Below are 57,671 nucleotides of genomic sequence, written 5' to 3'. Positions count from 1 at the left end.
ATAAACCGCTTTAAATTGGATACAGTGATTTTATGCTCGATCAGTGCCCTCGGGATCCAAGAAGCCAGGTTAATACACCCAATGACAAACGGTTTTTTGCCCTCAGGTAGGTTTGATGAGCGCACCAATGCAACGATCTGCTCAACTTCTTCCTGTGATTTCTCAATGACAATGGGTAATTCTTTTGCTGGTGTCATTTAGCAACCCTGCTGCTCTTAAGAGCAGCAAGATTAGCTCTAGCAGTCGCAATAAAATCAATAGGTTGTGCTCAAAATAATGAATCAATGCTTTTTTGCTGCAAAGTCACAATGCTCCTAGCTGTGGATATCTTTGATTCATGCCATTTATATTTACTTCGAACCCTGTTAGGTTTTGTTTAATTTTGTTTAATTTTGTTTAATTTTGTTTAATTTTGTTTAATTGATCATGGAGTTTGGTCATTTTGATTTCCTATTTTTACTTCATTAATTAACGCGTTCGACATAAAAATATGTAATTTTTTATATCCAACTATTCCAATTAAGAGACTATGTCTTTTCCTCTTGAGTCGTTTTAATTGCTTCTTAGTTAATTTTACCGAGATAAAATTAGGGAAATCTGTTGTTAACGAATCAGATGTTGCAAGAGGTATGCACATTTTGCATAACCTCTTCGGGTTTTACTCAAATGCCGCATGTTTATTATCTAAAACGTCATAAAGTTATAGGCTTTATTTCCATCGTATATACCATTTGTTTGTTGAGTATATTTTCATGTAAAGATTCAATAGATCTTCAATTTTATGTGCCATCGGTTTAATGCTATCAATGGCCTTAATAGAAATTGATTGAAAGGGAAATGATTGGAGTTGTTGCAATTCTTTATGAACAATAATTAAATTTTCTTCATCTGTATTTTTTCTACTTATCTTAAGTGAGTTAAAGATGCCTTCTAGATAAATAAAAAAATCGCGAACAATTTTATCATCGATAAAATCTAATTGATCATTATTGCTTATGATATGATCAAATGATTTTGATATTTTATGCAGCAAATCAGGTATTCTCTTAGCATATTTATATCTCTTAGAAAGTAAGACCAAAGGCTCATATCTAACCTCTTTTGTATATGAATGAAGATCATTAATCTTTTTACTAATTTCATCTATACATTTTTTTAAATTATCTTTAAATGATTTTTGCATCAGTAATTCTATAAAGAGTGACATATCCTGATAAATGCCCGCTGATGTCTCTCGATACGAATTTAAAAATGTTTTGGGTAAGATCAGTAATTCACATGACACTGCAATCAAAATGCCAATGAATGTATCTATGAATCGATCCATCATGTATTGATCTATGGTCACACTTTCTGGCTTTAAAAAATAAAAAATATCCACTAATAAAAGTGTGAAAAAGAAAAGCCCTAGCGCATAATTTTTCTGTATAAATAAACAACCAAAAAATAAAAAAATTAAAGAAGTACTAGCAATTTGCCAAGTTGAAAATTCAGTGAACGTCACTAAAAAAATCCCAAGCACAATACCAAGCATCGTACCCAAAAGACGATTAATGGCTTTTTCAATACTTGCTCCTAATGATTGTTGTATAACAACCAAAGCTGAAAAGCATATCCATGCTGAATTATATAAGTGAAAATAGGAAGCGACTATGATAGCAACGGTAATAGCAATAGAGGCGCGAATTGCACGTACATAAATATAATAATTATTTATTTTATCTGCTGGTGTAACTGCAGTGATTGGTAAAATAGATATGAAAATGAGAGAGGATATGCTGGCAATAGATACACCTATTGATTGAAATTTAATATACGTCAACAAGCTATTAATATTGAAGATATTTTGTGAATAAAACGACCAAACTATTACTGAATAAACAGTTAAATAAGTACCAATCAGTGATGCGCCTTTGCGAAATCGTGGTATTGAGTAACAAATAAAAATAAATAAGGCTAGGAGAAGAATAGCGTATTTACTAGCAATAACGAATAGAAAAGCCAATACATTTATGATGAAAAATGTATAAATTGTGTGTTCAATACCGTATGAAATTTGTTCTAATTTTGTTTTACCTACTCGAGATAATGGAGCAAGTAGTCCGAGTGTCATCGCCCATGTGAATATAACTATATTGTTATCAAATGATAGCTTTGCTACAGATATACTGCTTAAGACCGTCAATATGACAAGCAATGCAGTAATATAGCCAACTCTATTTTCACGAACATTTAGATACGAAAATTTTAACATGGATTTCATTTTTTCCTATTTACTTTACATCTCAATCCGAACCTAAAAAATCAAAATAACGCATAGCTGCAGGAAAATTAATTACTACCACAGCGTTATCAAATTCCTCTATTTCTGATTTAATTGAACTAATAAATTCTTTCTTAATTTCTAATGTGCCATACAAAGTAGAATAGTAATATTGCTTTGCATAAAGGAGGCCTGAAATAGTCTTTAGTAATGCATGCCAACTGCGATCATGAAGTATCCATAATATAGGATTATTAGGGAATTCTTTATAGGAGTCTTGTAAATAATTTGTTCCAGATTCCAATAATGCAACCAATTTAATTTTAAGGGTATCAATATTTTTCTTAAATTGATCTAATCCTTCATGTACTTTTTTAGCGGTGAGCAAGCTTAGGATTTCATTTTCAATTTTTATTACTTCTGGATTTAAAGAAATTAAATCAACCTTTTCATTAAGTTGATGTTTTAAAAAAATTGCGGACTCAATGCAATCCTTCTGTATCTGCGTTTCTATTCTATTTTGACTGTAAATGGCGCAATAAGTTTCGCAAACTCCCAAGTATACACGATAAATACTCAGGGCATAAGCAAATTGACGCATAAAAACTTGGGCCATAGGTGTATATGGTTTTTCGGGTTTAAAAAGAAACAAGCCATCATCTTGATTTAATTCCAATGCTAGACCACTTTTTAAAACATAAAGATCGAAAGCGTCTATAAGGCTCGGGCTTTCTGTTTCTTTGGCAATTTTCTGGGCAGTTTCTACTAATATTGTCTCATCAACCAGGCAATTTTCCATTGCTTTCTGTACCATGTTGAAACTAAAAACGACTTCTTCTTTGGCAACTTCAGTAAGTTTTTGTGTCCGCCAAGTATTAAAGAAATAATCCTTTAATAATTTCTTTAATACATAGCGTTACGATAGTGTTCAAGACGTGCAAAAATTATTTGGGTTTGCGCGTTAATTTCCTGCTGATAAAGTTCCAGTTTTCCTTCCATAACGTTATTCCTTTATATTCCCTATTAATGCTTTAATTTTTACAGTTCGCCATGTTTATTGTCAAGGTGATTAACTTTTCCAAGAAGATGAATCTTAAAAATAGAAGACGGAATTGATATTCTAAATGGATTGTTTTTCAACAAATCTGCTATGTGTCTAAAGTCAAACAGGTTGTTTTCCAGGATTCGATTTGTAAAAAGAGAAAATAAATAGAAGCGTACACTCATCTTTCTAGTAATCAAGCAAGTTATACACAATTTCTGTGGATAAGCCTGTTTATATTCTGTCAAATTTCTTACTAATTAAATTAGCATTTAATATATGGGTAAGGCTCTCTTAGTGAAGAAAGCCTTACTCACAATCAATTTTGTTCTTAACTAACCCTGATTGCAAAAGGAACATATACATCTTGTTCATTAATCCGAAATTGCGCAAATAATTTAACAAAGCCAGTTTTTTTAAGCCCAATATGAAACATTAGCTCAGCGCCACCACGGTCGGATTCACTAGTAGGCTCTTTTCCCATAGGATGTATATGGAGGATCGATGAATGATCACCACTAAAACCAACTACATGAGCAAATGCTCCCATTACAGGTTCTAACTTCGTAAATGGTTTGCCATTTTTTGTAACAGTGATGGTTGCCATAACTTCCTGCCCAGCTTTAGGTTCGCCGTCTAGTTTTAATGTGAATTCATAAGGGTTCATTGTAGTGTTTAATACTACTTTTTCTTTAATTAAGGGGTTGAGAGGGGGAGAGCCTAAATCGGTCACCAGAAACTCCTGCGCGTCAGTTTGGAGGGGGGTAATATCAACCCACATTTGATAAGGGCCGGTGTTTTTAGGGGTAAAATTAAATACGAAATCTTGTTTCTTACTATCTATGACTGGATGAACATGATGATAATCACTAAGAGAGGGATCAATGATTAATACATGAATTTTCTTTGTATGTACTTCCTTTAATTCATCAAAAGTGAGGGCCTTATTATCTTTTAACAATTGAAACCTGATGGTGGCTGGCTTGTTGGCAAGAAGTATTTTGGGGGCTTGTTGAATAAAAATCTTAATGTTTGCGTTGCTCGCCTCGTTTTTAACAGGGTATTGGTGGGAATGAACGTGTTGCCCTTGAGCGTATGATAGGGTTGCAACAAATATAAGCCCTAAATTGAATAGAAAATAAAGATACCGCATGCACTTGCTCCTGGTAAGTTAACGAGTTAATTTAATGGATAAATATTGCCTTAAGGAAATAGTGTGGTGGCTTCAATACATATGCCACATTGCCAGCGCCATTCCAATCATCATTAAGTTTTCGGTGAGTGAAATAAATCCCAACGGAACATTGCTATCGCCTCCAACGCAGGCACATTTTAATTCGCGTTTCTCAATATATACAGCTTTAAATACAGAAATCGCACCTATTGTGCCAATAAACAAGGCAACCGGAATTGAAATCCAACTAAAGACTCCAGCAATCATTAGAAGCCCTGCTAATGCCTCCGCAAAAGGATAAATGTAGCTATAGGGCACCCATCGTTTGGCTAAGAGGTCATAATTCAGGAACATTGTTGAAAATCCTTCGACATTTTGAAGTTTTAAAAGCGCAAGAACGCTCATACTAAAGGAAATAAACCAACTTAAGGTCTTGGTTGTAAACACAGTTCCGGCAGATGAATAGCTTGTAGCAAGTGCCATAAGTGCAGTCACAGAAAAAAGAACAATGACTGGGCGATAACTTTTTTCCTTGGGATCTTGCACTTTTTTTCCAAAATAGCGGCGTAAATCGTCATAACCACCGATCCGCTTTCCATTGATAAATGTTTGCGGTGTAGTTTTCACGTTGTGTTCTTCTTTAAATGCATCAACCTGATCACGATTAGTTAGCCATTTATCTTCGATAATATAGCCTTGGCGTTGCAATAAATTTTTGGTTTTAAGACCATAAGGACATATATGATTTGGCATCACCATGCGATATAGGGTCGCTTTTTTAGCTGCTTTATTACTCATTTGAGTACTCCATTGATTCATAGCATATAAATAATATAAAGTATGTACTATAGTACGGAGTCAAGTAATGAATAATAAAACGATTGGCGAACTTGCTAAATTTTGTGGGGTGGGGGTAGAAACGATACGTTATTACCAACGACAAGGAATTCTTAATATTCCTCCGCTTGAAAAAGGGCAGGGCTCTGGAAGAGTGAGGCGCTATGGTGAACATGATATCCGACGGTTACAGTTTATTCTTTCAGCAAAAAAGGCTGGTTTTACTCTAAGGGAAGTAAAAGAATTATTGGATCTCGATGCAAAAAATGATCGCGAACGAGTTAGATGCATCGCTCAAAACCGTATAACAAAACTGGATAATCAAATTGCTGAACTTACGGAAGCTCGGGAATCTCTTTATCGATTAATAAAAGAGTGTAAAAAAGCTGCTTCGGAGCTATGCCCTATTTTAATTGCATTTGACGAAAAATAGGGTTTGGTTAGTAATCAGTTAAACAGTGGTTATCAGCAAATGTTATTTGCTGCAGCAGCCGAGTTTTACAGTGTTCTAATTGATGTTTTGTTTGACATAAGGTAATTATCTCATCTGACAATCGATTTACAAGTCGGCTCCAAATTGAAAAGGAACGAGCCTGCATACTATGAGTTATTATTTGAATAAAAGGTTTTCAGGTACTCTAAAAATAAAGAAGAAAAGTTCAAGTCAAGACTGTTTTTTTAATTTTTGTTTGTTTAGAATAGCTAGGCTTTAATTCTTATCAAATATCCAATTCTGTGGATATTTATTTAACTCAATAATTGACCCTCATTTTAAATTTTTTTCCATATCCTTGTTTTATATAGGTTTGTTGTTATTTCACATCAAATTTACGTCTCTAAGTTATGCACATTTTCTGTGGATAAGTCTGTTTATATGCTGTCAAATTACCTGAAATAATTGAAAAATAAAACGATGATCTTTTATTTTCCAATGTACCCAGATTATGAAAGGACAAATGGAAATAAAAAAAGGAGTTAGATGAATTAGCTTTATTTGACTAAAAATAATTCAAATTGCTGTGCGTATTAATCATGTAGAAATAAAGAAATTAATCACTAAAATGAGCTCTGAATTTTGATCCATACAAAGGTTGTTCTATGAGTTCAAATTAGGCAATCCCTAATTAATATTTACTTAACATCCTTAATTTATAATGAAGACATCGAGATTTATTTTGGATTAATTATGTCTTTTACCCTGACTTTATTAGGTACTGATACTCAATTTACTCCAAATCATTTAGAAAATGCATATGATAAAGCAGAAACATTAAGTTACATTTCCACGCTAATTAATAACGAATCAACAATGCCTACGGATGATGTGACTCGTTTTAGAAATCAGGACGTAGCTGTTATTGATGGTCCTACTACTTTGGGTTCAGAGGTTGGAGATCGAATTGCACGGGGAGTTGCTGCAGTATTGGAGGCAATTAGCCGCGGAGAAACAAATATCAGTGTCATTGCTCATAGCCGCGGTGCTATTGAGGCGATATTGGTTGCCCATGAGTTAGAGCGCCTACAAAATCTAATAAAAGAAAACGGAATAGATAGTTTTAGCTCCGAAATTTTAAACAGTGTATGTAAGTATACTAAAACGGCGATGTCAGGCTCTCATAAAGGTGTTTTTGAGAGTTTAAAATGGGATGAAATCAGTAAACATATAAGTGATGTAAAAATATCCATGTTGAATATTGATCCTGTTCCGGGAGGAAATTATCTAGGAGTTACACATGTTTCTTCCCTAGCCTGGAGAGATCCACGTTTTTATGAAGTACCAAAAATTGTTAAAGAATATGAGCAGATTGTTTATGAAAATGAGCGCACGCGTTGCTTTAAACCAATCGTACCTAAATGTGCTTCTCCAGAAACTAAATTTAAACTACAAAGTTTACCAGGACATCATGGAACAGGTTCTGGAAATCTTTTGGATCAACAAAGAGGTAAGAACCCATCTGAAAAATCAACGGCCCATGTACAAGAACTCGCCTTGGTTAAGCTTATTGATTTCTTAAAACGAAACGGGGTTAACGTTACTCCACGACCCCAGAAAGATGATCCGTTTTCTGAGTTAATGACTGAGCTATTTGAACAAGAATTTCTTCCTTGGGAAAAACGATTAAAGGATCTTTATTTTAAATTGTACAATCAGATTATCGAAAATAAGGAAGCTTATTTAAATTACAATAAAACTTCCTATGCAGTACTTGGACAAGAGCAAGCGCTACTTAAATTAATATGGAATGTTGCCGATCAGCGGATTGTTCACTATTTAGCACATAATGATACTTTTTTAGATGTGATTATTCCACCCGTTCCTGGTGGACATTTCCTGAATTACGAGCATGCGCGCATGCATTTAAATCATGAGTTAGGTTTATCAGATGATATTCCCCTTAGTGGAACCTTGGATATTGCTACGCAACGTTTGGTCAAAATTTGTGAACACACAAAGAAATTGCAAGAGTTGAAAGATCTGAAAAAAAAAGAACCGAACACAGAGCTTCAGGACATGACCGAATCAATCATGTTTGATAAAATTGCCCATGCTATCGATTCTAAAGAGGGGTTTGAATTACTTTTACAAGGTTTAACTACACTTATTGAAGAAGTAAGACAAACCTATTTACAAAATAAATTAATAAACCCTGAAGAAAGATCTGCTGTTTACGAGGCAGTTCAAAGAACATTTTCTGTGTTTTCAAATGTCACTCAAATCGATCCACATAATGAATTAGCTACAAAGATTTTTGAGCAATTGAAATCTGATTTAGAAACCACGTTGACTATGAAACGCAATACTCTAAAGGATCAATATCAAGAACTTGCAAATAAATTAAAGGAAAAGCAATTTATTAACGAGCTAGACGGTAAAATTCAAAAGATTATTGATAACCTGGAAGAAAAGAAGGCAGAAGGGAATACTTTCGAAAATGAAATATTAATAGAAAAGTTAAAAGGATTTATATTAAAATCCGAACAACTTCAGGGAAAGAGCCCACTGTCTTATGAAGTGAAACAATTTTTGGAGCAAGAATTTTCAGAATTATCCAAACTTGAGTTTTCCAGTGAGTTATCCATAAACAGCCGTGAGTGGTCTTGCTTATTAATCGATGAAGCTGTGGATGAAAATCTCACTTATTTATTACCTCATATTATTCAGGAAGTTATTGCATCCTCTAATGAACTCGATCAATTTAGAAAAGCGCTTCCTGACTTTAAAGTGCTTGATAATACCCTTGATTATGAACAACTCGAAACAGAGTTGGAAGAATATAAATCGCGAGTCATTTATCTGGCAGCTCAATACATCCATCGCCATAAGATACCTTTACAAAATGTTCAAGAGATATTTGGTGATGAACATCAAGATATCTTCCAACTAATTGAAGGACTAGCTGTAGGTATGGGAGTTGTTAACCCTTTAGCGTTAACCATCGAAGAAAAATTACATGTGATTCAAGAGTTATCTTTAACCAATAAACAACAGGCGAATCAGATAGTCCTGTTGACCCAAGATAGGCAACAACAAGCAGAATTGATTAATAAATTAGAGCACGATTTCTCAAAGCAAGCGGACCTTATTAACTCATTAGTCTCAGGAAATGAAGATAAGGCAAAAGTGATTGTCTTGTTGACTGACGAAAAGGACAAGCAAATGCAATTTGCAAATGCCTTAACTTCAAGTAATGAAGAGCAACAAAAGTTAATTGTTGAATTATCCAGGGCAAATGATCTGCTAGAGGAAGAGAATCAAAATCTTCGGGGCAATATAGCTCATCTCAATCAACAATTGGAAATATTAAGGGCCGAACAAAACACAACAGCAACGGTTGATGATGAGTATGAGTTCAAACTTCAAATCATTATTAAACGAGAATTAACTCCATTAACTAAAGATTATTTAATTCATTTGGCTAAAGAAATAAAAAATAATGTGGATCCCACTCTGGATGTTAATGATTTTCCTAATCTTGCTAATAATGTGAGAAAAATTCAAAGCTGGCCAGAAAATAAATCTACCAGGATTCTTAAGCAAAAATTTGATAAGATTAGCGAGCTGCATGACATACTTGAAGCAAAGAACAAACCTAGTATCAAAGTTGGCCAGTTCTATAATCAATTAAATGAAGCAGAACGACTCATCGAAACTCATCGAGATTCTGAATGGAAAAGATATACATTGATTGCTTTAAGCATATTGGTGACTGGTATTCTTCCTGGCTTTGGGGTTCTTGCTTATTCTGCAATAACCGGTAATACACCAAAATTTTGGCAGTCTTCTGGGCAGACATTCTTTCAAAGTGCGAAAAAATTGGAAAATAATGTTAGTAATCCTGATCCAATAGATGTCCCTGTTAGAGGATTTTAGACGCGAGGGAAATACTCAATTCAGTTAATTCAATTTAATTTACTTTAAATTGGCTATCTTTGGGTTTAGGGTTTTGTTCCTCTTTAAATTTATGTAATTCACTTTTTACCTGTTTACTATGCTCCATTTTTAAGTGATCAACAAAGCTTTGTATTTTTCGAACATATTCTGTATCTTTTTTATGTGTTTTATGGGCTAAATATTCTTCTCCAGATTTTATTGCCTGCCTTGGATTTGTTTTACTTAATTCTTCAAGTTGCTGCGCTACCCTAAATACAGGGACCGCAACGCTTTCGAAACCCATGTCAGACAATACTTGCCACAGTGGTTTTTTCTTTGCAGTTACTTTAGGTTCAACAGATTCTTTCTCAACAGAAGAAAGGGTAGTTTCTTTTTCCAATGCTTTGGTATAGTTTATCTTATAACCTAACTTAAGCAATGGTTCAAAGTATTCTTCAGGAGTTATTGACGGTTGTGAATACAGATCCAACTCATAATACTCGTCATTTTCAAGCTTACCTAATTCAACGTTCATGTTGCATTTTTTTAACCATAAATTCAATTGAGACGAATTAAGTACATTGATGCTTTTTGAACCTGAGCTAATGGTACAGAAAAGATCAGTCTTGCCTTCTATATCACTATTATTGTCATACATGAGGATAGAAACATTATCTGTATCCTCTTTAAACTTGGAAAAGGCCTCCTTTAAACTGTTTGGTGCGTCTTTGTGGGATTTTAATAACGCACTTGCATTGGTAAACCGCTCTGCTTGCTGACCTCTTGAATAGGCACGGTGAAATGCCGTTTCAGTATCGGTAGAAACCGCACACACCACAACTTCTTTTCTCTTATTTATTGCATCTTCAAATCGGTCGAGCCTGATGCTAACGGCATCATCTACTTCGTCAACGGCCAATCCATACTGAGTGGTAAGTTCATCACATACCTCTAATTCCCTTTCTTTTATCAAACGTGCTTCATCGCCGGCGAGGTAAAAATATTGTTTGGGATCGACCTTTTTATCAAATACAATGGTACATAACCTATCCGTGTTATGATGTGACATATCTTTCCATGTAACATGATGTTCTTCTTCTATCCCGCTGGCTACTTTTATAAGAGAGGAGGTCTTACCCGAAGCAGAGCCTCCAGTTGTAAATAAAAAAATACTTTGATTGACAGGTTTTGTAGGTAGAAATTCCCACTCATGTTCTTTTAAAATTTCTGGTAATTTCTCGTTCATAAATTTTGCCGCAAGCCCTCTCGCTTTTCTCGTATAAAGAGTGGCGAGCGTTCTTTGAAAACAAGCCGCATTTTGCTCCTCTGTCAATTCTCTATTGCCATTAGCTTTTATAGCTTCTCTTAAAAATTGCTTTGCAACATTTTGTCCCTCAAGATCTAATTTTAAATCCTCGTAATTTCCCTCCTTCATGGGGGCTAGTTGTTCGCATAAGGTGTCATATTCCGTATTCATTGTCTCTATTACTAGTTGATAATCTTCATCTTCAACAATATCTTTTCTTGCTATCTTGATCATTTGTTGAAAAACTTCCTCTCCCCTCGCTGGAGAGTCTTCTTGAACTACAAGTCCTTGCATTCGCGCTACAAGTTCGTGAAAAATAATTCGTTCTGGTTTTAACGCAACAAGATGCCTAAATTCCACCTTGGCATGCTGATAATTACGCCATGTGTCTTTGAGTACACTCCAAGGTGTCATGGAATGCTCAAGTATAGTAAAAGGATACTTTATATCTTTTTGTGACTCCTCTAAAACCGTACTTGAACGGTTCTCCTCTGCGAAAGAATTATTCACTGAAATAGGTAGGGTTACTTTCTCTTTCTCTATTTTCTTCTTCATGGTTGCGCATAAGTTGGTCACTATAATTAAATATTAATGTAAAACAGATCGCAATTCAAACAATATAGTCAAAAATTAATCAATAATGGTCTCTCATAAGATAATAACCAAAGGAAGATGGTTTTTGGGGTTAAAGGATTTAAATATGCTTGCTATGGTATTATTGAATAATACCAGGTTATTTCAACATTACGATTCCATGCGTAAAAGCATAAAGCAAATTTTGATATCAAAATCACGTGTAATATCAAATTAGATCAACACATTTAAACTTTAAATTGGCTATCTTTGTCATGTTTCGGGTTTTGTTCCTCTTTAAATTTATGTAACTCACTTTTCACTTGTTTACTCTGCTTCATTTTTAAGTGCTCTACAAAGCTCTGTATTCTTTTAACATATTCTGTATCTTTTTTATGTGTTTTATAGGCCAAGTATTCTTCTCCAGACTTTATTGCCTGCTTTAGATTTGTTTTACTTAATTCTTCAAGTTTATGCGCTACCTTAAATATAGGGACAGCAACACTCTCGAAACCCATATCAGACAATACTTGCCACATTGGCTTTTTCTTTGTAGATACTTTAGGTTCTACAAGTTCTTTCGCGACAGGAACTTCTTCATTCACAATTTCTATGGAGGACTTTACATTGTTTCCAACCTCTGAAGTCATATCGTTTAATAGATCTTCCACTAAACTCGTCGCAGCCCCGGAGTGAAAAAGGATTCCTACGTCCAGTGGTTCTTTAATTCCAGTTTCTTTCTCATTCATTTCCACTGCCTCAGGTAACACATACTGGGGATCCTGGCCCACATAGAGCATCGTCCCATGCAGTACCTCCAGAGCGCTGTGGTACCCACAACCCACTAGAAATGCGCACGTGCCGGCGGCTCGTGCCGAGGAAAAAAAGTCTGTTTCTTTACTGGAATTTCCTGTATAGGCAGAATCAAGCCCCCGACCTGCGAGTACATCCCAGGTCCAAAGAATTTCGGATGGAGAAGCTGACATATGCCCTGCCAAAGGCTCTTGAATAGTCTCCACCCGCCTTTCGTGTAGTCGTGCGGATGACCATTTCGTTGGAACCAGATGTCCTTCCTTCTCAAATCGTCCAAGCAACTCGTCTACATCTTTGCCGCAGTCGTGTATTCCCGTCCTGGGTATACTCTCTTCCTCAACACGCTTTCGTTCTGGACCTTTTGTTGGCCCAACTACTTCTCCACCACCAATCTTTCTAGCACGCTTCGTTGATTCATCAACCAAGTGCCTATCTTCACTACTCTTTCCTTCGAGTTGAAGTGCATAATCACTGAATGATTCTTTAAGTCTACGATGCACCTCTTTAGTTCGTACAGTTCCTGTGGCGGGAGCACTGTGAGTCGTAAACGCGCCCACGTCCCCCAGAAGGGCAATTGTTACTGCACGCGAGTGTCCAAGTTCAGGGCCTTCATGACCATCTTCAACGGCTAAGAGATGACCTTCTAAAGTATGCCTGCATAGCTCTGCTAACCTTTCAGGCTCTTCAACAATCCCTTTTTTGTCAATAACCTCGAGAAAAAACTCTTGAGGATCCAAGCCTTCTGGGCCAAGCAGGCGAGCACATAAGCCAATTACAAGCATATCACCGTCTTTCTGCGTTTTTAGAAAATCCAGGTATCCCATTAACCCCTTGGCAGCAAGGCCTAGCTCATCTCTTAGTTCTTTCGAGGGCCAATAGAGGCTGGCGCGAGCGGAGATGGTTTGTCTTAGTGCAAGGCTAAGTGTCTCGCTGTCATCTTTGCTGCTAGATATTGATGGGTCGACGTGTTCGCCAACACGTTCACGAGGAGGGGAGCGTCTTGTTGGACGTTTAGTTGGAAAACTTTCTGACTTATCATCTTTCATGGCTTTTCTCCTCGAATATATCTTTAGACTTTTATAGAAGTTATCAGTAACCTTTGTTACCTCCGGGTTCTACAGACAGATCTCACGACATATCGGTTTTCGTATATCCAGCATTCCAGCGCAGATCATCCGAGTGAGCCGATATACAAGAGGGCTTGATATAATTCTTAAAGAAGAAATCAAGATTATTACCTCTCTATTTAGATGCTCTATCCCTTTGTTTGATTAAAAAATACTCTATACGATTAATTATCGATCTGATGGATGGGTATGTCAACAATAGGGTGCTGTCAAATTCAAGCCCAATGTAGCGAACCATCCCATTATCTTGATGGAAAAATAAGCGGCTTTGATAAAAAAATGTTCATTGTAAGTCTATATTTTTGAAATGACGGTGCTATGGTTTATCGAATATCACCAGATTAATCAAATGGAATATTCTAGATGCATCGGGCATTGATTAGCCTGCTCCTTCGAACACAAAAAACATTTTGGTCTCCAAAGTGCCCAACATAAAAGGGAGATAACCTAACTCGGAAAGAAAAAAATTTTACTTATGGTATATATTTTATACATATAAATCATATTTAATGTAACACTTTATTTAATATACTCTGGAGAAATATTATGTTTGCGAATAAAGAAACAGAGGAGGTAAAAGCGGTAAGGCGTCAATCTTATGATAAAGAAAACACTGAAATAATCACCGCAACTCACGCAGCTGAAGTTCCTGATTTGAATAAATTTCTTCCTTCATTTCACCTTGCACTCAGAGAGGTCGAAAAGTTAAAAAGTACTTTTCCAGGCGATGTCGAAATATTTGATGAATGCATACGCTTGATGAATGCAGAATATAATGCGGAAAATTATAAAGAAATTGCCAGGCTTGGAAAAAGACTAAGTCCTGGGTTTATAGAACACTTGGATAAGGAACTTAAAGAACAAAATATAACCATGCCTAAAATATTTAGTAACCCCCTAAACACAAAAACAGAGTGCTCGTTGGTCAACAGTATGCTGGAGTTGTATCTGGTTAACCTGCGTCACATTGCTAAAAAAGGGTCCTCTCTCGGGCCAATGAAAGACGACTTTAAGATCAAAGACATTCATCTTGATAGCAAAGATATAGATGAAAAAGGAATGCCTGTCACTCAGAATAAGTCGATGAGGCTTCGTCTTGATGCTGCTCTACTTATCTATAACGAGACTTATGATGATAACTTTATTCCTGATTTATACAACAAGGTTATGAGTAATCGTACAGGGGATGGCCCCATTTATTTATTGAACCCTGTTAAAGATCAATATACACCAGGTAATAATTGTAACTTTTTAGCTTTAGTAAATACGGCTGCTATTATGAATCAGTTGAATGAGTACCACGAGAGCCTTCTTGGCGAAAAGCCTCAGGAACCGCTCTTCCAAAAAGCCCTGGTTGTGAATGTAGGGAAGACGTATGAGGCTAATCGTACCACAGCAAGTGCTTCAGAGAGAATCTTGACACAACCTATATACAAATATGAACCCCCACCAGGACCAGAGGGAACTTTGAAAAATCAAGATGTATTGCTAATTGACGATCACATCAATGCTGGAGGTGTTTCTTCTACAGTGTATGCATTTGCAACGCACGAAGAAGGCGCGAACGTGGTGGCTATCACTTCTATGTCCTCTCATCCACATCTTAAAGATATTAGTATAGAAAAGACACCTGAGATTAGGGATGAACTATTGAAACAGATTGGCGAAGATTATGTGAGCGAGTTTAATAAAACCCTGGGTAAGGTTGGCCTTTCTATTGATACGTTAAGCATTCGTGAAGCATTGACTCTATTGGCGCGGTTAATGCCCAAAGAGCAAGAAGTAAAATTTATCGAGCTGCACAACAATGCGCTCCAGGCAGAAGTTCTTGAAGGAGAGAAAGATTCATTAATCGATTTATTTAACGATGAAAAAGTCAAAACTACTGCCCCTGAATGGATTGTCGATATAAATGAAACGCTTTCAAAGGATCCACATGCCTCAAAGTTAGCATTTCAATCTGCCATGAAAGAATCTGTTAAACCTGGAGTTATGAAAGAAGCCGTTGAACCTAAAGTAACGGCAAAGAAGAAACCAATGTGGCAAGTATTGTCTGATATGGGATTCGAAAGTGTTGCTGTCCCTGTATTTAGGGTAGCACAGCAACTTGAAAAATTAAGTAAAACTAACCCGAAGCAGGCAATTAAATCTGGAGAAGAATACTTAGCCCATAAAGCTCATAAAAAAGATACAGAATATGTCCGAAAAATTCAAAGTTTTGTTGACCATTTAAAAATGGAGCAAAGTAAACATGTAAAAAATGAATTACATAAATTTAAAGAAGACCAACCTAAACCAAAAGATAACCAGTTTAAAGTTTAGTATTTCTCAGGTCTAAAGGTTATTGATTTAGAGTAATACTTTTTGAAATTTTGATATTAGAATTTAGCTCTACGCGTTTTCGCGTGGAGTACTTTAATTTTATGTAATGGAAGAAGCAAACCGTTTAAGACCTCATATATAAAAAATAACCTGAATCTCATTAAACCATTGCAGACATAAGATAATACAAGTGTCATAATGACTTTTTAAAAAACAGTTTTTGGGAATGAGTGACCATAAAAAATGTTTATGGTATTTTAGGATGGGTATTCATTTAAGTATTTGATGTCATTATATTTTTTTATTTAAGCGGTCAAATTCATTTTATCAAGAAAACCTATTTTGAGATTATTATGGTGCGTTACAAAATCAAAACTAAAAAAAACTCAAAAGATAGTGGTTATGCATCAGGGGACGAATCTCGGTAAATACCAAGAGTTCTTTCTTTTGCTGTTTTCAAGTGGAAAACAACAGAAAGGGGGGGCACTCAATAAAATCGCTCTGATTGATTCACGAAAGTTAGTTCCAGAATCACTTTATGGAAATCCAATTTTTCTCGGTCGGTCCTTATTTTCTTGTCAAGTAAATGTGGCCTTATAAGTTGCCACTGGTTACAGTTAAATTACTTGGGTATTATTTACGCATATATCTTCTTTATAATCCATATTTCGCGCAGTAATATAAAAGTATTGAGATAATAGGACTCTAAATTGAGTTAAGGTGTATTTTTCAGATAGTTCTCCTTAAAATCAAGGCTAGTCAGGACGAGCAGTTATTTTTGATTCAAAGACTTATTAGAGTTACTCTCTTCATCCTTAAAATAACGTTCCAGTTCATCATCTATATTGGGTTCGATTTCTACAAGGTTGTCATATATCTCTGTAGATTTGAACTTTTTTTCTATTGCTGGGTTATTTTTGCTTTGCTTTTCTATTTTATTCATTGTTTCAATAAATCGATCTGTTTTTGTGGCGGTATTTTTTTTAGATACACCCTTTGTTTTATCTTTCATATTATTCTCCAAAATATCTACCTACTGAATGATTGTTAATAATTCGTCTTTTTTTAACTTTATGAGTATCTACTATTTGAATTTTTTAGTTTGCTAAAGGGTTTTACCAATAAAATTATAACATAATTTAATCGATTTGTATATTTCAAGGATATTTCAAAATGAAATCGGCAAGCGGTGTGTCGCCGCTTTTCGAGAAACATTTCCGGGCATCCAACTCCGGGAGAGATAAAAACCGGCGAAACACTTGCTTTGAATGTTGTAAAATTGTACAATCTACGCAAAAATTTGTAGAGATAAATTGTAAATAGCTAAAAATGTGACTAACAAACACTGATTAAATATTGGACTATATTATCCCATGGACGAAGACAATGATCATGTGATTAATGCTAGGTATGGGAATTATCAAATTACGGTGATGATTTTTATATTAGTTACAAGCCAGAATCCTAATAAATTATAATTGAGTGAATTATGAAAAAATTTTTATTTGTTTTTGATATAGATGATACTTTAATTAAAGATAAATCTTTACTCCTAGACGATGGCCCTATATTTAAAAGTCCCTTAGAGATAAAAACAATTAGAGAGCAAATGCACCGTGCTTTAGAACAAGGCGATGATATTTGGATCTTGACTGCCAATTTTCGGTATACAGACGCTCATCTTAAGAAACTATTTGAGCCGGATACAAACCATCTATTTGACAAAATAAAAATTTTTACCAGAAAGGATATGACAGCAGCTTTTGGAATTAAGGAAAACGATAGACCTGCTTTATATGGTATAAATGATAATGGCAGAAAACCTGAGTTTCTGGTTCAAAAAATAGCTGATACTTATGATTTGAAGCAGGATGTCGTTCATTGCGTGCTTTTTGATGATCACAAAGCTCATATTGATAATTGCTCTACCTGCAGTACTTCAAGAATTAAAATAGAGGGATATCAAGTTAACGATTTTAAAGATTATTCTCCTTCTTCTTTTTTTCAAAAGCCCACAACATTGTCAGAAGAGTTTACTGCAAGGGTGACTGAGAGTGCCAAATATAAAAGTCTCTCTGAAGAAAGCATCATTCAAGAAAGCATCATTCAAGAAAGCATCAACCCAGCTTGTTTTATTGCGTGATTATTGGCACTTGGTGTCTGCGCGTTGAGACTGGTTTTTAGTACACTAGCAAGTATCAATACTGAAGTGTATCGCGAGATTTTGAGAAACATTCCAGGATGTCTAAAAGTTCTCGAAAAGGGCGAAAACAGTCTACAATCCCAGTCTTGGGCTTGCGGTGTTCGTTTGTTTTTGAAGTCTCCTTCATGACTCAAAAATGGCGCTACATGACAACACTGAAGTCAACCAAAGACCAACCAACAGTACTCGTTACCGGCTTCCTTGGCTGGAAGCGATTGAAGTGATATATCGCCTGGTATGATCTGGCTTATCAATCTTTCTTAGGTTTTGTTATTTCTCTGGGTGGATGGGATATAAGGTACTCGTCCACCATATCACTAAAGTATTTATCTATCTTTTTAACTCGTTCTATCTCCTTTCTAGTTAATAAGTTTTCTTTAGGTACCTTATTTGGAATTTGTTGATTCATATTCTACTCCTTTTTGATTGAATGAATAACTTTGAAGCATATGACTGGCGGACTGTTTTCATCAATATCATTACTATCCGGGTTAATCTTTTTCTCATATTGAATTCAAATTGCTCACTATAATTAAATATTAATGCAATATAGTTCGTATTTCAAACAACTTAATTTAAAATAAATCAAAAAACAACCAAGGCAATGACGGGATTTCATACTTTTTTGAAAAATGATTGTACATGTTCAAATTTTAAGTTTCCCGGCTGCAAAGTATGCTGGGTTGTGAATCTTAGGCCGTTTTGACCTAAGATACATTTTTATAAAGTATACAATCGTGCTAATTCTGATAGAGATTGATCTATTGTCGTAAGTATGAAATTCACTTGATCTTGATTAATTGTCAAAGGTGGTGCTATGCGAAATACATTCCCAAACTGTCCTCCTTTTCCAACTAATAGCCCCTTGTCTTTACACAAATCCATTAACTGGAATGCTTCATCAGGTGCTGGTGTTTTGGTTATGGGATCTTTGACGAGTTCAATCCCTAAAAGCAAACCTCTACCGCGAACATCTCCAATGAGGGGATGCTTTTTTTGTAATTGATGAAAACCATCTTTTAATAGATTACCCATAAGGCGTGCATTTTCAACAAGTTTTTCTTCTTTAATAATTTCCAATGTGAGCTTGGATTGGATCATTTGCAATGGATCACCTGCAAACGTATTAAAATACGTTTTGCCAGTCATTGTTTCAGCAACCTCCGATTTCATAAGTATTGCCCCTACAGCAGCCCCATTGCCTAACCCCTTTGCCATAGTTACCATGTCTGCATCGATATCCAAAGTCTTGGTAAGTAATAGATCGCCGCCTCCACGGCCTGCTCCTGTTTGTACTTCATCACTAATGTATTTACCACCATAGTCATGAACAATCCGGGCGACTTCAGTAAAATAGTCATCAGGAGGAGTTATAAAACCACCTACGCCCATTACGGGTTCCAGTATAAAAGCTGCTATTTTTCCGTGTGTCGAATTTTGAATTGTGGTTTCAACATTTTTTGCACATTCCAGATTGCAACTTTCAGGTTTTTGTTTGAAGGGACAGCGATAACAGTAGGGTTCGAGAGCCGAAGTTACACCGGTTACTGGCTGTCCTCTGAATCGCCAGATTGAATGGCCACATGAGGCAAGTGCAGCCGAAGTACCTCCATGATAAGAGTGGCGTACATTCACTACCATCGTTTCCCCAGTTGCGTGCCGTGCTGCCATAATGGCAAGTTCATTAGCTTCTGACCCGGAATTGGTAAAGGATACTCTATCCATACCGTTAGGTGCCTCTTCAAGCAAACGTTCGGCGGTTTCGACAGGGGCTTGATTTAAATAAAGGAGACTTGTATGTTGAATTAAATCATCTTCTATTGCTTCAATAAGTGCTTTTTTGATCTTGGGATGATTATGGCCGGCTGAGATACAAACAATCCCTCCTATGGCATCGAAATAACGTTTTCCTTCAGAGTCCCATACATATGTCCCCTGTGCTTTGACAAGCTGGATTGGATCTTTATGATAAAAACCAGCGGTAGGTAAAAAGTGTTTTTTTCTAAAATGAATAAGTTCTTCGTTTGAGCGTATCTGTCTTTGGGCATTGTTCTCTTTCATGAGGGTTGTTTCCTTTTATGTTTGTGAAGACTTGAACTTGTAATAAGGGAGCTTTTGCAAATTCCTTTTACTTCAAATTCTTGTTGCATTATTTTTAAATTTGTATCTTTTGCCAGTATTGCTTGAATACTATCTTTTTTAAGATTCATGATCTTTATCATTCTCCTCTTTATCTTCGTTATTAATCATAAGTTGCACAATATATTAAAGATCAAAAACAACCTGCTTATTTTCCAACCTGTATAAACTTATTTTTGAATATACGTCAGGATAGATGCCATATTTCTTCAATAATTAAAAGTAGCTAAAAAAAATTTAATTAATATGACGTTATCTAGGAAATGCTGTTAGAGGTAAACCAATGCGAAAGCTCAAGAACCAATGCTTATTCTTATATGGAATAGGCAATCACCAAATGTAATTTATTGCTCAGAATTAGATAAGGCTGTTGCTATAAAATAAATACTGACTAAACATTATTGATGAAGAAAAAACAAAATTGGACTTCATAATTGACGGGTTTTCGATGGGCTACTTTTTCTCTTCCTCATCATTAATGTTTTTCATCTCAGGCAACTAATGCAGAAGAGAAACAATTATTTTTATAACTAGAGTGAGTTGCGATTTTTTAAACCACAGACTCCATATAGTTTGAAATCCTTAAAGGAGTACTTATGATAAGATTATTAATTGACAATGATGGAACGATTGGTTTCGGGGAACCACCTCATGTAGTTCGTAATCCCGCAGTCTTTGCCCTGGCTGCTCTCCCATGCTATAAGGAAGTATCAATTTTTACCCATGGTGGGGCAAAGGGATCGACCTACAATCTTCTTATGGATAATCAGATTTCTTTAGCGCAATTTAAAAAATTTGTATACACGGGTGCGATAAACGAATGGAGAGAAGCAGGAAAAATATCTAAAGTATACACAACTTATGACATTGCATGGGGTCAAGGACCAGGACGATATTATGAAGACATGATTGCTCCAGTTGAACGTGCATTGATTGAGATCAAAGAAAATCTCGATAGAGGTCGTATTACACAAAAGCAAGCTAATGCACGTTATGCTGAGTTGAAACCTCGCATGGAGGAGATGGCTCAATTTGAAAGAAATGGTGTTGCATTTTTGTATAATATAACAAATACGCCGGGTAATCAGGCTTTATACGAGACTGTTCCTGGATTGCAAAAGGCATTAGAAGATTTCAGAGAATTTTTTATCAATAGTAGAACTAATCAGGAACCTCTTAAAAAACTTACTGAGCAATATAATCAACAAATCGTCGAGCAGAATGAAGAAAACGCGCTGCTTAAAGAACAAATCATCGATTTACTATCCACCATGGATCCACGTCACTCAAAAGAAAATGCGGCGGCTTATTTAAAATCTATTACCAATAGCACTAATGGAACTTTGAATATTGTACGAATAGGCCAGTATATGGGCTCTTATGAAGAAGACTTGGCGCCAACAATAAACGAAATTTCAAAAAAAGCATTGGGGTATAAACAAATTCAACTTGAAAATCCATATTCAGAGAATCAAATGCTTGATGATTCACTGCTCAATTTAGCCTACATGGAGGAAGCTGATCAGTCCTTAATCAATGGTAATTTAACTACTGCACTCATTACGATGCTAGAAGATCGAAAAGGTAAAGAGTGTACAATTAATCACCCCAAGACGCACACACTGCTTACACGTCCTTATTTATATAATGAAGCAGAGATTTTAAATGAGCTTTGTACCCATTCTTCAGCTATGCAGAAAGAATGTGAAAATGCTTATGAAATTTGCCAATCGCTTGTTAGTCCTTACAATCACGCTCAAGATAAACATTTTAATGATAAGTGTAAGAGTATTGTGCAAAATGCAAATGTTATATCTAAAGAGAGCAACAAGCATCCTGTATGGCTTTTAGCTTTAAATGATATTCACGATCTCACTGTACCCCAAGCGTTAAAGGATAAGAAAAATTTGGACTATCTCATTGGTTTGCTTGATAAGGAACCACAGAACGCGCCTCAACTTCTTCATGATTTAATTGATAATTTAGTTAAAAACGGGGAACGTGAATTTTCTCGACAAAATTTTAGGGATAGTTTCGCTTATTATAAAATGGCATATTTGTTTTTAGATACGGCATTTGCTGATGAGTATACTATTGATCAATTTAAAGATCGGGTATTTGAAAAGATGAAAGATGCCTATATGAATGAACGTCTGCAATCACGGGATAATCATTTTGATAATAGTGATATCCACCAATTAAATGCACAGATTGAATCCAGTGGTGTCGAAGCCCGCCTACGCATGGTTCAACTCTATATGGACTTACATCAAAATATTCATCGTTTTGCGTATGCGAATCAGGGGATGTTTGGTTTTCGGCAATCAATGTTTGCAAAAAATCACCAAAACCCAATGGACAATGATACATTGTTTTCAAAAAGAATCGTTGACTACCTGATTAAAACCATGGAAATTTATCCAAATGCAGAAAAAAGATGCAAAACCAAATTAGCGGAGCTCCGCACAAGTCTTTCAGCACAGAAATACAAGGATTGCATTACCATGAAGCTTGAGTCCTACGAGCAAGATAAAATCGCTAAAGCATCAGATATTCGAGAAAATCGAGCTATTTTTCAGTAAAGAAGTCATTATTAGCAATCAGAAGAAAATAAATAACTTGCCCCCAGTATTTTAGTGGGGGCAAATCTAAATATCCTTAGTGCTCTGTCATAACATTTCTATTTTCTAATGTTAGTTTAAGTCAAGAAAAAATAGTTCGAAGTCAAGACTGTTTTTTTTATTTTTGTTTGTTTAAAATAGACAGGCCTTAATTCCTATCAAAATTCAAGCCTGTGGATATTTCTTCAAAAAAAAGCTGAGTTTATTACCTAACTTTTCCATCTTTCCTTGTTTTAGCTAGAGTTTATTCATTTTAGACATGAATCTATTTATCTAAGTTATGCACATTTTCTGTGGATAAGTCTGTTTATAGATTGTCGAACACCTTGTGATAATTAAAGATAGGGAGATGATGCATCGTTTTCCAGAGTGTATTGGGGGATGCGCTACACTTAGATAAAGTTCAATATAAAAAGATTTATTATGAAAGATAAAACTAAAGAGTTGCATATAAGCAGCAATCCGAACATTGTGTTTTCAACAGTATCATCCAAGGATCGTATAAAAGATTTTGATGCAACAAAGCAGAATACATGGTTAATGTATTCTGAGGCAGTTATTAATGAATTAGGTAATCTCTTTCCCTTCTTTCCGGAGAGTCCCCCTATAATCCATAAGGATCTTCGTTGTCCAGAAGAGTTATTATCTACCCAAATTGGATGTACTTATGCTTGGTTAGCAAATAAAAGACGCGAGGTAGCTAAAATTTTAAAACATGGTCCCTTAAGGCATCAATTTGGGTTAATTAATAAACCGGGGTTTGCCTCCACAGATGAATTTAATTTATGTAGAGATTTACCTTCACAAAAAAATGAAATCTACGCGCATATTCACGAGTTAATCAATAAACCTGCAGAGAATATTGAGGTAACTGAACAAAAAACTGAGTATGAGGGGAAAACCAGATATATTATTCGCATTAACTTACCTGCGGATAAGAAGGCTAAATTACATGAAAAAAACATGGACTCTCATTTCCCATTTGTTGAGGATGATGTGGCACTTACGATTACGTTACATGATTACGGCAGGCAAGACAATCGAACTACCCTTGTCATTGATCATTGCATGACGCCTTTTGCAGAAAACTACACCAGTAGATCCAGTTATTTTCAAGTTCAATTTGAATTAATTCAACCCTATTTTGAGTCATGTTGTAATTGGCGTTCTACTGAAAGTATCCACGATTTCCTAATTAATGCAGGTAAAATTGCTCATGCGCTTGCGCGATTGCAACCTGTTGGTCGAGGTAACTCTGCAATTGTAGAATGGATGATAAGAGGATTAGCCAAAGCAAAAAATATTGAATTAGGACCTTTCAATCATGAGGAGTTAGGATGGGACTTTAAGGCCTTTTTAACCCCTGATAGTGAAATATATGCTCAATGGTTTGCTGAAAAAGCCTTTATATCACCTAACTTGATAGCAAATGAAAGTATTTTATTAGGGAAATGAAATACCGACTTTTTGATTATATACTGCGCTATTCTTATGGTTGTCAAACCAGGTGGGGAATAGATTATGCTCTTATCCAAAAAATACGCACTAAAATATACAGAATTGTCATTCCTAAAATAGGAATAACAAGAAAGCCGAGAAAAGTATAAAATCCTATACGATTTTCCGCTGAAGCAGTGTAAAACTCTTTAAATTTTTTCCAGATTGACATAGCGATCTTCCAGGTACCAAATAGTAGTTTATGCATTGTAAGTAAAGCCCAAATTAAGAGCAAGCATATAAATACTTGCATCAATCTCAGAAAAATTTAGCCCATTCTTGGCATTGGAAAGAAACAACATCTTGAAATGATTGGGTATGATTTAAAATGTTTTTTAAATTTTTAGCATCATTATTTTTATTTTTTACTACTTTTATTAGTGACTCAATATATTCATTATTTTGTAATTGTTGAGTATATTTTTCTATTTTTTTTATAGTGGTTAATATATCTTCGCCGATTCGCTTCTTACATCCATCGATTAAATGTCCATTAAATCCATATCTGCTTGCCTGAAAATGATTGTAATTATATAAAAAATATAAATCTTCACTGATTGTTATAGGCCGCTCTTTCAAAAGATAGAGTGATAAGGATTGAAAATAAGCAGCTATTAATACTACTTTTTCTAATGTTAAAGGGGTATCGCATACTCTAATTTCTACTGTTCCAAACTTAGGTTGTATCCTAATATCCCATAGAAAATCATCTATACTTTTTATAATTCCTAATTCATAAATATCATAAAAATAGCGAGAAAATCTGTTCCAATTTTTTAAAAGGGGCATTGCTCCACTGAATGGGAAAGCTTTAAACACAGTAGATCTTGATGAGACAAATCCTGTATCGACTCCCTGATAAAAAGGTGATGAAGCTGAAATGGCAATAAAGTGGGGCACATAGCGACTAAGCGCATGAGCCAGATAAAGCGCATCCTCTGGATTATCACACCCTATATGCATATGTTGACCAAATACAGTGGCTCTTTTTGCAAGAAAGTCATATTTCTTTGCAAAAATTTTATACTCCCTTTTTTGAACAAATATCTTTTGAGTCTTCCATTTTTGAAAAGGATGAACTCCTCCACCGCAGAAAAAAATGTTCAAAGGGGAGCCTAGTTGCAACAAAAAATTATATAATTGACATAAATCCTGATATAACTCTTTAATCCCATGGTGAACCGAAGAGTTTATTTCTATCATACCTTGTGTCAATTCAGGTTTAATTTTTTGTTTATATTCACTTTTATGAATACTTTTTAAGACATCGCTTGCACGTGGGACTAAAGAAAATGAATAAGGATCAATAATCTGAAACTCTAATTCTACTCCGATGGTGACTTCTGAGGATTTATTAAAGTCTAATTGTTTCATTATTTGCCCTCAAAAGAGAATGAAATTAATTCCTGAAAAATTGCTATTACTATTTTTTGCTTTTATAAATTTTAGATGAGAAATAAATTAATAGATTTAAAAGAATAATTATTTTTGAATAATATGCTTATTTATTTTCCAAATATTTTAGCTATTATAATTATTATTTCCTAAAATAACTTATATACCTATTTTGAGTAAAGAAAATGTGCAGATTTGTTGCTTATATAGGGAAGGAAAATATAGTATTATCCGAGCTTTTAATTAAACCAAAAAATTCCCTTGTAAAACAAAGCCTTACTTCTCAGGAGTCGCTCACAGTGACCAATGGAGATGGCTTTGGAGTTGGATGGTATACTCCATTTGATAAAAACCCTGCATTATTTGCTTCGTTATTTCCTGCATGGAATGATCAAAACCTATCTTATTTGGCAAAAAAAACAAGATCATCGCTTTTTTTTGCTCATGTACGAGCCGCAAGTACGGGAGGTATTTCACATTTTAATTGTCATCCTTTTATCTATAAAAATTGGTTATTCATGCATAATGGCTGGATTCCTTATTTTGAAAAAATAAAACGTCAAATACATCATTTGTTGGAGGATGATATTTATAATTGGATCAAAGGAACCACAGATTCAGAATTGATATTTGCTTTATTTTTGCAATTATCAAAACAAAAAAAAATTAAAAATTCTCAGGATATACATACAGTATTATTAGAAGCATTAACTCTTATTACTAACCTGGTCAAAAAAAATCATCAAAAAGCCGTATGCTATTTTAATATTTGCATTACAAATGGAAAACATTTGGTAGCATTTCGTTATTGCACCTCTTCTCAGGCTAAGCCTGAGACTATGTATTTTTGCAGGAATAAAAATTCTCCTTCAGACTGTGTCATAATTGCCTCTGAAAAACTATCTACAAAAGAGATTGAATGGAAAATTATCCCTCGGAACCATAGTTTACTCATTGAATCTGATTTTAAACTTTCTTTAAAAGAACTTTGAGCATCCTCTCTCTTAGCGTTATTTAGGAACGGTTTTGCTGAAATTTCGCATATATTTGCAAAAAACTAACTCTAATCATTTAACGCATGGGCAAACTGTGCTAATTTATGTATATTTTATAGACAATAATTGTTGGCTTCATAGTGAAGGGATAGAGACATGGTTAAACCAGTTCATGTTTTAATAGTCGGGGGCGGCATCTCGGGATTGACTTTGGCTAATTTATTAATCCATGGTAATAAAAACGTTAAGTTTCATATAACTATGTTCGAATCACGTTCATCTTGCGATAGTAATGAGCAAAGTATCGGTGGGGGAATAGGGATTTGGCCACCAAGCCAGACTGTCTTAAGGAATATACCCAATTATCAAAAATTTATAGAACAATTTGGTTATATCATGCCATTTCCGAGTTACCGAGATGCAGATGGCAAAATATTAGCAAGAGCAAATGATGATTTTAGCGACCGGTTCCCTGTTCAATGTTTAAACCGCGATGATTTAATCAATATGTTAGCAGAAGGAGTAAAAAATCGCGTTGATGTGGAAATTATTACGTCACAAAAAATTCGCGGATACGAAAGAGATAATGAGCAAATCGTGGTTAATGTTGATGGCACTAAATATAAAGGTGATTTACTCGTCGCTTGTGATGGTATTCATTCCAAAATCAGAAATTGTCTTATGTCTGAATTAGAATTGCCTCCAGTCCGCGAGACTGACCTTGGTTATACTTATTTTCGCGCAAATACGTCACTTCCAGTAGATACACAAGATAAATGGTGGTCCCAGGCATTTGAAACATGGGGCCATAGCAACTCTAAAAAGTATGGAAATCATGAAATTCGCTTTGGTTATGTTCCCCTTAAGCCACCAAATGCCTTCTGGTTTATCGCGGTTAAAACACAAAAAGATCACAAATACTTATCGCCAATAAACGGTGTTCAGGTAGTTGATGAGGATACCAAAGAATTTCTGAAAGATTTGGTTAAGGAATGGAAGCCTATTCGCACAGCTTCTGATGAAATTGTAGTTGATTACGAAGCGTTAATTAATTCAACGCATAAAATACTGAGAACGGATATTGCTAAAATTGAGGGTGTTGAACAATTTCCCTGGACATCACAGGATAACCGGGTTGTTTTGATGGGGGATGCGGCTCATGCCACTGCGCCGAATATTGCTCAAGGAGCTGGCTTATGTATCGAAGATGCTGCGTGCTTGGCTTCCAAGCTAAACCGAATTGATTACTTAAAAGGTATAGCTGAGTACGAACAAGAACGAAAACCACGTGCTAAGACAGTGCAAAACGTTGCGGATTTAATTGCGTCTGTAGGACAAGTCCAAAGTCCAATACTTAAAATGTTAAGAAACGGGGTAATGCGGACTGCGAGTAGTTTTTTTCCCTCATTACAGCGAAGCATATTTGAATATTTTGTATCGTTCAGCTTAGGTGGTTCAACAAAGTCAAGATATTGGCAGGCTCCTAGATTATCGATAACTGATGACGCGCCTTCTTCTGTATTCGGTAGAGTTTTTCCTAAATTAGAGCAATTGGATAATCATGTAAAAGAATTTAAAACTTCAGGGATTGGCGGTAGTGGTACAGGTGTTGTTACCGTAGAAAAGCCCTCATCTTTTGCAAAAATACTGGGTGCTTTTGCAGGTTTTCCCCGTGATATGAATCAGCAACCATTTTATGCACAAGTAGTCAATTTATCCCAAGGGGCACAACGATGGAGTAGGGTATTTGGCTATAACACCCCGCAACAAAAAACATACTCAACCTCACACGCGCTTTATCGTGGGTTTAACCAACAACTGTATTTAAGTGAGGGTATAGGTGGTTTCCTGGACAGGGCATTTCGATTCATTTATCAAATAAAAATGCAATCAGATAAGTCATTAAAATATGAATCTCAAGGGCTCACATTCTTTGATTCTTTCCCTATACCATTACCCTCATTTTTATTGCCAAAGTCGGAATGGATCGAAAAACCGACAGAAGATGGATGGAAATTTGATGGAAAAATTTCTTTTCCTATGATTGGTACGTTATTACATTATTATGGCCACTTCCAGATTGACAAAAAGGATGTTGTAACGAATAAAAGGATAATTATAGCGGGTGGTTCCGGGATGATTGGCCAAGAGGTTTGTTTGGAATTTATCAGAAAAGGATATGACGTCTATTGCCTAAGCCGTTCTGCACAAACAAAACTCAATATTGATGGAGTTAAAGTCAGAGCTATCAATGAAGATTGGTCGGACTTAATTGACAAAAATACAATTATATTAAATTTAAGCGGATCAAATCCAGGTGCTAATAGATGGACTTCTTCAGTAAAATCAGATATTGCCGAATCTCGTTTTCAAATAATTGACTCCATAATTCAGAATATAGATAGGGCTTTTGAAAAACCATTAAAATACTTACAAGCGTCTGCAGCAGGATTTTATGGAAATGCTGGAGATACGATTTTGACCGAAGACAGCGAGCCCGATGTGGGTATTGATCCTGGAACCAAATTCAGAGTAGATGTGTGCAAAGAAATCGAAGAAAGAGCAAATAAAGCAAATTGTAACGTGATTAATTTAAGGCTTGGACATGTTCTATCTAATACAGGTGGTCTTTTGCCCTATTATCGCTTCTCTGGTTTCTTCTGTGCAGGTCGATTTGGTTCGGGGAATCAGTTTGTTCCCTTTGTGCATATCAAAGATGTTGCGAAGGCTATAGAGTTTATTGCTAGCAATGACGCGCTTATTGATGGGGCCATAAACATAACAGCTCCAAAACCCTGCAGTAACTCTGAAATGTTGAAAGAATTGCGATTAATTAAATGGGCGCCCGGAATACCTTTGCCTGAATCCGTATTAAAATTATTAATCGGCGAATCTTCTGTTATATTAACAGACTCTGAGCGAGTGGAGCCGAAAAGGTTACTCGAGAGCGGATTCCAATTTGATTACAATAATATTACTGAATCTTTGCATGGCTTGCAGTAGGCGGACTTTTTACCCTTTGCTCAGGGCTTAATTTTACTTTAATTAAGCCAGATTGGCGATGTTAAACGGAGATACTACCATTACAATCCTTCTAATATTTTAAAAATACTTTTATGAGTCTAGCTATTTTTCGCTGGATTAGGCTGTAAGTGTTTGGGTCGTCTTCATTTCGGCCCCATGTTATTTTGTAGTTCTCGGTTCTCATTTTCTTTCTTCATGTCATTTAGTTCTTTTTTAATTCTTGAAAATGAAGCTGCTCCTTTGTTATTTTCTCCACTATAAATAAAATGCTTTACTTTTCCCGGCAAAGTTCGGCTTGATGCCAACGCATCTTGAACTCTCTTTCCCTCTTGGCTATCCATAATAAGATGTCGTTTCTGTACTGGAACAGTATTTAATACATTGTTTAATGCTGTTTCAATTCTATCGGCCTTAGTTCCTTTATTAATAGAAAAGAATTCATTTTTACCTTCATCACGCAATTTATTGATTTCATTTTTAATTTTTTGCATCATTTCTTGACCCAGAAGGACTGTCTCTAATTCCTGCTTAATAGAGTTTAAAAGTTGTGCTTTATCAGAAACATCAATACATATCGTTATATACTTTATAAAATCTGTTATTTGCGTATCATTATTACTTATTGGATGTTGACGAATTTTATCAACTAGAGTAAAGCATTCTTTTAGGGCACTTTGATAAATTTCTTCTTGAGTATTTGCATCAGTGTCGTCCACTTCTTCATCAAGATCAGTTAATTCTAATAATACCTCTTCCAAAGAGATAGGTTGGTTTGAATTTGATAAGCGATGAATTAACTCGCCAAATTTCTGGCCTTTTTCTGTGTGAAATATAGGCTGATTAAAGTCCTTATGTTCCAGGGCTGATAGATCGCAACCAGTTAAATATTGATATATATTGTTAGCAACTATAAAAGCAGAATCACCTTGCATCCCCGCAGTAACCAGGAATGGATACCAATCGCTACTTGCTGCTGGACGGAGCGACTTGCTATCCGCTATTTTAAGATTCTCAGTTAGTTTGTTATCAATTAACCAATTAGTGTTTTTTGCATCAGAAAAAACAGCACCTATTTTTTTCATGGTTATTAAAATTTCAACCATTTGCTTAAAAATATGTGCTGCAGAGTTTAAAAGGTCATCAGAAGAACGAGCAACTGTCTCTCTATAGGCAAAAACATCCCCACCTGAACAAAATTCGGTAATAACTAAACCACTACTGATAAGAGGTATACCTTGTTTTGTCAAACCGTAATCAACCACAGCTACTCTATCGACTAATGCTGGCATCACCGTATGTCTCAAGGAAGGATGTTCAGACAGTTGTTGTTCCATATCCTTAGGCGCATCAAAACGATTATCTACCTTTAATATGAAGACTTCCCCAAATGGATTTTTGACAGCAAAATTTCTAGAATTAGTTCCTCCCAAAAATGTGATCCCATAACCTTCAGGGCAAGAAAGTTTGTCCCTGGCTTCTTTGGGTAATCCATTATTATCTCTTAAAACTTCGATCAACCGAGTAACCTGATTAGCATCCATATTGGCTATCCATTCTATAAATGGATCATCGTGTGTGACGCTTGGTAGATTTGCCAGTTTTTCATTAATTGACGCAACAATTTCTCTGAATTCTTTTTTTCGTTCTAAATTTAAATGTTCTTCAACAATAATGTTTCTAATTTTTTGCTTTAAATAGAAAAGTTTTTCAGGGTCATCAGTTAAGTTAATAGCATTCCAAAATTTTTGCAATTGTATGTCATTGTTTTGATTGATAATTGCAATTTTAGTTGTATTATTTAAATCAAATTCATTCACAGCATCTTTGCTTATTGAATAAATCCCAAAAATGCTAAATTCTTTCTTCATTTCATTAAACAGTTCAATTTGGAATGATTGATAAAAGTTAGGGTAACTCAGGTTATAGCTTGCGGGATATTTATCAGTAATGTCTTTTTGATAGTAATATATTTCAATTAAAATTTCATTTTTTTCAATTGAAGGTGCATTATTATATTCCCTTACCAAGCTGTTTAATTTTTTTATATCTTTATTGACAGACTGTATAAATTTATCGCTCTTGTATTCGTCCTGTGAAAGTAGAGCAAGTTCTTTCATGACGGAACCTCCAAAGGTTAATAACGTTTATTTTTACTGCCTTGTTTAGAAGTAAAGTTATTAATCGTTTTAATCATGCCAGTATTTCCAATCAAGAATGTACTATCATTTCTGGCTGGGTACCGATTCACGGTATTTTAAACAATTTAGATCAAGTACATTAAGTTCCATTAAATCGAATTATTTTTCATATACTTCTATTTTATTGGTTTGGGATTAACACTAACTTACTTGGGCATGAATGTATCGAATACATTATTCCGCTTGGCAATGGTTAATACAAAAGACTGCATGGAGCGCTATGATCAATAAGGCTAGCAATTTTAGGCTTAGGAGTTTTGCATTAATCTCTGCAGAAGAGTCGACTAAGAGAACAAGCTCTTTAGTTGCTTCTTCTGCAGAGATTAATCAGTTTTTCTGAACTTTCGGTAAGTCTGTGTGACTAAAGACAGGTTTGCTGGTTAATCTATAGCCTTGATGATTTTAAGAAGTGGTGGGATTTACGATAGTAGATAATGATGAATTATGACAAGCCTAATCTGTGTATGGTTGTTGAGGCAACGTTATCGCGTATGCGTGTTGTCTGTCCCTGGCGAGATCTATCCATAGAATTTGGATTCTGGAATTCTATTTAGCAACAACTCAATCGTTGGCCTCAAAAAATAAGTTGATGAAGATTTTTAAAGATCTCATACATGATCCTTATCTTGAATGGTAATTTATTGATAGCGGCGTTTTTTTTATTCAAGTTCGTTGAACTGCTGCATTATGCTGAGGAGGAAATACAGGTTTGGCTCTACATTGGTGAGTAGCTGCATAACAATTTCGTTTGTCATAAGCGCCATCTCCAGTAATTTGCTCGATAGGTCCTGGTAAGTAGTTTCCATCGAGACAACACTGTCGGTTACGTTCATTGCCACACTATCTAAAGAGTCCGCGCATCACGCTGAACAAGTCGTGGCAGGTAGGTGGGCGATGAATGGCCAACACGCTTTAGTAATAAAGCATTAGAAAAATGATCTCATGCCCCTATATGAATTATATTGATAAAATCGTTGATATTGGAGGCAAGATGCTCTGTTTTAGTTTTATTAATTTTTGTATTTTTAACATGATAGTTTTAATCTTTATAGATCGTTAAGTAGACGAAAAAAACTATGGGCATTATTGAGCCAATACTATTAGGAATTGTTTTAAGTGCTGATTCATTTTCAGCTGCTATAGCTATGGGTGTTAGGCCCCATCGATTTAGTGACTCATTAAAATTTGCCTTTGCATCGGCTGGGGCGGAGCTAATAGCTGCTGTAATAGGGGCAGTTGCTGGTGAAGCCTTTATTTCACAGTTTAGCTCAATTACTAAGTGGATTGCATTTTCATTATTATTTATTGTTGCAATCCATATGCTTTATGAAGCACTTAAAAATTGGAAAAACAGAAATGATAGTATTCAGCTTATAGAGTTTCATCGCTTTGGCAAACTACTCATCGTTGCGATAGCTACAAGCTTGGATGCTCTTGCAGTTGGTGTTAGTTTAGGGGTTTCTAATAAACCCTTATTCCCTTACCTGGTTTCAATTGGTGGTTGGGCTTTATTATCAACATTAGTGGGTATGGGGATAGCAAAAAAAATACCTGAGTATTTATCAACAATATTTAATGTTATTGGGGCGCTTATTCTCTGTATTCTTGCAGTTAACATTTTGAAAATATGAAGATAACCATTTATTTTCGGTGGTGCGCCAAAAGAGTATTCGATGTATTTAAAAATGACAATACCTTATAACGCTTGAGTTATTAAGTCTAACTTGTCCTTTTACTCTTTCTCTTTTTTTTCTAGTTTGTGACCATCTAGAAATCGTTCACTACGCTCATTTTCTTGTTTCTCTATCTGCTTTTCCTTTTTGGTTCTTCCGAATTTAATACGATTTTCAGAGGCTTTTTTTTCATTTTCTAAACGATTTTTATTTTTTCTTTTTTTATTAAGATTAATCACGTTCATCATAGTGCACTTTCTTAGGTAATGTTATCTATACTATAGCGCATAATAGGTGGGTAAATCATTTAAATAAACAACTATATAAAATTAGATCCATGTTGTTAGGCTAATATCTATTCATTGAACAGATCCTTGTTCTTCAAGCACCTCTATGCGTCGATTTTTGCTCATGAGAATAAGGCTTAGCCATAATTTTATGTATTTGTGGATCTTGATATAAATTAGAGCGGATGGTTGCAAAGGTAGTTGAGGTAGGGCTATTAAATACAGATCTCAAGGAATGAACATGGGTATTTTCATCTGCTTCAGGTTCCATTTTAGAAATTCTCTTAATTTCAATGATGTTTTTTACAATATTTACTTCATTATTATGATCTATTTTGCTAAGAATATTCTTTAACTCATTAATATATCGAGGAGAAGTGTTATCTTCATTCCTAAATATTGAATCAACTAATAAATCATAAACAGCCTCTATATTCGCGCGTCGATCCAGGGGGTCAATTTTCATTACATTAAGATGGGTTTTTGACAAAGAGGCATTGCATTTATCAGATGTAGGTTGACTTAAGGTTTTTATGTATTGTAGACCATCAAGAAAAGTCATATGTGTTGCATTATATAACTTCAACGATTTGTTTAATTTGAGGCAAAGATCAGGGGATGATAACTTAAGTTGCTCTCCTTTGTTGGGATCAAAAAATGAATAAGTATCATCCTGGTTCTTTTTTATGAGCATGGAGTGTCCCTCCATTTTTCCAAATGATTTGGTAAAAACCATAAATTTAATGTAACAACCCACTTCAAGCGCATCTAATTTTTTAGTGAATAAGGTGGTATCGAGCTGTTTACCATCCTTACTTACATCCGATGAAGAAAAAAGGGAGTAAGGATATTTATTCAATAGATAGGCTTTTATTTTTTCAAGATGGCTACTGGTATCCAAAATGTGGCTACTTAAGACCCAGTCATTGTTCAATTGATAAAGTCCTGCCAATAAATGTATATCATTTAAATTTTGAGGCAAGATTTCATTAAAATCACCTAAGGATTCACTTTGCGAAGTTAAACCCATTAAATCTTCTCTAATAATATAATTACAAATTAATTCACAAAGACCTGAAAATTTAAGGCGAGCCTTATTAAGTGCTTGATAATTATTATCCTCTCTTAGTTTTGCAATAAAATCATCCTGGTTATAATATTTTTTTAAGGGTGCAGCAGGAGAGGGCGGGCTATGCCCTGGTTCTTTTGTATCATAAACGGAAACCATTTTTTGGGTTAAAAAATCCAAAACATGTTTAATGGATTCTACACTTTCTTCATCTATTGATTCATCCTCATCTCCATTTTTTTCAAGAAAGCCGCGTAATTTATTAAATAAATCAATTTCGTCTTCTTCAAGGGATGTAGTATTTATGTATTTTACTATGGTCGATAATAGTCGTGGTTTAAGCTCATTCAAAAGAGGAATTGCTTTAACATAAGTATCTATAAAATATAATAAATTTTGTTCTGGGTTTGTATTTATGGTTAACCCTTCTCCCAATTTGAATTTAATACGGTCTAAAGAGGAGTTATAAATAATTTCTAGTTGGCTAGGGTTCCAGATTTTTTTATCTTTATTATAAAACTCTTGTTTTATCCCTCTCAGCTCTCTAAACATTCCATGGAGATCATTTTGGGATTCCGCATTTTTTAAAATAATAAGATAAGAGTTTTTAATTCGTTGATTTCTTTTTAATAACTGCTCTATTTCTACGCAGCTGTTATCTGTAATTTTATCTTTGTCAAAATCAATCGAAGTAATGCCTATATTATGTTGCAAACAGTCACATAAACTCTGAACTGAATCAAAATCGTTTTCGGTTAAATCAAGATGAACCAGCGTATTATTTTGTTGAAGTGCTTCGCTCAAATGCTTTAATCCTTTATTACTTATTCGATTTTTTCGTAAAACTAAAGTAGTCAGGGAGTTGTTATTTGGAATGGCATTCGCTAAATTATGAAAGGCTTCATCACCCATGTGATTAGCGGTTAAGTTTAAGTACCTAATAGAGAAATTATTTTTAATTATTTCAGTAGCTAGAGGGTATGCTTCAGCGTTAAGTCCATTAGAGGATAAATTCAGGTAATTTAAGGACGGATGACCATTTAAAGCTTCAGCTAAAGCCTGTAATCTCCCAGGAGCAGATGTGTCTAATCCACAAGATGATAAATCCAATTTCATTAACTTTTTATTATTTTGTAAACCCTCTGTTAAATACTCTAAATTGTAACTACCCAAATCGTTCTTGCTCAGGTTTAAATTTTTTAAAGATGTACTCTCACTCAAAAGCTCAGTTAAGCCTGTATAAAATTGTAATGAGCAATCTCTAAAGTTAAGTTCCTGAATGGATTCATGTGTACTTAATATGTGGAATAAATAATTAGTAATTCCTCTAATATAACAACCCTCCAAGTCTAACTTTTTTAGGCTTCTATTTTCCTGAAGAGCAATGGCAATTGTATTTATTCCGATCTCATCAATAGCAGTATAACTTAAATCAATTTCTTTTAAAGTTGAGTTAGACTTTAAAAGACTCGCAATATAAGGGGCCTCTGCATTTCCAATATAATTATCCCTTAGGCTCAACGATTTTAAATATGTATTATGAGATAAAGCAGCTGTTAATAGTTTTATGAACGCACCACTAACTTCTTTTTGGGGTAATTTTCGACACCATAGATATTGTATTTGGGAGTTATTTGCTAACTTTGGTAAAACCATTTGCCATACAGAAAAATCTCTTTCCAGATCCGATAAATCTAGGGTGCAGTTCGCCTTTTGCAAGCTTTTAACTATAGGAGCTTCATATAAATAGTATGAGCAATAGCTTTGTATGAGCGAATCAAAAAGTAATATTTGTGCAGTAAACATGGAATTCTCGGTGTATCAATTTAATATAAATTATAGGGTAATTTGGTTGCTTGTACCTGATGAGAACCCTTACTATCCCCTTAGAAACGTGATTTTTTTAAAATCATATATAACGTTCACTTGTCATTATTATTTGACTTGGGTTGCTATGTCTCTTGCAATGGCATCGGTATGTAACCACTATTCTCGTTTCTTCCCTAGTAGTTGCCAAAGCCAATATGTGCCGAAGGATCCTGATAAATTAGGAGGATCCCATACAGACCCAAAGTACCCATATTCAAAAAATCCACAATGAACTCGGAATTAATGATTACCCTGTCGGTATCACAATTTGGAGTGCCTTACCTGCTGTTATTGATATGAGTCAACAACCATTTGACACGGGGTACATGTTCATCCTCGCTACAGGGATGGCTAGAAGAAAGCAATTGATCAAACCTGTGAAGTCGTACATTGCTGTTACCAAAACCATTATTTTACTATCACAGAGCTTGATGCTGTGGTATTTCCCATGTATAGGATAATCAACATGACATCATTTTGTCCTTTTGGATACAAATTACAATCATACTTGGATAAGTGATGTTACTGCTTTTCAAAGTTTTCCAGTGGAATTCAAATGGATGCTGAGGCTTTGCATACCGTTGTACCTGAGCTGATTGCACGACAATATGCATTATTGATCCATGGCGATATGATACTTGATGCCTTTGCAGGCATGGGGGCGTCAGGCTATTGCCGTGCAAGATACTAAAATTTCATCAAGGATTGACAAACTTTGAGACTTTAAGGTCTCAAATTTACAGATTCTGATAGAACTAGATCCATATCATTTTCTTCAGTTCCATCGCTTTGAGCATGATCCAACAAACTAACTTCAGAGATGTTACCAGGTTCGATAAGTGGTCTATTAAGGTAATTCTCACTATTTGAAGAAATAGTATTTTTCAATCCAGCTTGTTGACAGAAGGAATTTTTTAAGTGAGCTAATGATTTCAAGGATCCTAAGCCTACAACGTCATCAGTTAGGTTCCCTGTTGTTCTTCCAGCCTGGATATTAGCTGGATATTCAGTCAATTTTGGCAGCGCCAAATCCTAATGCGCCACTAATCAGGGCCAGACCACCCCCTGTTGTAGCGGCAACAGCAACTGCTCCTAACATCCCAACTCCCAAAGGAGCGAATACCCCGGTAGAAACTAAAGCAACTCCCCCAAAAGAATGAAAATCTTATTACTGGTAGCAGCTATTGCTACTTTTGCTGCCTGGCTTGCAGATATTAAATCAATAGGCAAAACTTCTGATTTTCAAGCGCATTCGGCTAAATACACCTCCGCTTTATCCATCGTATTCCTCGGAAAACACGTGTTGAAAAAAACGCTTCTTTTGACTCAAGAGCGCTTTCAGAATGTGTTAATGATGCTTTATCAACCCACTTATTCAAGCTCAATATGGAGACACTCAAATTTGATTATATTTTGTGAGGTCGCGGCATGTAGGCGGTGGGGATGAATTGTCAACACGCCTTAATCTCAATGTATAATTTATAAGTTTTCTGGTTGATCAATAGATTTAGGTAAGATAAGTTTTTTGGATTAGACTAAGGGGTTTGAGACTGTATGGTATTGATTTTCAGTATACTGCCTCTCCATGATTGTTGCTCTCAGGGACATGCCTCGGGACATTGACACCGTCGCCCTTATCCCGAACATGGATCTCATGGAATGCTTTATCCGAAACTCAGCTTAAAATTGAGGAAATGGTGAGTTCGATTTTTATACCCATGAAGATGCGATATTGAATTTCATCTCAATTTAAATAATTAAAACCTTAGCCCCTGGATTGGCTTTTACCCAATTAGCCACATAATCGATATAGTTATTTTTACCAACCGCAATACATCCACGCGTTGAGTAGGGTAAGTTGTTTAACCAACCAAAGCTGTTAGAGGACTGAGTTGGTCCATGGATCCCTACATCTCTACCTGTATATCCTGCAGCCCGTTGCTTTGTAGTTGGATAGAGAATGGGAATAAAGACTTTAAATTGATTGGATTTTCTTGGATGAGCTAACCCATATAAACCAATTGGAGTTTTATTATCGCCTGCCTTTTTTTTGCCGATACCTTTATTTCCGAGAGCTACTTTGAAGGTCTTAATTACAGTGCCGTTTTTACAAATATTCAAAATTCGCTTTGTGGTGTGTACATTAATTCCACTTGATAAAGGACAAGTCGCGGTACCTGCGAATAAAGCGACAGGAAATAAAATAGAGATCATTAAAGATATTGCTTTTATTTTCATATAAGTAGACTAAATTTGTTTAAAATGGGCAATAATTATTCCATAATATTACTATTATTCATAGGGGGGCAGGCTAAATTTTCGCTATTTTTCAATTGACGAAGTATCAAGGGGTTCTTAAACAACATAAAGTTGGTATAACGGATGCAAAATACCGTACTAATTTGCAATATTTCTGATATGAGCTTCCATTCCCTTTACAAGTACTTAAAGAAAAAAAGAAAATACAAGAAGAGGAAAAATCAGGAATGGATATCATTAAATGTATAGTTCTAAAATTTCTACAGATTCTATGAGAAATTATATCATTATGGGAGGTGGTCCAGTCGGGTGTTATTTAGCTTATGCTTTATTAAAGCAAAAAAATGCTCGTGTTTTTATACTTGAAGGCCGTACTTTCGAGCGCCCTCAGGTTATTCGTATTCCTTACTGTATTGCCAAAAATTTACCTGAATATGTAAAGAATATAATGTGGGCAGATGAAAAAACACGTTTACGAATATTTAATACATATCAAGCAGAAGATGAAAGCTTTTGGCCAAAACCAGGTTATCCTTATTGGCCATGGATTAATATAGGTTTATTTCAAGAAAGTATGATCAATTTTCTTCAAAATAGTACCGAATTTAAAAATCGATTCTTTTTCATTTCTGTTTACTTCGATTTAGAGAAAATTAACTACCAATCACAAATAAAAAAAATACTTTCCGCAAACCATCCACAAATTATAGAAAATATAACTGCAATATATTGTACTTGCGGAACCTATGCAAAATCGTTAAGAAGCGAACTAAACCTTCTCGATGGGAAAATATCTGAGCCAAAAGGCCATGGTGTATATTTAATTTATCAAAATAAAGGTATAGAAAATTACCTTAGAAATTCAAACCCTATTTTATATTCTAAATTGGGCGAAAATGGAATTTCTTATGCGGCATCTAATAATTGTAACTATGATGTGCAGCTATATACCTATCCATCTGGTGAATTATCATCTGTTTTAAATGAAATACCAGAGGATTTTATTCAATGTGTTAAATATAACTCTATATCCAATCGATTTGATATGACAGGGAGTGGTTTATCTGAAAATTCAAAACAATGGTTTGAAGTTTATAAAAAAATTATTATTAATGAAACGAATAAACATGGAATTGAACTACCATCCGATTTAGAAAAAATACAAATCTTCTATGCCTCTCGTAGCGAATATTATTGGAATAGGGCTGCAATAAAAGTTCTATGGCAAAAAAATCATGTTCCTATATTTTTTCTTGGGGATAGTGCTGGAAGCACCGATTATAAATTTGGTTTGAGCGTTGGCCGTGGATTTTTAGCTGTCGATATGCTGATAAATTCAATGCAATATTATCATTATGATTTTGATAAAATTGCTGCAAATTATCAAGCATATTGGAACAGGATAATACTTAGTGAATTTAATAAGGGACCATTATTGCCATTAGAACCATGGATTCAATATCAATATTTAATAAAAGGAAGAGAGGTCGGGTTTCAAAATAATAAATTTATTCATTATATTGATAATGAACAATATGAAATTTATTTAGATGAGTATCAAAATCTTTCAACGGATTTTTCAAAAACCAGCGAAAAGAGCGCTATTTTATTTATTAACACCAAAGCGATAAAAGAAAATATCAAAAATATCATTTCTTTTGGGAAACAATGTTCCCATTCAAAAATAATAGGGGTGATAAAGAGCAATGGCTACGGATTAGGCTCCAAATTAGTTTCTGATTTAGCGATAGAAGCAGGTATTGATTTTTTAGCGGTAGCAAAATTGCAAGAAGCAATCGCGTTAAGAAACTCCGGGATTCCCAGCACTGTACGCCTCATGACTTTTGAAGCTCCTATGATATATGATCTTAGCACTTATGCTGCCAATCAAATTGAGGTGATTATACCTTCTAGCAAGAATGCAGCATCCATAAATATGATTGCAAAATGGCTGCAAAATAAGCATCGCGTTTTGGGAAAGTTAAAAGTACACATCATGGTTGATACTGGTTTACGGCGAGATGGCGGGTATGAGAGTAATATACCCGATTCAGTTATGGAAACTATCTCAAAATTACAACTTCTTGATCCTAATCAAGTGGAGTTTGCAGGATTATCGACACATTTAGCTTGTTATCGGTGCACAGATTATAATGGAGATGAAATCATTAATTTCCGTGCCCTGCAATTCCATAGATTTGAGAAGGTTATAAAGTTTCTTTTTTCACAAGGCGTTCAGATACCCTTGATCCATATTGGCGGGGGTCTCGCGCTTCTTGCTGAAAAATGGCCGTTGCAGTTTGAAAAATTTTTAAAAGAATTTAATGTTGGATTTTATACAAGAGTTGGGCATGGGCTTTATGGCATGGAACTTGAAAAGGATTTGCATTTGGATAGCCCGCGGCTACGTCAAGTTGTGAAAATGGATTTACAAGTACGCAATGTTTTTTATGTTGAAGAAGGGGAGCCTGTATCTTATGGTGGTTATTGGCGCGCGCCTAAAGATGGTGCTTGGATAGCTACCCTGGCAGGAGGATGGGCTGAAGGAGTCCCGCGTACAGCCCAGACATTAGGAGAATGGCAACATGGGATGATGGTTTGTATCAATAATCATCAATATCCTATCGTTGGAAAAATTAATATGAATGCCATGATGGTAAATTTGGGATCTTTGACTAAAGTGAAACCAGGAGATAGGGCAATTATTTTTGGATGGAGTGATCATGAACCAAAATTGAATGATTTAGCACAGCTAAGTGGTCAAATTGCCCCATCTATTATGGTTAATGTGCCAACCTCAATGCCAAGGGTTGCAGTATCAGAGTAATCCTTTTGTATAGGGTGGCGAGGTAACAACCCTAGAGTTTTTTGTAAAAGTTTTGGCCATACAAAAGAATTGGACAAAGCTATATTAAGACAACATACAAAAACTTTGCGGAAAGCCAGGCACAGGTTCAGAAACGGCTTTGGTATTCTAATTCATTGATATCCATGAATATATTAAGTATTCTATTGACTCATCATTTAAATTATACGGATACAATAAAATGGTAATAAAAGCGTTTTTTGCAGGGTTAGCTTTGGTATCTACCTCAAGCTTTGCTATTTCATCAATTCATATTGATAATGTGTCGTTGGCTAAAGAATGTGATAACTTGGCTCTAAAAATTGCTGATGTAAAAATTCAGGAAACTGATCAAACATGCCAGTCCAATCTTGAAGTTGCAGAAAATAAGGTACGAATTTCGGGGAGATATATCCTTCAAACGCAATATTTATTAGCTTCTTACAGTTTGGCTGGGGCAACTGTATATTTGAACGATGAGCACACGCACATGTGCTCGAACTATCTCTCACTTCAGAAGCTAAAACTTGCTTTAGAGCCAATTAAAGATAAAATTGCAGGCTTGGATTGAAATAAACTGCCAGAATACATAGTTAAAATACCAGGGGGAGTGCGACAGCGCCTTCCTCTGCAAGCCAGTAGCCAGGGCTGACCATGGCTTTGTGTGCTGCTCTAACTTCAGCTTTTCTATATCCTTTTGGCATTGAAAGATAATAGTTATTAAAACATCACTCCCAAAAGAGCATTGCGAATGATATCAAAAATTTTGAAAGCGGAATTTAAGGTGTCAATCAGTAATATGCCCATTAGTAAATGAGATTTAATTGTGGACTTCCTGGGGTGGAGATGAATGGTCAACACGCCTTAATATTTGACAAATAAAAGATTCTAATTAAAAATCAAAGCTTGACATTAATAAATGTTAGTTACCAATAAATTATAATTATAGAGGGATCTACCATGAAAAAAATTTTTTCGTTAAGTTGGATATTATTAGGGTCAAGTTTTATTCTAACACACGGAATAGCAATAGCAAACAATCCTCCCGCCTATAATAATATTACTGTTAATTGTCCTGCTACATCTTATCAACAAAACAACACAAATTTCATAACAAACTTTGGTAGCTATATAGGGGGATATGGTACTGCAAGCATAAATTATGCTACACCATATCAAGCATATTTTATTTCGACGGGAACCATACAAGATATCCCAGCTGACTTAACAAGCTATACTTTTCTAACCACTACTTATAATAGCACTTCAGGCACTGTAACATGTAGCTACCAATCTAATGTATTTACAAGCCCTGTATTTTCTATATCTTATAACTTCACTAATGCTTTGGGTGGTACAGTGGTATCGCAAGGTAACAATTATATTTCTATTAACCTACCTTTTGGGCTGGTAAGCTAAATTAAATAGTATGTATAGCCTACATTATGCTTCACTAATGTGGGCTATATATGGTTCCAATCGGTTACATCATCGCCAGTGATCTGCTGTCAACAACTGTCTGAAGATCAAAGAAAAAACTGGACTGTTTCGTTTCAAAATAAGAGTTAGTAGCCGACCAAAAAACGCCCCCTTTGTGCTCCTTGTAAGACAAAATCTTTTTATATGCCAACTTGATGGCCACAACCAGGTTCTAACTCATGAGCCTCAGACTGTTTTTCTGATTGGAAAAATTTAAATTGATAGATATTATCAGCCAAAAACCATTTAGCCAAAATATCACAATTAGTTTTCACGTTTTCCATCGTCAGTTTTCTTAAACCCTGTCTAATTAGTGTTTGAGCTTCCAGGGGGATAATTTTATACCCTATAGTCAACTCTTTATCATTTTGTAGCAAATACTCCTGGATCACATGCAATTGTTTTTCAATCTCAAAAGTATCTTCAAGATTATGAAGTTCAGAACAAATGGCCATTAATCTCATACAATGAATACGATGTTGCAAGCCTTTGCCAATAGTATTGACAATATCTTCACACCAATTGTCAAGCTGATACTGGTTATCAGTAAATTGGCCGCCGAGCCTAACCATTAACCCATTTAAGGCAGTATGTTTTTCCTCTTCTGTAAAGAGAATTAATGTTTTCAACAATGTATTATGGACATTTACTAGAGTTGTATTTAAAGTTTGCTCGGCTTTGTCTGCAATGTTTCTCAATGCATCAAAAAATTCATGAGTATTAAATAGATACTGATAATCTCTTAATGCATTACTTGGGGGAAATCGATCTTGATAAACAGTATTTAAAATATTTCGTTTTGCAAAAAATGATAAAATCTTAATTTGCCCTAATTCATCTAAAGCCCAATCATGATCAATTTTATAAAGATGTTTTTTATTTAATACTATATTGCCAAGATGCAAATCCCAATCTGACACTAAAAAACTCGTGGCAATAATATGACAAAATTCTGTCAAAAATTGACTATCTTCTTTATATTTTTCATTTTGAAATTTCGAAAATAATTGTCCGCTTTGAAATAGAGAATTTCGGGAGGTAATAAAATCCAGATGTCTGGGAACGATAGTTTTTAAATTAGCCAAAAATGGCTGAGTTAGAAATACACTATCTTTATCTGAACAAACGGCCTGAGTCGGCAATATGCTTGAACAAAGTGGATGGGCTATAGCACTCGCAATTGTGCTTGCTAAAATATCTTCTAAGTGCTTGGCTTTTTTAAAAATAAATTGCTCTTGTTGTGGATTTTCATATATTGCTGCATTTTTAATATGAGGAGGTGTTGGTTGCAAGGTATAACCTTCAAATTCAAGATATTTAAAGCGTAACGGGAGAGTAGGTTCATTAGATGCAATTGGCTTTTGTAATATACTCAACCATTTATTCACCAGAGGTTCTGATATGAAAGACTTTAAAAATGCTTCAAAAACAGTTTTGGTGATGATAAGAGCTTCCGTAGGAGATTCAAGTGAATTGATTTCATACAGGGATTTTAATTCTAAATACAAATTGAAAATTTTATTTAATGCAATAAAGCTTTTTTTGTCTATTTTTTGTTTTAATTCTTCCTTTATCTGAGATAAAAGTTCAGCGGTATTTTCTCTTAATAAGACAATTACAAATGTTTCTGCTGCAAAATCAGTAATCTTAGTTAAAGATTCTTCATTCAAATTAACAACGATATCATGAAAAACTGTCCAGTTATCAGTGGAGATAAGATTAAAGATATCAGTTTTAAACTCATCTTTAAGTTCATCCCAGTTAAAATGACTCACATACTCAGGCTCTATCTCTTCAATTTTGTCAAAAAATTGATTTAATAATATATTACATCTATTGATAAACTCATATTTTCTATAGGCAAAAAAATAAAGATAAATGATTTTTGCTTTTTGTATGATATATTCAAACATGTTACTCTCCTGTAAATCTTATCCCTTAAATTAAAACAAATGGTTTGCAATAAAATTTAGTGTTAATTATATTTTGAGTGTGCTCCTTTATTGGTCTATTTATTTTTGAAATTAGCATAAAATAAATATATAAATCAATAATATATTATTCATTACCACAGGCTCGAACCAATCACTTAATTAAGAAAGATCCGTACAAAACATTTTGGGTTTACAATCTATAGGCAGAGAATTTGAGCACTATGCGGTGGGCAACTTGGAACGATATTTTTAAATTGACAGAAAGAATTTGCTTCTGTTTTTGATTGCTGGTACTTACTGTAGGATACGTGGAAAACCTAAAATAACTTATCGATGACGCACGCGCGAGGTGTAATTCACTTGGGCCATAGTTACTTTTAATGCACGCCCCACCAGCAATTGCCCATTCATTTTTAAAGAGGATTCAGCTTCTTGCTGGGTACTAAAGGTTATAAAGCCAAATCCTTTGACGTGGCCAGTAAAACGATCTTTTATTAAAAGAAGTTCCTCTACTTTACCGTATTTAGAAAACTCTGCTTGTAATGCCGCTTCGGTAATTCCAAAGGGTAGGTTGCCTACATAAATTTTATTTTGTCTCACGGTATCGTCCTTAAAGTAGCCACTATAAAGTAACCACTACATCTGCAATGAGGTATAGTGGTAGAAAGAATATTGGTTATTTGAATTAAAGGGCTATTATATTCTGTGCTTGAAGACCTTTTGCTCCTTGCGTTACAATGAATTTTACCCGTTGACCTTCAGTGAGAGTCCTAAATCCGGAACTTGCAATTTCTTTAAAGTGAGCAAACACGTCCGGGCCACACTCTTGCTCTATAAAACCAAATCCTTTAGTTTCGTTGAACCATTTAACAACCCCATTTACTGTTTGAGACATAAGTATCCTTAAATATTTATTAAAATGCCTGTATAGGCGAATTTAGCCGGAAACCGGTCAAAAATTAAAACTACAGAGCGTGGGATTAAATGAATAAAACGACGATTTGGAGAGTGTAAAAGTAGACATTTTCTAGCTAATTACCATTATACTATTGTTTTAGGTTATAAGCTAATCTTATTTACAGGAATGTTGCTAAGTCGCGTCAACCAGTCTTAATTAAGGACTAGATAAACATATTATTTGATTATTTTATCTTCTTTTCTTACCTTTCGTCCCCCCATGGTATGTATTATATCGACATAAAAAATTTTCTTATTCTACAACAATAGATTTTGGTGAATCTGAAGTTAATCAACCCGTTGGGAATAGTTTAGATTTTTTTATTTGGACACTCACTCAGGAGGGTGAAAAATAATGTTAATTTTTAAACATTAATGTCACGTTTGCTGGCGCATAGTTATTTAAAACAGGGCTATACTTGGACTATATTCTAGGCAGTCTTTATCCAACAACGGGAATACTGGAAAGATTAGGTGAGTCATAAGAAGTTACCTCGCGGAATCGAAACGCGGCGCCAGAGCCAATGACTTGTGGGACAAGCCGACCTGATAAGGAATTCTTAGCAGAAGCATGGTTATAGTTACGTAAAAAGTGCTTGTGCAGTTGGAGAACAAGGTTGACATGTATGAACATGAGCCATAATTTCTTTTAAAGAAACTGATGAAAATTACTTTTTCCTATTATTAAGTGAAATCTTAGATTGTTTATAAATCTTGATTTAATGTTCTTTAAATTTTCCCTATGGGAAGAATATATAATGGTTCCTCTTTAATATCCAGGATCGCCTTAACTTGATTTTCATCAAATGCGCCTATGGAAACGGTTCCAAGATTTAACGATACAGATTGCAAATAAATATTTTGTGCAGCGTGACCAGCCTCCATAAAAACAAATTTCTTCCCTTTATCGCCATATTTATTCGTTGTGCGAGAAAATTCTGCTGCTATAACAATAGCAACTGCCCCTAATTCGATAGCATCTTGTCTAAATGCCGCTTTAGCAAGTTGGACCCGTACATCATCATCTTTTAATTTTTTTAACACATGTTTAGAAGGTAAGTAATGGTATATGCCTGATGGTAATTTATCTATGTTCCCACTTACTAGATAAACTTCCAATGGATAAAGAGCCCCTGCTGAAGGAGTCGTACGAAAACCATTTTTGGAGGTTATACCTTGTGAGGCCCAGAGTAATTGAGCAACATGCTGTAATGTTATTGCTTCATCCTTATATAGCCTTGCGGAACGACGTTTTTTCAATACTTCTTCAATAGAACTATTACTGATGTATGTTGGGTTAGGTAATTTTATTTCAGCTGAGAATTTGGATTGCAGCGTTATTTTAGGCTCTTTTGACAATTTTCCTGGTATTACAATCAAGTAAAAACAAATTAGAATCGTTAATATTAAGAGGGGTATCTTTTTGCGGTGCAAAAATTCCATTTGTTATTTCCTGAAATATATTTTCATAGAAATATATTTATTTTGAATGCATCCTTTAACTTTTAGCATGAAGGATTTTATAAGTAAATTTATTATATTTAAACCATAATGAAATAAGAATAATTCACAAGAAAAAAATAAATTCCTCTCCGCTAAATAGGGAAAGTATTATGAAGCCATGGCATGCATTAACTGAAACGGGAATTAAATGAACTTATAGATATCAGACCTGTGCATTGGTATTCCATATTAGCGCGACAATTTCTAATTTTTTTAATTTTGATTCTTATAATTGCAGCCATTTTAACTATTATTATTTTTAACTCTTTTCTAGAGTTTTTCCATGAGTTGAGGGCTGAAACTACATTGAGGGTATTAAAAAAAATGCTCTCACCTTAATGCTCTATTATCAGTAATAAAAAAGAGGAAAATTACGAAGCTAAAAATCTTAGCCCTGGCGATCGCGTTGTTCTAAAAAAATGCAATATTGTACCCGCCGACATTAGACTAATCGATTCGGTGAATGTTATGATTAATGAGGCTGCGCTAACTGGTGCATCTCTCCCTGTAGAAAAACATAAAGATCCATTGCCAGTAAAAACTCTAAAATCTATTCAACGAAATAAGGCTTCATGGGCACACACATTCTTAATGGCCATGTTTGGATGACAGCAGATTTTCCATGTACGCTCGGGCTTCAAGCATAGCAGGTCTGCTGTGCTTTTGATGATAAATTAGACGCTGCTTTGCATCATGCCCAAGTTGTTTGGATTCCTCATCCATCTTAAATGGAATTGAACGACTTTTCATGATGGGCAGACAATGTTCTGGGTAAAATCCCTGTAACTCATCAAAATTACGAAAGCCATGAGACAAGCAGTGGCATACAATGGTGTCATGGGTCTCTGGGATATTATGACTTAGTGCATCACACATTTGGATGACCCTACCATTATTATTCCTTGTTGACGAGATTATATCTTTTAAACAAGGTGTACGGCTATTCAAGCGAAGACAGTTTCTACTACTCTGAACGTTGAGAACGATATTCTATTGAACAACATGGGTTTCTGGATGGTTCTTAATATTTTATTAATTTTTATCAGTTATAGTACTGACTTTTGCTTGATTATGCCGTAATGAAAGAAAATAACTGTAGAAATCTGACAACTGACGAAATCCGCAACGCCACACTTCACTATTGGTCAAGGCTGCAAAAGACTGCGACTATCCCGTACTCTTTCGATCTATCCATTATACCGCAGCACGTCAAGGCTGACGCATTCAAAAGTTTTTCGCAAAGTTCATTTGATCCTTTAAATTCTCATAGTATTAATTGGCTTCAAAAAATACTTCAACAATGGGAAAAGTCTTGTGAAAACGCAGTTAAATTCATCTACGTTGACAAAATCAACACGAATGTTTTTAATGGTATAGTAATAGCTAATTGTGACAACCTGAAAGCAGCCAATGGATATTGGCAACGAGTATACACATCATCGGGAAAGTTTCAATTTGGTCTGGTATGTATTCCTTCAAATTACTATGACAATTCTGGTAAACTCATAGCATATAATCTTAGAACCATTAGTCATGAAATAGGGCATGCTATTGGCTTAGCACATCTACATGATGTAGAGTCTATTCGTGTCTATTTGCAAAATACCTCTCAAGGCAGGGGATGTTCGGTAATGCCATATCTCGATAGAATATCATCAGATGCAAGCTTATGCGTAGATATGGATAATTGTTTAAATTCCACCTATGCCGTTATGCCTGGTCCGTTAGATGCACAAATGTGTCAAGCAATCTATGGAAAAGATAGTCTATTTTTTCATAACCCTAGCAAGTTAGAAGAAATGCGGAACTATGCATTTGGAGGCGCATCCATAGGATATAACCTTGGGATTCGTAGTGCTACGGAATACCTTTTTATGCGCTTGGGTGATACACATGTAAGCGCCCGCTTAAAAGTTCTTGCGATTTATTATGCCGTTGTTCTTTTAAAATTGGTGTATGACTCTAGCACAAGCGACTACTTAAGTCTTTTTGAGCAGGTTCAACAGCTTATGATCCCATTAGGTGGAGAGTTATGCCACATCACTTTAAATTTGCTTTCAGACTATCTACGTGCCAACAACCTGAACATGCTTGGTAATATCTTAGAAATGACTTCCACCAGTTTACAGTTTCTCGCCTTCGGTCATGGACTCTTAGAGACAGCCAAAGGAAGTTTTCATATGAGTTGGAATTATGGAGCTGCAATCCTTTCTGGTGTCGCCAGTTATGGCATTTCTAGCTCCGTAGGTAAGTATCTGGTTAACAGTTTTCTCGGTCCGGAGAAGGTAGAAAATTCTGGTGTTGTTGAACAAGCACCCCAAAAAAGTCTCATCCCATCTTTATGGGGTTTTTTTGGTACAAAAAGACAAGACAAAGAAGGCGATACCCGGACATTAACAAAAAACGAGCACTATAAAATGTAAATGCTTTCTTATAATTTATCGTTAAATCAAGCATATTAAGTAAGTTTAGGGATCTTTTACTAATCGGCAAAACATGTTCATCATCGTGTTCTGTTTTAACTACCGCAAGACTATATGACGATTTTGCATGATGGCAATTAACAATGAGCTCTGATAAAGCCGGCAGCGGCTTACTTTTTTGCTAAATATCTTTTTTCCATGCTCATTGATAGCGTGCAGCTAAAACACGATTAATATAATACTGGATAGACTACTTATCCTGATTCCAATTCAAATTCTTTGGATTAACTTGGTAACCGATAGTGCTACTGCTATATCATTGGCTGTGGAGCTTGCTGAAAGTGATGTTATGGAGCAGCCTCCTAGACATATTAATCAGAGTATTATCAATTTGAAGTCTATTTTACTTCTCGGGCTATTCGGATCTTACATCGCAATAGTTAGCTTCTTCATTTATCAATATTTATGTTGGTTCATTATTTCTGTAGTATTATTTTATGCAAATGTAAGATACAAAAATGAAGATGACTCAATAAATTACCCACGACTCATAAATTTTTTTAGCAACTGGAAGATCTGAATTATATTGTTTCATTAATGATGTATAGCTCCAAATATAAAATGCTAATCCATCTTCCCTTAAAATGACTGTATCCATTTGCTTAAATTCTTGATTCTTATATTTGTATGTAAATATTAAATATTCCCCATGAAATTTTTTGGGATTTTGAGGCAGTTCTATTTCTCCTTGATCTAATAATTTGGGTTCTGTGGTATTCTTAAAAATTAATGTTTTTAAATCATCCTTTAATTCCTGAATGGTAGAATATTGACCTTTATTTTTTTTTGTAAGAAGAGTACGGATCGTTATCCTTGAATGATAAGAGTTAGAGTCTTTTTTACCTCTAAAGATAACAGTTCCTTTTCCTGATTTAATATACTCCCAGTTACTCGGGTATTTAAGCGTGTATCTATTGGTTTTATTATCAAAATCGATCCATGTTAGTTGCTGATGTGTTAACGAACTTGATGGCTTGAATACGTTATGATTTATATCTATTCCTGCGCCAGTATAACTTACCTTAATGCTTAAAATTTTCCATACTCCATCTTCCCAAATTAAACGATATTCAACCGGGGTTTTTGCACCATCTTTTGCAGTTAATGTTCCTTTAACAAACCCCATATTATTTTCAATAATTCGCTCATTAAAAAATGCATCATCATTATCTTTTAATGATGGATACTGGTTTATAAATTTTTCAAAATCAGGGAGTGATGTTACTTTCTGGAAATCTTTTGCAGTATATGAGTATGCTTTTTCAATATCACCAGCCTTTAATGCATTAAGTTGATGATTAATAGAGTAAATCAAGCCACTTGTCAGGAATAATACGATTATAAAAATCGTACCAACAAATAGTAACAACCAAGCCAACACTGCCCCAATTACCAATATTGCTTTTTTAAATGAGGATTGACTTTGGGTTAGCTGAATCAAGTTGCCGTTTTTATCTTCAAACTTGTTAGTAACTATTAGGATTAGATCTACTAAATACCAAATACCAAACCCTCCTAATGTTAGCAGCATGATTAAGCCGGTATATATTTTTCCTACATAAATTCGGTGAATCCCGATAACTCCTAAAAATAATCCTAAAATAAGAACAACAATAGGTGATCTCTGAAGATTTTCTTGGCCTGAATATGGCCTTTTTGTCTGCGGAAAAGAGGGGGTTAATTCTATAGGTGCACCACATTTACTGCAAAAATGAGCATCTGTTGTTAGGTTATTTCCACAATTTCTACAAAATTTGGGTGCATCCATGCATATTCTCCAATTTAATATTGGTGCATTCCGAATAATATCTAAACTCTATGGACAAGCCTCAGAATGTCAGGGAATAGAACGAAATGTAAATAAACCTTATTTTTATAATAGATTAAATTTTAATAAACTCAAAAAATCAATCGAGGTTAGGGTTAACAATTAATAGTCATTTCAATTTAGAGATTTATAATCTGCTTTGCTCTTTTTAAGTTACGAATTTACACTAACAAATGGATCTATTTTTTTAACAATCTGAAAATATAGGGATTAAAAATTATTTTTGAGCTAAACTTAGTTTAATTAGGAGTTTTAAGGAAAAAGTTCCATTCTCTGAATTGAGATCGATTTATAAGGAAATATGTTGATCATGATTAAATTATTTAGAAGTTTCTTAGCCGTAGCTTTTCTCCTAGGAATGACATTATTTTTTTGTTCTTGTGCAGAAACAAAAAATCTTGATTCAAAGCTTGTTGGTATTGGTACTGATGGGCATGGCAGTGGTTATGGAGGACGTGGCGGTTACGGAGGGCATGGTGGTGCCAGTGGACGTTGAACGCTACAAAATGCATTCAATAATATAAACGGATTTTGTAATGTCACAAATTCCAGCATTTCTTATTCGCAATTTGAGTAAAACATATGTAATGGGCGAAGTGGCAATTCATGCCCTGCGATCCGTTAGCCTGGATTTATATCAAGGAGAGCTAGTCGTATTTTTAGGTCCATCTGGAAGTGGCAAGTCTACTCTATTAAACATTATTGGGGGATTGGATGTTCCTTCATCTGGTGAAGTGGTTTATAAAGATCATATTATCACCTCAGCGAGTCAACATGATTTAACCCGCTATCGGCGCGAACATATAGGATTTGTTTTTCAATTTTATAATCTCATTTCCAATCTTACTGCTTTGGAAAATGTTTCTATTGTTACTGAAATTGCAGATAATCCAATGCGTCCTGAGGATGCGATTAAATTGCTTGGTTTAGAAAATCGTATGAATCATTTCCCCTCACAATTATCTGGAGGAGAACAACAACGTGTCGCAATTGCCCGGGCTATAGCTAAGAATCCCGATGTACTTTTATGTGATGAACCTACAGGAGCACTTGATTGTGAAACCGGTAAAATTGTCTTGGGAACACTTGCATTGGCCAACGAAAAATTAAATACCACGGTAGTTATTATTACTCATAATATTGTGATTAGTGAGATGGCTGATCGCGTCATTCATATAGCAGATGGGGCAATAAGTAAGGTATTAAATAATAAATACAAGCGAAAACCAAAAGAATTAGCATGGTAAAAGCATTAAACAAAAAATTGTGGCGTGATGTTATAAAACTTAAGAGCCAAATTATTACCATCGCATTAGTCGTTTGCAGTGGAGTTAGTGTATTAATCGCATCAATTAATACCTATGAATCTTTAAAAAACGCGCAACAGGAATTTTATTCAAATTATCATTTTGCAGATGTATTTGCTTTATTGGAAAGAGCACCAAACTATTTAGAAAAACGAATAACTGAAATCTCAGGGGTATCCCAAGTAGAAACCAGAGTAGTAGAAGATGTTGTGCTTGACTTACCTTGGATGCCAGAGCCTGCGGTAGGTCGGTTTATATCCATATCAGATAAGAATAAAACAGGCCTTAATCAATTATTTTTACGTCAGGGGAGATTGCCTGATGAGAATCGTCAGGATGAAATATTAGTAAACGAAAATTTTGCAAAGAGCCATAATCTAAAACCTGGTGATAGTATTATAGCTTTACTAAATGGATATAGAGAAAAGCTAAAAATTGTTGGTATTGTTTTATCACCTGAATACGTATACGCCATCCGTGGTGAAGATTTGCTTCCTGATAATCGCCATTTCGGTGTATTTTGGATGAGTCGAAAGGCATTAAGTGCCTCATTTGGAATGCAGGATGCTTTTAATGACATTAATATTAAGCTTGCACCAAATGTTTCGGAACAATATGTAATGACTCAATTAGAAAGAATTTTCCATACTTATGGTTTGACTATAAGCTATACACGAAAAGATCAAATATCCGATAGATTTGTAACTAATGAAATAAAACAACAAAAAATAATTGCAACCTATATACCTCCTGTTTTTTTAATAGTAGCAGCATTTTTATTAAATTTAGTTACTGGACGTTTAATAAGTAAAGAGCGTGAACAAATAGCAACTTTAAAAGCCATAGGGTATCGTGACTTAACCATTGCATACCACTATATAAAAATAATTTTAATTATTATTTTCATTGGAGGAGTTGGTGGAGTGTCATTAGGGGCATGGTTTGGTAAGTTAATGACCCACTTATACACAGAATATTTTAGATTTCCTGAGTTTCCCTACATTTTTTCATATAGCGCAGCCATTATTGGGATAGGAGTATGTTTCCTAGCGGCTATTTTTGGAACATTACACGCAATTTATCAGGTAATAAACCTCATGCCTGCAGTAGCGATGAAACCACCAATTCCTATAATGTATCGAACAACCTTGCTTGAAAAAGTTAAGTTTTTTTCCAAACTTCCTAGTAGTGTAAAAATGGTGTATCGATATATTTTTCGCCATTTTTTACGAACGATATTGACCTGTATAGGCATCGCATTGGCCATGGCAATTGTGATACTGGGTTTATTTTGGCAAGATGCCATTCATTATCTAATAAATACCCAATTTATAATGGCACAACGTGAACATGCTGTCGTTAGCTTTATTAATCCTGTTAATAAAATAGCGTTAATGGAATTAAATAAAATTATCGGAATTACAAATAGCGAAGGTTATCGCATCGTACCTGCTCGATTAACATATCAACACCGAAGTGAACTGTCTTCATTGTTTGGTATCCCGGAAAATACAAAGCTAAAAATTTTATTAGACAAAGATCTTAATCGAATGAATATCCCTGAACATGCTTTGTTGATTAGTGAAGGGTTAGCAGAACGATTGCATTTGGCGGTCGGAGATAAGCTTAATATTGAGATACTTGAAGGGAACAAAGCAAGAGCTCAATTAAAGGTACAAGGAATTATTAATGACTTTGTAGGAATGTTTGCTTATATTGAAATTGGGGCACTTAACCGCTTATTAAATGAAGATCATTTAATAAGCTCAGCTGCTATTTCTGTAGACACAAAACATGTCAAAAATTTATATAAAAAGGTAAAGGAAATCCCCAGGATAGGTACTATCACCTTCAAATCATCGATCATAAGGACATTTGAAGAAACTTTCGCGAAGCATATTCTTGTATTTACTACTATTCTTGCAAGTTTTGCCATCATCATTGCTATTAGTGTTGTTTATAATAATGCTACCATCACTTTGGCAGAAAGGGCTAGAGAGTTAACTACATTGCAAGTTTTGGGATTTACTCAGGGAGAAGTTTCAACATTACTTTTTTTAAATCACATGTTTGAGATAATAATAGCCACTCCTTTAGGATTAATTATAGGGTATTTTTTATCTTGGTTTATACTGCAATTAATGCAAACAGATTGGTTTAAAATTCCTTTTGTTATTGAACCTAAAACTTATATTATCGCAACACTGGTTGTATTTTTTTCTAGCGTAATTAGTTTTTATATTATTCAGCGTAAAGCAGCTCAGCTCAATTTAACCTCGGTATTAAAGGTAGCAGACTGATGAAGATAATAAACCTGAATTTGAAGAAACTAGTCTGGTACTCGTTTGCAACCATTCTGCTTTTTGTTGGTATTCTGTTTTTCTTTTCTCAAAAAGGTATTTCTGTTGAAACAGCAAAAGTAAAATCTGATTACTTTGTTCAGTACATTGAAGATGATGCAAAAACACGCGCTATAAAAATATATACCATTGTTTCTCCGGTTTCTGGTGAACTATTGCGCATTAATCTGACAGAGGGTGATAAAGTAAATAAGGATGAATTAATAGCGATCATTAAGCCAAAAATTCCAGTCTTGCTTGATATTCGGACAAAAAATGAGTTAGAGCAAGAGTTAGGCACTGCCGAGGCTTTGTATGAACAAGCAAAAGCAGAGTCTGTTCGTGCTGAAGCTGCACTCCAGACTGCATGGTCAGATTTAAAAAGAAAACAACCGCTGGCAAAAAAGGGGTTTGTTTCTGAAACAGAGTTGGAGCATACCCAACTGGAATATCAATTAAGACAAAAAGAATATAATGCGGCTTTGCGAAAGTTGCATGCAGCAGAGCATTATATTTTAAAAGTTAAAGCATCGCTCTCAGGAACAGTTGGTAATGAAACGAGTCAACAAGACAAGGTTGAGATTCATTCTCCTGTTGCGGGATCAATTTTAAGAGTCATTGAAAAAAGCGAGACTACTATTGAGCCCGGTACAAAAATTATGGATATCGCTGATGTTGTGGGCCTTGAGGTGGTAGCTGATATATTAAGTGAGGATGCAGCAAAAATTCCTCCTCATGCAAGAGTTATCATAAAGCGGTGGGGTGGTACTTATCCTTTGGAAGGACGTGTCCGAGTTGTTGAACCAAGTGGTTATACAAAAATATCAGCGCTTGGAGTTGAGGAGCAACGAGTCAATGTTATTATTGACATAATAACGTCCCATCACTTATGGAAGAACCTTGGGGATGGATATAAGGTAGATGTGGAAATCATTATTTTTGAATCGCCTCATTCTCTTGTGGTACCCATGAGTGCTTTATTTAGAGTTGATGGAAATTGGGCTGTTTTTGTTGTGAAGGGGCACAGGGCATATAAGAAGGTAATAACTATATTACATCATAATCCGGATCAGGCGGTTGTAGGGAGTGGTTTAAAACCAGGCGATGAAGTAGTCCTTTATCCTAGCTCTTTAATTCATGATGGAGTCTTAATTAAAAAATGACGATTAACCAGAAAATAAGTATTCTTTATTAATGATATTAAGGAGCTAAAGGCAATTGGCATCATGTTTTCGATTTTGCTTCATGAATTGGTGCTACGAAATAAGTTAGTGGTAGCGACATGGTTGTCTCTCAAATCAATACTATAATTAAAGAAAATTAGAATGTTCTGAGGATGGTTATGAAAAAGAAAGACAGGGAAAATGAATACAGGGGGATTATTTCAATCATTATCATTGTTCTTCTTGCTATTATTCTTGTTTATTATTATTCACATTACTCTTCTGTATCTAATGAAACTCAAAAACCTAATATCCCTGTAGAGGCTCCCTCACCTCCAGCTGAGAATAGTGGTGGAATTTAATATTACACCCTTGGATGAATAGAAATCAAAAAAACTCATAATGCTATAGTTACAAGCGGTGGGTAATAAGGAAGGTCAGGAATAACCCGCTGAGGTAAGAGGTTGGAATTGAGTACAAGTGAATCACTGCTTACGCCGTAGTAATCGTGATTAAATGGTGTGCTTGGAGGGCTTGAACTCTGTCACTTTAGTCTAAAAAATGTAACCATAAAAATGTTTACTTAAAACTTGATGCAAATTTCTTATACTCAATAGCTTTTCCTGGGAGAAAGGAATATATCGGTAGAATTGAGCCAACCACATCCACAATATTTTGTAGAAAAGAACGGGCTACTGGACGGCCATGATTAGTTTTAAAATCGTCTACTACAAATCCGCTTTAAAATGACGATGATATACCACTTGGTTTGGCA

48 protein-coding genes and 1 pseudogene (1 of these 49 running past the window's edge) are annotated in these 57,671 nt (G+C 35.0%); 24 read left to right on the top strand and 25 right to left on the bottom strand.

The features are described from left to right. The 5 genes from EKG34_RS17045 to EKG34_RS17020 all read right to left on the bottom strand — a co-directional run. Nucleotides 1-197 carry the 5' portion of a hypothetical protein gene (locus tag EKG34_RS17045; protein WP_003636407.1) on the bottom strand. Its footprint begins 52 nt before the window's first position, so only the first 197 of its 249 coding nucleotides appear in the window; the start codon lies at nucleotides 195-197; its stop codon lies off the left edge, out of view. A 512-nt stretch (nucleotides 198-709) separates the two neighbouring features. After that, on the bottom strand, nucleotides 710-2,254 hold the full coding sequence (locus tag EKG34_RS17035; protein ID WP_223800041.1) for an FUSC family protein: 1,545 nt from the start codon (nucleotides 2,252-2,254) through the stop codon (nucleotides 710-712). A gap of 31 nt (nucleotides 2,255-2,285) precedes the next feature. Beyond that, entirely contained in the window at nucleotides 2,286-3,077 is a 792-nt protein-coding gene (locus tag EKG34_RS17030) for a hypothetical protein (protein ID WP_012979263.1), read from the bottom strand. A gap of 559 nt (nucleotides 3,078-3,636) precedes the next feature. Further along, nucleotides 3,637-4,458: a hypothetical protein gene (locus EKG34_RS17025; RefSeq protein ID WP_003636416.1), complete on the bottom strand. Its 822-nt coding sequence runs from the start codon at nucleotides 4,456-4,458 to the stop codon at nucleotides 3,637-3,639. A 72-nt stretch (nucleotides 4,459-4,530) separates the two neighbouring features. Then, nucleotides 4,531-5,277, bottom strand: coding sequence for a MauE/DoxX family redox-associated membrane protein (locus EKG34_RS17020; protein WP_003636418.1), 747 nt, complete (start codon nucleotides 5,275-5,277; stop codon nucleotides 4,531-4,533). 67 nt (nucleotides 5,278-5,344) lie between these two features. On the opposite strand from EKG34_RS17020, the gene EKG34_RS17015 reads away from it, so the two are divergent. Further along, nucleotides 5,345-5,749 (top strand): MerR family transcriptional regulator, encoded by a 405-nt coding sequence (locus tag EKG34_RS17015; protein ID WP_003636419.1) that lies wholly within the window; start codon nucleotides 5,345-5,347, stop codon nucleotides 5,747-5,749. 753 nt (nucleotides 5,750-6,502) lie between these two features. Further along, nucleotides 6,503-9,688, top strand: coding sequence for a synaptonemal complex protein 1 (locus EKG34_RS17010; protein ID WP_003636421.1), 3,186 nt, complete (start codon nucleotides 6,503-6,505; stop codon nucleotides 9,686-9,688). A 34-nt stretch (nucleotides 9,689-9,722) separates the two neighbouring features. On the opposite strand, the gene EKG34_RS17005 is transcribed toward EKG34_RS17010, so the two are convergent. Both EKG34_RS17005 and EKG34_RS17000 read right to left on the bottom strand, forming a co-directional pair. Then, entirely contained in the window at nucleotides 9,723-11,549 is a 1,827-nt protein-coding gene (locus tag EKG34_RS17005) for a hypothetical protein (protein ID WP_003636423.1), read from the bottom strand. Between the two features lie 266 nt (nucleotides 11,550-11,815). Next, on the bottom strand, nucleotides 11,816-13,426 hold the full coding sequence (locus EKG34_RS17000) for a hypothetical protein (RefSeq protein ID WP_003636426.1): 1,611 nt from the start codon (nucleotides 13,424-13,426) through the stop codon (nucleotides 11,816-11,818). A gap of 627 nt (nucleotides 13,427-14,053) precedes the next feature. Here EKG34_RS17000 and EKG34_RS16995 point away from each other — a divergent pair. Then, nucleotides 14,054-15,829, top strand: coding sequence for a hypothetical protein (locus EKG34_RS16995; protein WP_080619965.1), 1,776 nt, complete (start codon nucleotides 14,054-14,056; stop codon nucleotides 15,827-15,829). A 772-nt stretch (nucleotides 15,830-16,601) separates the two neighbouring features. Here EKG34_RS16995 and EKG34_RS16990 read toward each other — a convergent pair. Continuing rightward, on the bottom strand, nucleotides 16,602-16,841 hold the full coding sequence (locus EKG34_RS16990) for a hypothetical protein (RefSeq protein WP_003636442.1): 240 nt from the start codon (nucleotides 16,839-16,841) through the stop codon (nucleotides 16,602-16,604). Nucleotides 16,842-17,318: 477 nt separating this feature from the next. Between EKG34_RS16990 and EKG34_RS16985 the strand changes: the two genes are divergently transcribed. Continuing rightward, a complete protein-coding gene (locus tag EKG34_RS16985; RefSeq protein WP_003636443.1) occupies nucleotides 17,319-17,972 on the top strand; it encodes a hypothetical protein in 654 nt (217 codons plus the stop codon). Between the two features lie 310 nt (nucleotides 17,973-18,282). Here EKG34_RS16985 and EKG34_RS18340 read toward each other — a convergent pair whose 3' ends face one another. The 3 genes from EKG34_RS18340 to EKG34_RS18335 form a co-directional block, all read right to left on the bottom strand. Then, nucleotides 18,283-18,441: a hypothetical protein gene (locus EKG34_RS18340; RefSeq protein ID WP_003636444.1), complete on the bottom strand. Its 159-nt coding sequence runs from the start codon at nucleotides 18,439-18,441 to the stop codon at nucleotides 18,283-18,285. A gap of 311 nt (nucleotides 18,442-18,752) precedes the next feature. After that, on the bottom strand, nucleotides 18,753-20,093 hold the full coding sequence (locus EKG34_RS16980) for an aspartate aminotransferase family protein (protein WP_003636445.1): 1,341 nt from the start codon (nucleotides 20,091-20,093) through the stop codon (nucleotides 18,753-18,755). Next, nucleotides 20,090-20,242 carry a hypothetical protein gene (locus EKG34_RS18335; protein ID WP_003636446.1) on the bottom strand — a complete coding sequence of 51 codons (153 nt, stop codon included), beginning with the start codon at nucleotides 20,240-20,242 and terminating at the stop codon, nucleotides 20,090-20,092. The genes EKG34_RS16980 and EKG34_RS18335 overlap by 4 nt, the downstream gene beginning before the upstream one ends. 525 nt (nucleotides 20,243-20,767) lie before the next feature. Between EKG34_RS18335 and EKG34_RS16975 the strand changes: the two genes are divergently transcribed. Both EKG34_RS16975 and EKG34_RS16970 read left to right on the top strand, forming a co-directional pair. Then, nucleotides 20,768-22,753, top strand: coding sequence for a hypothetical protein (locus tag EKG34_RS16975; protein WP_003636447.1), 1,986 nt, complete (start codon nucleotides 20,768-20,770; stop codon nucleotides 22,751-22,753). Nucleotides 22,754-23,215: 462 nt separating this feature from the next. Next, nucleotides 23,216-24,247, top strand: a complete 1,032-nt coding sequence (locus EKG34_RS16970) for a hypothetical protein (protein ID WP_003636448.1) — start codon at nucleotides 23,216-23,218, stop codon at nucleotides 24,245-24,247. 64 nt (nucleotides 24,248-24,311) lie between these two features. Here EKG34_RS16970 and EKG34_RS18435 read toward each other — a convergent pair whose 3' ends face one another. Beyond that, nucleotides 24,312-24,461 (bottom strand): hypothetical protein, encoded by a 150-nt coding sequence (locus EKG34_RS18435; protein WP_172622910.1) that lies wholly within the window; start codon nucleotides 24,459-24,461, stop codon nucleotides 24,312-24,314. Nucleotides 24,462-24,547: 86 nt separating this feature from the next. Next, a complete protein-coding gene (locus EKG34_RS16960) occupies nucleotides 24,548-25,663 on the bottom strand; it encodes a YbdK family carboxylate-amine ligase (RefSeq protein ID WP_003636450.1) in 1,116 nt (371 codons plus the stop codon). 206 nt (nucleotides 25,664-25,869) lie between these two features. Between EKG34_RS16960 and EKG34_RS16955 the strand changes: the two genes are divergently transcribed. Beyond that, entirely contained in the window at nucleotides 25,870-26,676 is an 807-nt protein-coding gene (locus EKG34_RS16955) for a class II glutamine amidotransferase (RefSeq protein WP_003636451.1), read from the top strand. A gap of 159 nt (nucleotides 26,677-26,835) precedes the next feature. Continuing rightward, entirely contained in the window at nucleotides 26,836-29,682 is a 2,847-nt protein-coding gene (locus EKG34_RS16950; protein ID WP_003636453.1) for a TIGR01777 family oxidoreductase, read from the top strand. Between the two features lie 164 nt (nucleotides 29,683-29,846). Here EKG34_RS16950 and EKG34_RS16945 read toward each other — a convergent pair whose 3' ends face one another. Further along, the gene (locus EKG34_RS16945; protein ID WP_080619966.1) at nucleotides 29,847-31,820 is read right to left on the bottom strand and encodes a protein kinase family protein; all 1,974 of its coding nucleotides are present in this window, start codon (nucleotides 31,818-31,820) and stop codon (nucleotides 29,847-29,849) included. A 524-nt stretch (nucleotides 31,821-32,344) separates the two neighbouring features. On the opposite strand from EKG34_RS16945, the pseudogene EKG34_RS18730 reads away from it, so the two are divergent. Both EKG34_RS18730 and EKG34_RS16935 read left to right on the top strand, forming a co-directional pair. Beyond that, a pseudogene (locus EKG34_RS18730) lies at nucleotides 32,345-32,535 on the top strand (IS5/IS1182 family transposase); the annotation flags it as partial. 442 nt (nucleotides 32,536-32,977) lie between these two features. Continuing rightward, nucleotides 32,978-33,532, top strand: coding sequence for a manganese efflux pump MntP (locus EKG34_RS16935; protein WP_003636461.1), 555 nt, complete (start codon nucleotides 32,978-32,980; stop codon nucleotides 33,530-33,532). A 101-nt stretch (nucleotides 33,533-33,633) separates the two neighbouring features. Here EKG34_RS16935 and EKG34_RS16930 read toward each other — a convergent pair whose 3' ends face one another. Both EKG34_RS16930 and EKG34_RS16925 read right to left on the bottom strand, forming a co-directional pair. After that, nucleotides 33,634-33,822 (bottom strand): DUF4169 family protein, encoded by a 189-nt coding sequence (locus EKG34_RS16930; RefSeq protein WP_003636462.1) that lies wholly within the window; start codon nucleotides 33,820-33,822, stop codon nucleotides 33,634-33,636. 133 nt (nucleotides 33,823-33,955) lie between these two features. Continuing rightward, nucleotides 33,956-36,736 (bottom strand): leucine-rich repeat domain-containing protein, encoded by a 2,781-nt coding sequence (locus EKG34_RS16925; protein WP_003636466.1) that lies wholly within the window; start codon nucleotides 36,734-36,736, stop codon nucleotides 33,956-33,958. Nucleotides 36,737-37,355: 619 nt separating this feature from the next. Here EKG34_RS16925 and EKG34_RS18885 point away from each other — a divergent pair. Continuing rightward, nucleotides 37,356-37,490, top strand: a complete 135-nt coding sequence (locus EKG34_RS18885; protein ID WP_003636468.1) for a hypothetical protein — start codon at nucleotides 37,356-37,358, stop codon at nucleotides 37,488-37,490. Nucleotides 37,491-37,522: 32 nt separating this feature from the next. Here the strand turns inward: EKG34_RS18885 and EKG34_RS16920 are convergent, their stop codons facing one another. Further along, nucleotides 37,523-37,813: a hypothetical protein gene (locus EKG34_RS16920; protein ID WP_012979259.1), complete on the bottom strand. Its 291-nt coding sequence runs from the start codon at nucleotides 37,811-37,813 to the stop codon at nucleotides 37,523-37,525. 142 nt (nucleotides 37,814-37,955) lie between these two features. On the opposite strand from EKG34_RS16920, the gene EKG34_RS16915 reads away from it, so the two are divergent. Further along, nucleotides 37,956-38,246, top strand: a complete 291-nt coding sequence (locus EKG34_RS16915; RefSeq protein ID WP_003636470.1) for a hypothetical protein — start codon at nucleotides 37,956-37,958, stop codon at nucleotides 38,244-38,246. A gap of 302 nt (nucleotides 38,247-38,548) precedes the next feature. On the opposite strand, the gene EKG34_RS16910 is transcribed toward EKG34_RS16915, so the two are convergent. After that, complete coding sequence (locus tag EKG34_RS16910) at nucleotides 38,549-39,037, bottom strand: L,D-transpeptidase family protein (protein ID WP_003636472.1); 489 nt, start codon at nucleotides 39,035-39,037, stop codon at nucleotides 38,549-38,551. A 262-nt stretch (nucleotides 39,038-39,299) separates the two neighbouring features. Here EKG34_RS16910 and alr point away from each other — a divergent pair, with 262 nt between their 5' ends. The 3 genes from alr to EKG34_RS16895 all read left to right on the top strand — a co-directional run bounded on the left by alr (nucleotide 39,300) and on the right by EKG34_RS16895 (nucleotide 43,322). Then, the gene (alr, locus tag EKG34_RS16905) at nucleotides 39,300-41,885 is read left to right on the top strand and encodes an alanine racemase (protein ID WP_003636473.1); all 2,586 of its coding nucleotides are present in this window, start codon (nucleotides 39,300-39,302) and stop codon (nucleotides 41,883-41,885) included. Between the two features lie 220 nt (nucleotides 41,886-42,105). Next, entirely contained in the window at nucleotides 42,106-42,474 is a 369-nt protein-coding gene (locus EKG34_RS16900; protein WP_003636475.1) for a hypothetical protein, read from the top strand. Between the two features lie 389 nt (nucleotides 42,475-42,863). After that, nucleotides 42,864-43,322 (top strand): hypothetical protein, encoded by a 459-nt coding sequence (locus EKG34_RS16895; protein ID WP_003636477.1) that lies wholly within the window; start codon nucleotides 42,864-42,866, stop codon nucleotides 43,320-43,322. Nucleotides 43,323-43,522: 200 nt separating this feature from the next. On the opposite strand, the gene EKG34_RS16890 is transcribed toward EKG34_RS16895, so the two are convergent. From EKG34_RS16890 to EKG34_RS16870, 5 genes are all read right to left on the bottom strand, one after another. Next, nucleotides 43,523-45,295: a hypothetical protein gene (locus tag EKG34_RS16890; protein ID WP_003636479.1), complete on the bottom strand. Its 1,773-nt coding sequence runs from the start codon at nucleotides 45,293-45,295 to the stop codon at nucleotides 43,523-43,525. A gap of 348 nt (nucleotides 45,296-45,643) precedes the next feature. After that, entirely contained in the window at nucleotides 45,644-45,916 is a 273-nt protein-coding gene (locus tag EKG34_RS16885; protein ID WP_003636481.1) for an RNA recognition motif domain-containing protein, read from the bottom strand. A gap of 85 nt (nucleotides 45,917-46,001) precedes the next feature. Further along, entirely contained in the window at nucleotides 46,002-46,211 is a 210-nt protein-coding gene (locus EKG34_RS16880; RefSeq protein WP_003636483.1) for a cold-shock protein, read from the bottom strand. 504 nt (nucleotides 46,212-46,715) lie between these two features. After that, entirely contained in the window at nucleotides 46,716-46,907 is a 192-nt protein-coding gene (locus EKG34_RS16875) for a hypothetical protein (protein ID WP_012979257.1), read from the bottom strand. A gap of 95 nt (nucleotides 46,908-47,002) precedes the next feature. Continuing rightward, nucleotides 47,003-47,716 (bottom strand): SagB/ThcOx family dehydrogenase, encoded by a 714-nt coding sequence (locus tag EKG34_RS16870; protein WP_003636485.1) that lies wholly within the window; start codon nucleotides 47,714-47,716, stop codon nucleotides 47,003-47,005. Nucleotides 47,717-47,908: 192 nt separating this feature from the next. Between EKG34_RS16870 and EKG34_RS19050 the strand changes: the two genes are divergently transcribed. Together EKG34_RS19050 and EKG34_RS19045 are read left to right on the top strand one after the other, a co-directional pair. Beyond that, nucleotides 47,909-48,115, top strand: a complete 207-nt coding sequence (locus EKG34_RS19050) for a cation-transporting P-type ATPase (RefSeq protein WP_080619663.1) — start codon at nucleotides 47,909-47,911, stop codon at nucleotides 48,113-48,115. A gap of 6 nt (nucleotides 48,116-48,121) precedes the next feature. Further along, a complete protein-coding gene (locus tag EKG34_RS19045; RefSeq protein WP_080619664.1) occupies nucleotides 48,122-48,385 on the top strand; it encodes a P-type ATPase actuator domain-containing protein in 264 nt (87 codons plus the stop codon). Here the strand turns inward: EKG34_RS19045 and EKG34_RS16855 are convergent. Then, nucleotides 48,365-48,652, bottom strand: coding sequence for a hypothetical protein (locus EKG34_RS16855; RefSeq protein WP_003636493.1), 288 nt, complete (start codon nucleotides 48,650-48,652; stop codon nucleotides 48,365-48,367). The genes EKG34_RS19045 and EKG34_RS16855 overlap by 21 nt on opposite strands. 203 nt (nucleotides 48,653-48,855) lie before the next feature. Between EKG34_RS16855 and EKG34_RS16850 the strand changes: the two genes are divergently transcribed. Continuing rightward, entirely contained in the window at nucleotides 48,856-50,199 is a 1,344-nt protein-coding gene (locus EKG34_RS16850; protein WP_003636495.1) for a zinc metalloprotease, read from the top strand. 229 nt (nucleotides 50,200-50,428) lie between these two features. After that, complete coding sequence (locus tag EKG34_RS19040) at nucleotides 50,429-50,779, top strand: cation transporting ATPase C-terminal domain-containing protein (protein ID WP_080619665.1); 351 nt, start codon at nucleotides 50,429-50,431, stop codon at nucleotides 50,777-50,779. On the opposite strand, the gene EKG34_RS16840 is transcribed toward EKG34_RS19040, so the two are convergent. After that, nucleotides 50,729-52,027, bottom strand: a complete 1,299-nt coding sequence (locus EKG34_RS16840) for a DUF4864 domain-containing protein (RefSeq protein WP_003636497.1) — start codon at nucleotides 52,025-52,027, stop codon at nucleotides 50,729-50,731. The two genes, EKG34_RS19040 and EKG34_RS16840, sit on opposite strands and share 51 nt — an antisense overlap. Before the next feature lie 370 nt (nucleotides 52,028-52,397). Between EKG34_RS16840 and EKG34_RS16835 the strand changes: the two genes are divergently transcribed. The 5 genes from EKG34_RS16835 (at nucleotide 52,398) to EKG34_RS16815 (ending at nucleotide 57,258) form a co-directional block, all read left to right on the top strand. Next, on the top strand, nucleotides 52,398-52,583 hold the full coding sequence (locus EKG34_RS16835; protein WP_003636500.1) for a hypothetical protein: 186 nt from the start codon (nucleotides 52,398-52,400) through the stop codon (nucleotides 52,581-52,583). A 40-nt stretch (nucleotides 52,584-52,623) separates the two neighbouring features. After that, entirely contained in the window at nucleotides 52,624-53,334 is a 711-nt protein-coding gene (locus tag EKG34_RS16830; RefSeq protein ID WP_003636502.1) for an ABC transporter ATP-binding protein, read from the top strand. After that, nucleotides 53,328-55,694, top strand: coding sequence for an ABC transporter permease (locus EKG34_RS16825; protein ID WP_003636504.1), 2,367 nt, complete (start codon nucleotides 53,328-53,330; stop codon nucleotides 55,692-55,694). The genes EKG34_RS16830 and EKG34_RS16825 overlap by 7 nt, the downstream gene beginning before the upstream one ends. Next, on the top strand, nucleotides 55,694-56,896 hold the full coding sequence (locus tag EKG34_RS16820) for an efflux RND transporter periplasmic adaptor subunit (RefSeq protein ID WP_003636505.1): 1,203 nt from the start codon (nucleotides 55,694-55,696) through the stop codon (nucleotides 56,894-56,896). Before EKG34_RS16825 ends, EKG34_RS16820 begins: the two co-directional genes overlap by 1 nt. A gap of 179 nt (nucleotides 56,897-57,075) precedes the next feature. Continuing rightward, complete coding sequence (locus tag EKG34_RS16815; protein WP_003636507.1) at nucleotides 57,076-57,258, top strand: hypothetical protein; 183 nt, start codon at nucleotides 57,076-57,078, stop codon at nucleotides 57,256-57,258. Nucleotides 57,259-57,671: the final 413 nt, after the last annotated feature.

The sequence above is a fragment of the Legionella longbeachae genome (genome assembly GCF_004283175.1).
GTDB lineage: Bacteria > Pseudomonadota > Gammaproteobacteria > Legionellales > Legionellaceae > Legionella > Legionella longbeachae.
This window is presented reverse-complemented; position numbering and strand designations above follow the sequence as displayed.

Bases quoted from the DNA above. Each gene is read 5' to 3' on its own strand.
- EKG34_RS17035 (WP_223800041.1), bottom strand. From the start codon at position 2,254: ATGTTAAAATTTTCGTATCTAAATGTTCGTGAAAATAGAGTTGGCTAT.
- EKG34_RS17030 (WP_012979263.1), bottom strand. From the start codon at position 3,077: ATGGTACAGAAAGCAATGGAAAATTGCCTGGTTGATGAGACAATATTA.
- EKG34_RS17025 (WP_003636416.1), bottom strand. From the start codon at position 4,458: ATGCGGTATCTTTATTTTCTATTCAATTTAGGGCTTATATTTGTTGCA.
- EKG34_RS17020 (WP_003636418.1), bottom strand. From the start codon at position 5,277: ATGAGTAATAAAGCAGCTAAAAAAGCGACCCTATATCGCATGGTGATG.
- EKG34_RS17015 (WP_003636419.1), top strand. From the start codon at position 5,345: ATGAATAATAAAACGATTGGCGAACTTGCTAAATTTTGTGGGGTGGGG.
- EKG34_RS17010 (WP_003636421.1), top strand. From the start codon at position 6,503: ATGTCTTTTACCCTGACTTTATTAGGTACTGATACTCAATTTACTCCA.
- EKG34_RS17005 (WP_003636423.1), bottom strand. From the start codon at position 11,549: ATGAAGAAGAAAATAGAGAAAGAGAAAGTAACCCTACCTATTTCAGTG.
- EKG34_RS17000 (WP_003636426.1), bottom strand. From the start codon at position 13,426: ATGAAAGATGATAAGTCAGAAAGTTTTCCAACTAAACGTCCAACAAGA.
- EKG34_RS16995 (WP_080619965.1), top strand. From the start codon at position 14,054: ATGTTTGCGAATAAAGAAACAGAGGAGGTAAAAGCGGTAAGGCGTCAA.
- EKG34_RS16990 (WP_003636442.1), bottom strand. From the start codon at position 16,841: ATGAAAGATAAAACAAAGGGTGTATCTAAAAAAAATACCGCCACAAAA.
- EKG34_RS16985 (WP_003636443.1), top strand. From the start codon at position 17,319: ATGAAAAAATTTTTATTTGTTTTTGATATAGATGATACTTTAATTAAA.
- EKG34_RS18340 (WP_003636444.1), bottom strand. From the start codon at position 18,441: ATGAATCAACAAATTCCAAATAAGGTACCTAAAGAAAACTTATTAACT.
- EKG34_RS16980 (WP_003636445.1), bottom strand. From the start codon at position 20,093: ATGAAAGAGAACAATGCCCAAAGACAGATACGCTCAAACGAAGAACTT.
- EKG34_RS18335 (WP_003636446.1), bottom strand. From the start codon at position 20,242: ATGAATCTTAAAAAAGATAGTATTCAAGCAATACTGGCAAAAGATACA.
- EKG34_RS16975 (WP_003636447.1), top strand. From the start codon at position 20,768: ATGATAAGATTATTAATTGACAATGATGGAACGATTGGTTTCGGGGAA.
- EKG34_RS16970 (WP_003636448.1), top strand. From the start codon at position 23,216: ATGAAAGATAAAACTAAAGAGTTGCATATAAGCAGCAATCCGAACATT.
- EKG34_RS18435 (WP_172622910.1), bottom strand. From the start codon at position 24,461: ATGTCAATCTGGAAAAAATTTAAAGAGTTTTACACTGCTTCAGCGGAA.
- EKG34_RS16960 (WP_003636450.1), bottom strand. From the start codon at position 25,663: ATGAAACAATTAGACTTTAATAAATCCTCAGAAGTCACCATCGGAGTA.
- EKG34_RS16955 (WP_003636451.1), top strand. From the start codon at position 25,870: ATGTGCAGATTTGTTGCTTATATAGGGAAGGAAAATATAGTATTATCC.
- EKG34_RS16950 (WP_003636453.1), top strand. From the start codon at position 26,836: ATGGTTAAACCAGTTCATGTTTTAATAGTCGGGGGCGGCATCTCGGGA.
- EKG34_RS16945 (WP_080619966.1), bottom strand. From the start codon at position 31,820: ATGAAAGAACTTGCTCTACTTTCACAGGACGAATACAAGAGCGATAAA.
- EKG34_RS16935 (WP_003636461.1), top strand. From the start codon at position 32,978: ATGGGCATTATTGAGCCAATACTATTAGGAATTGTTTTAAGTGCTGAT.
- EKG34_RS16930 (WP_003636462.1), bottom strand. From the start codon at position 33,822: ATGATGAACGTGATTAATCTTAATAAAAAAAGAAAAAATAAAAATCGT.
- EKG34_RS16925 (WP_003636466.1), bottom strand. From the start codon at position 36,736: ATGTTTACTGCACAAATATTACTTTTTGATTCGCTCATACAAAGCTAT.
- EKG34_RS18885 (WP_003636468.1), top strand. From the start codon at position 37,356: ATGGATGCTGAGGCTTTGCATACCGTTGTACCTGAGCTGATTGCACGA.
- EKG34_RS16915 (WP_003636470.1), top strand. From the start codon at position 37,956: ATGAAAATCTTATTACTGGTAGCAGCTATTGCTACTTTTGCTGCCTGG.
- EKG34_RS16910 (WP_003636472.1), bottom strand. From the start codon at position 39,037: ATGAAAATAAAAGCAATATCTTTAATGATCTCTATTTTATTTCCTGTC.
- alr (WP_003636473.1), top strand. From the start codon at position 39,300: ATGTATAGTTCTAAAATTTCTACAGATTCTATGAGAAATTATATCATT.
- EKG34_RS16900 (WP_003636475.1), top strand. From the start codon at position 42,106: ATGGTAATAAAAGCGTTTTTTGCAGGGTTAGCTTTGGTATCTACCTCA.
- EKG34_RS16895 (WP_003636477.1), top strand. From the start codon at position 42,864: ATGAAAAAAATTTTTTCGTTAAGTTGGATATTATTAGGGTCAAGTTTT.
- EKG34_RS16890 (WP_003636479.1), bottom strand. From the start codon at position 45,295: ATGTTTGAATATATCATACAAAAAGCAAAAATCATTTATCTTTATTTT.
- EKG34_RS16880 (WP_003636483.1), bottom strand. From the start codon at position 46,211: ATGTCTCAAACAGTAAATGGGGTTGTTAAATGGTTCAACGAAACTAAA.
- EKG34_RS16875 (WP_012979257.1), bottom strand. From the start codon at position 46,907: ATGTTCATACATGTCAACCTTGTTCTCCAACTGCACAAGCACTTTTTA.
- EKG34_RS16870 (WP_003636485.1), bottom strand. From the start codon at position 47,716: ATGGAATTTTTGCACCGCAAAAAGATACCCCTCTTAATATTAACGATT.
- EKG34_RS16855 (WP_003636493.1), bottom strand. From the start codon at position 48,652: ATGTGTGATGCACTAAGTCATAATATCCCAGAGACCCATGACACCATT.
- EKG34_RS16850 (WP_003636495.1), top strand. From the start codon at position 48,856: ATGAAAGAAAATAACTGTAGAAATCTGACAACTGACGAAATCCGCAAC.
- EKG34_RS16840 (WP_003636497.1), bottom strand. From the start codon at position 52,027: ATGGATGCACCCAAATTTTGTAGAAATTGTGGAAATAACCTAACAACA.
- EKG34_RS16835 (WP_003636500.1), top strand. From the start codon at position 52,398: ATGATTAAATTATTTAGAAGTTTCTTAGCCGTAGCTTTTCTCCTAGGA.
- EKG34_RS16830 (WP_003636502.1), top strand. From the start codon at position 52,624: ATGTCACAAATTCCAGCATTTCTTATTCGCAATTTGAGTAAAACATAT.
- EKG34_RS16825 (WP_003636504.1), top strand. From the start codon at position 53,328: ATGGTAAAAGCATTAAACAAAAAATTGTGGCGTGATGTTATAAAACTT.
- EKG34_RS16820 (WP_003636505.1), top strand. From the start codon at position 55,694: ATGAAGATAATAAACCTGAATTTGAAGAAACTAGTCTGGTACTCGTTT.
- EKG34_RS16815 (WP_003636507.1), top strand. From the start codon at position 57,076: ATGAAAAAGAAAGACAGGGAAAATGAATACAGGGGGATTATTTCAATC.